Below are 51,350 nucleotides of genomic sequence, written 5' to 3'. Positions count from 1 at the left end.
TTATGAAGACCTCAACTGGGATAAATTCAAACGTTTTTACGAAACAACCTACCAAGAAACGTGTGAATGGGAAGACCGGGACCGAATATTTGAAAATCTCCGCCTGGGCAAAGATGGTAAACCCAATCTGGCAGCAGCATTACTCTTTACCGATAAACCAGACAAAACACTCACCGGATTCTTCATCACCGCTATTTGGTTCTGGGGCAACGAACTCCATGAGCACGAATACCGATCAAGTGACAACTTCAAAGGGAATATTGCTGAACAGTATCAACAAGCCTATTCCTTCATATACGCTGCGCTCAGAAAAGTACAAGCGGGGCAATCCTTCAACAGCCTGGGCATACCCGAAGTACCAAGTGTGGTCTTAGAAGAATTGTTAGTCAACGCCCTTATCCACCGGGATTACTTCATCAAAGACACCATCAAGCTTTTTCTGTTTGAAAACCGGATAGAAATCAAAAGCCCTGGCAAGCTGCCCAATAACCTGACGACCGAGCAGATCAAACGAGGGATCCGAAAAAAACGAAACAACATACTGGATTCCTTTGCCCCCTCTTTGCTCAATTACCGCGGTGCCGGCAGCGGAATTCTGCGTGCCCTGCAAGCTCATCCGCACATTGACTTCATTAATGATGTAGAAGCCGAACAGTTCACCGTGATCATCCACCGCCCGGAAGAGAAAAGGTAAGTCGTTCAGGTATTCCTCTCGCCTTTCACCCGAAAGGATGGGTAGGTTTTACTTTTTCAGCATCGCCCACCCCAACTCCGTCACCCGGTACTTCTGATTCCTACTGCGCGGCTTGTCCGGCACGGTCATCTCTATCCAGCCGTGGTCGAGGGCAGGAAGGATGTATTTTTTATCGTTTTTAGTATGTACGCAGACTACCAGACAAAAGGGTTTTAATGGATGAAAGGGATTGATTTTGCGGGCTTGTGTTCCCGCCTTTAGGGGGCTAGGGGGCGCGCGAAAGCAGGAAAAATCAATCCCGTCTCAGAAATGCCCAGTAGTTTAGTATGTACGCTTAGGCCCAGTTCTTCCAGGAGTTGCGCACTCGATTTTGAGGTTACTGCCAAACGGACAACTTTCAAAACCCGATCACCTATAGCTTCTTTCTCCAAGCTATTAACTTGGTCACCTTCAAATATCGGATGTACCGGCAGCGTGGTCAAAAAGTACGTACACTGCTCATCCGTCTCCAGTTGTGGGAGCGGGGAGCCGTTGCGCTCCATGGCCCGGCGCATGGTCGGGATACCCATTCCTCTGCCTTCGGTCAGGTTACAGCGCTTATTGTCTTTCAACAATCTGACAATTGTCGAAATGGTTTATCTTCACTCCGGGACTTGGTTCTTGTATTAGTTATTGATTGAGTTCTGTAGGAACGGTATGGCCTTCACATGTTCGTAAGAGCATGGGACTTCGCTGTTTGCGGTTTGGAGATTGAGTTCCGTAGGAACGGCATTCCATTCGCACGTTCGTAAGAGCGTGCGATCAATCCTCAAAAAAGTCCGGCAAATACGTTGGATCCGGCTCTATCTCATGCCTTTTAAGGATATCGAGATATTCCTTCCGGAAAGACTTCTTCGCATGGTGCGCCTTTTGGTTTTTGATGTAATGGCGCAGCGCATCCACGTGCGTCCGGCTCACCGAAAAAGTGCCGCCACCGGTTTGCCAGTTGAACCTTTGGGGCAAAAAGCCTTGATCGTTGATCCACTTGGAAGAATTGGCTTTGACCTTTTGCACAAATGTTGCCGGGGCCATGTCCGGGCGCAAGCGGGCGGCGATATGAATGTGGTCGGGCATGCCATTGACTTGGAGCGGTGTCTGCCCCAGATTTTTGATGATGCCTACGATGTATTTGTACAGCTCTTCCTCAAAGGATGGCAATATCAATGCCTGCCGATACTTCACGGCGCTGACGTGGTGGATGTAGATTTTAGAAAAAGTGTTGGGCATAGGGGGTTAGTTTTTAGTGAAAATAGGATGGCTTTTCAAAAATACGACGATTGTCGGAAAAAGCTGCCGTCCCTCCCGGACTAAGTTGCTAATGATTTAGCCGTTAAGTCCCGCAAACAACACCCCAAAAGCAAAGTCCCGTAGGAACGATACCCCGTTAGCATGCTCGTACGAGCATGCAAAAAAAGAAAACCCCTCACCCCCCAAACCGCGTATGCCGAAAAGCCCCCGACAGCGCCCCCGAGATAAATGCCGGGCGACTCCCATTCACAATCCGCATTTCCAACCCGTGGCGCAGGCATAGCTCAGCAGCATAAATCTTAGACGTCATACCGCCGGTGCCCAGCCCGTTGTCGCGCTCCTGAATGAAAGCCTTGACGGACTCGGTATCGGTGACGTGCTCGATGAGCTCAGCTTCGGGATGCAGGTGGGGGTTTTGGGTGTAGATGCCGTCAATATCGGTGACCAGCATCAGCAGGTCAGCTTCGCTAATGATGGCGACGTAGGCAGAAAGCTTGTCGTTATCGCCAAAGATGATCTCGTCTACGGCAACAGTATCATTCTCATTAATAATGGGGATGTAACCGAACTCCAGCAGCTTGTGCAGCGTGTTGCGGACGTTCTCCTTTGCAGTCTCGTTGTCAAAATCGCGGTAGGTGAGCAGGCATTGGGCAACCTGCAGCCCCAAACTGCCGAAGACTTCATCGAATATCCGTATGAGCTTGGGCTGACCAATAGCAGCCAGGGCTTGCTTGGACTCAATCTGTGCGGTACCGGTCTGGTGGATTTCCGCAAACTGCCGGGCCGTGGCTATGGCGCCGGAGGAAACCAGTATAACGTTATACCGGTCACGGATAGACAATATCTGCCGGGCCAGGTTTTCGATGGTGGCATAAGAAATACGGTTGCTCCCGCCTGTCAGCGTAGAGGTGCCGACTTTTATAACAATTTTCTTTTTTTGCTCCATGCTGCGTGCTACCGTATTTGACCCTTTCCGTATACCATCCATTTGTTGGAGACCAGTTGCCCAACGCTGATTGGGCCCCTTGCGTGCAGCTTTTGAGTACTGATGGCAATCTCCGCGCCCATCCCAAGCTGTCCCCCATCTGTGAAGCGGGTGGAGGCGTTGTGGTAAACGGCGGCGCAGTCGACTTCTTCCATAAATACCCGGGCTTGTTCCTGGTCTTCGGTCACAATCGTAGCGCTGTGCCCGCCGCTGTATTGGTTGGTAAGTGTAATCCCCTGTTCCATGCTGTCCACAACTTTGAGAACAATACGGTGTGACAAAAACTCCTCATACCACACCGATTCCGGTACCGGCTGCAAAGCATCGTGGCGGCCTGCCCAACCGTCCTGATCCGCAATGACTTCCAAACCGGCTTCCGAAAGGGCACTGCTGAGGTGCTGAAGCTTATCTTCCAGCTCTGGCCAGCCCCGGTCAATCAGGACCTTGTCCAAGGCATTGCACACACTGATGCGGCTTTTGCCATTTTTGATGATAGACAATGCCATGTCGTAATCTGCCGATGCGCCGACGTAAAGAAAGTTATTGCCCCGGCCGCTCACGATGACCGGAATATTGCTGTGCTCCCGCACGAAAGCGATCAGGCGCTCCCCACCGCGTGGGATGATGAGGTCGAAACGGTAGGGGTTGTCCTTAATAAGCTTCTGAGTGGCGGCGCGATCCAGCTTCAGGTAATTAACAAAGCCAGTATCCACACCTTGCCCTTTCAAAGCTTGGTGCCAAAGCTCCGCCAAGATTGTATTGGTATGCAGGGCTTCCTTCCCTCCTTTCAGCCAGATTTTATTCCCCGCTTTGAAAGCTGTAGCCGCTGCTTCGATGGTCACGTCCGGACGGGACTCGTAGATGATGAGGATTTTGCCAAAAGGCACCGTTTGATTCACCACCTGCATGCCATTGGGGTGACTGAATTCATAGAGCGATTTGCCAACAGGGTCTTCCATGGCTGCTGTTTCCAGACAAGCATCAGCCATGGCTTTCACCTTAACGGGGCTTGCTTTCAGGCGGTCATACATGGATTCATCCGCTCCGTCGTAAGCCTTCAGGTCCTGCTCATTGGCAGAGATAATGGCTGCTTCCTGTTCTAAAATTAAGGTGGCCAGGGCTTTTAAGACCTGGTCTTTTTGCGCTCTTGTTTCCATGATAAGTGTACCGGTTCTGTTGCGGCAAATATAGGCTTTTTCGGGCTCCACAAGCGCTACATCACAGCTTGGCAATCTGCATTTCGCTATTCTTTAAGTGACTCGTTTGTAAAGTTGGCTTGATCAATTGCCTGATCTCATTAGAAAGGGCGCTAATCAGCCGTAACTTAGCATAGGGGCGGAAGTACACCAGGCTAACTTCCCGGACCGGATAGGGCGGATTGAAATCCCGGACCTTTACCTGCCGCTCAGCCGGCAGGTCTTTACAGTATAGTTCGGGAATCAACGTTAAGCCATTGAGGTTATCCACGATATTGAGCAAGCTATCAAAAGAATTCGGGCTGAAACTCAGGTTCGAGTCCATTTGCCTTGAATTGAGGGCGCAGATATTAATCACCTGATCAGTCAGGCAGTTGCCTTCTTCCAATAACCACACCTGCTCATCAGCGATATCCTTAGGTGTAAGGAACCTGGTCTCCGAAGAGGTAGTATTTCCGTATACCATTAGCTTTTCGTAGTACAGTATGTCTTCCTCCAGCTGATCTTCCCTCAGAGGCGTTGAGGCGAGCCCTGCATCCAATTCTCCATTTCGCAATTGGTCGATGATATGCTGAGTCGTAATTTCCCGCACATTCAGCTTAAGCTTAGGGTAAGCGCTCAAAAACTGAGGTAAAATACGGTGCAACAGATTACTCGCAATTGTAGGAATAATACCTATGTTGAGCTCGCCCTCAATAACACCTCTGGCTTCGGAGGCAAGCTCCTTAAGCCTGCTGCTATGCCTAAGTACCTTGTGCGCTTCATCAATGATATCACGCCCACACTCCGTAGTAAGAATAGGGTTCGTCTTGCGGTCAAATAAGACAAGCTCAAGCTCTGATTCCAATTTTTTGACCATCGTGCTCAAAGTGGCCTGTGTAACGTGGCAGGCCGCAGCCGCTTTGCTAAAACTCTTTAATTTATCTACCGTGACGATATACTCCAGTTGCTGCAAATTCATCCCTATTATTGATTTTATCAATACACAATATAAAAAACTTTCCCTTTGTCAATACAAATTCATAGGTCATCTTTACACCATCAACACTAGAAAACATGCAAATACGCTCCTACTCTGAGCTAAGCACATATTATCATCCATTCAACGAAACCACTAAAAAACATTAGAATTTATGAAACAATTACTTTTCATTGGGCTCCTTTTACTCAGTGTTCCTGCTCTCGCCCAGGATATGGCTGGTGAATGCCCTTTCGGGCATGGAAACAGCTCTAAAACAGCCGTTACAGAGCGCAGGGAAGCGATGATGCAAAAAACACCTCCTGCTACAAACAAGGATTGGTGGCCCAATCAGCTTAATCTTAACGTGCTCCGGCAAAACAGTATGAAGTCCAATCCAATGGGGGAAGATTTCAATTATATTGAGGCTTTCAATAGCCTGGACTATGAAGCACTCAAAAAAGATATCGAAGCCGTACTAACCGACTCCAAAGACTGGTGGCCGGCAGACTTCGGCAACTATGGCCCGCTCTTCATCCGTATGGCATGGCACAGTGCGGGCACTTACCGGTCTGGCGATGGCCGGGGTGGTTCCCGTGCCGGGCAGCAGCGGTTTGCGCCTCTCAATAGCTGGCCTGACAATGCCAACCTGGATAAAGCCCGGCGCCTCCTTTGGCCCGTCAAACAGAAGTACGGCAGTAAAATCTCATGGGCAGACCTTATGATCCTGACCGGCAACGTAGCCCTGGAGTCTATGGGCTTCGAAACAATCGGTTTCTCCGGCGGACGCGAGGATGTATGGGAACCTGAAAGTGATGTGTACTGGGGTGCTGAGACGGAGTGGCTCGACGATGTTCGCCATCAGAATGGCGAACTGGAAAACCCGCTGGCTGCTACGCAGATGGGGCTTATTTATGTCAATCCGGAAGGACCGGGCGGCAACCCTGACCCTCTGGAAGCAGCCAAAGCTATCCGGGAAACTTTCGCCAGGATGGGCATGAACGACGAAGAAACCACCGCCTTAAATGCAGGTGGCCATACGTTCGGCAAAACCCACGGAAGGGGACCGGCTTCTCATGTAGGCGCTGACCCTGAAGCTGCGGGCATCGAAGAACAAGGGCTCGGCTGGAAAAGCACCTATGGCACAGGAAAAGGTAAGGATGCCATTACTTCAGGCCTGGAAGTAACCTGGACGGGCACTCCTACACAATGGAACCACGGCTTCTTCAAAATTCTATTTGGCTATGAGTGGGAGCTTACAAAAAGTCCTGCCGGAGCGCATCAGTGGGTGGCTAAAGGTGATAATGCATTCATCCCTGATCCTTTCGACCCCAATGTAAAGCATAAGCCAACAATGCTGACTACGGACCTGGCTTTCCGCTTTGATCCTGAATACGAAAAGATTGCCAGAAGGTTCCTTGAAAATCCGGAAGAACTGGAAGCAGCTTTCGCTAAAGCCTGGTTCAAGCTCACCCACCGGGATATGGGGCCCAAATCCACCTATGTAGGCCCTGAAGTACCAACGGAGGATTTTATCTGGCAAGACCCCATCCCCGAAGTGGACCACGAACTGGCTGATGAAAAAGATATCGCCAAGCTGAAGGAGCAACTGCTCAAGTCCGGTTTGAGTATCTCAGAGATGACAGCTACGGCCTGGGCTTCTGCTTCTACCTATCGCCACTCCGACCGCAGGGGGGGCGCCAACGGGGCACGTATCCAACTGCTCCCTATGAGAGAATGGGAAGTCAACAACCCGCAACAGCTGGAAAAAGTACTGGGCACCCTGAGCAAAATTCAGGAAGACTTCAACAACAAGCACAAGTCTAAGAAAATCTCCATGGCGGACCTGATTGTACTTGCAGGCACCGCGGCTGTGGAAAAAGCAGCTCAGAACGCAGGCTTCGATGTAGAAGTGCCCTTCTCACCTGGCAGAATGGATGCGCTGCAGGAGCAAACCGACATCGAATCCATCAACCTGCTTGAGCCAATGGCTGACGGATTCCGAAACTATCAAAAGACCCAGTATACCTTATCTACCGAACAGCTTCTGGTCGACAAAGCACAGCTGTTGACACTAACTCCACCGGAAATGACCGTCCTGGTAGGTGGTATGCGCGCCCTTGGAGCCAACTACGATGGCTCCGAAACGGGCCGGATGCTCAACACCAATGACCAACTGACCAATGAGTTTTTTGTCAACCTGCTGAGCATGGACTATGAGTGGAAACCACAGGATGACAAAAAGCAACACTTTGACGTCATCAACCGGAACACGGGCGAAAAGGTATGGAAAGCTACCCGCGCCGACCTGATCTTCGGCTCCAACTCTGAGCTGCGTGCTTTGTCTGAAGTCTATGCTTCTGAAGATACTAAAGAGAAGTTTGTACAGGACTTTATCAATGCCTGGACTAAAGTCATGAACCTCGACCGTTTTGACCTGAAAATGTAATCCGGCCAATACAGACGGCTAATAAACGGGCTTTCCTGTGTACAGGAAAGCCCGTTTTCGTAATAGAGACCTCAACTACCCTACCTCCAGCACAAATCCACTCCCATACACATTCCGGATTTCAATGGCTGGGTCAGCCGACAAATACTTGCGCAGGCGGGAAATGAAGACGTCCATGCTGCGGCGTGTGAAGTAGTCGTTCTGCGACCAGACTTCCTTCAACACCTGCTGCCGGGACAACAGCTGCCCTTTTTGCTGGCAAAGCAACAACAGCAGATGAGCTTCGCGCTCGGTGAGGCGGCGGGGTGGCTGCCCGGGGAAAACCAACTCTTGATTCTGTACATCAAAAGTGTATTGCCCGATGGAAATTGTCTCGGCCGTGGGCGACTCCGGTTGCGCCCGCCTGAGAATAGCCCGGATACGTGCCACCAGCTCTTCCTCATCCACCGGCTTGACCAGGTAGTCATCGGCACCCAGGTCAAACCCCTTGAGGCGATCTGCTTTAAGGGCGCGGGCAGTCAGGAAAATCAGGGGTTGTTTAGCCGACTGCCTACGGATTTCCCTGGCCAAACTAAACCCATCGCGCCCGGGCAGTCCCACATCAACGATGCACAAGTCTACAGGGTGTTTTTCAAAGGCCCGCAAACCGCTGTCGCCATCTTTGGACCAAAGGACTTCAAAGCCTTTCATCTCCAGATAAGCCTGCAGGGCAAAACCCAGTGTATCGTGGTCTTCGACAAGCAAAATCTTAGCCATACTGTAGTTGTTTTGGAGAGGTTTCTCCTGGTTCGAAATCGGGCAGGTACAGCCAAAAGACCGCCCCGCCTTCGGAATGGTTGTGCATCCCGGCCTGCCCATCGTGCAATCTGGCTACCTGCTGTACATAGCTCAGCCCAAGCCCAAAACCCTGTATAGCACCGGCATGCAGGCGTACAAATTTCTGAAAAACATCGGCCTGCCTGGCTTCAGGCACTCCATCGCCGTTGTCTTTGACTTTCAGGGTCAACCCCTTTGGCCCACTTATGGCTTCCACCTGAATCACCGGCGGTTGCCCACCGTATTTCAGGGCATTGTCAAGAAGGTTGGCCAAGGCATTAGACAGATGGCCGGCATCAGCAGTCAGAAAACCATCGGGCCCAATAAAAGACCACTGCAGGCTTCCTCCTTCAGCCTTAACTTTCGGCTCAAAGGCTGCACAGGTCTGATGCAGCCATTCAGCAACTGCAAGTGCCCGACGTTCCAGCTGATATACCGGCTGCTCCAGGCTGGCCAGTTCCAGCACCTGCTCTATCTGGGTTTTCAACTGCTGGTTTTCGGCGGACAGCCGTCCGAGGTACATTTTTACCTGCTCCGGCTGACTATCGCTTAAGGCCTGCTCTGCCAGTTTTAGTAATAAGCTACTGGAAAATACCGGTGTTTTCAGCTCGTGCGTCAAGGTATTGATGAAGTCGTTTTTGACCGCTACCAACCGCTGTTCCCGCCGCACTTTGCGCACCAGTAGTACAAATCCAAGGAGCAACATCGCCACTCCTAATACCGTCAGCGCCAGTAGAAGCCAGAGGCGCTCCAACAAATGTGGTAAAAAATCACGCAGCTGTAAATGGAGGTAGAGCTGACAGGCACAAGCTTCTGCAAGCGTACCCTCAATCCGGTAAGCATAAGTGCGGTACGCTGCTGCCTCTGACCAATCGAACCGGTCTCCAACGAGGAGCGGATAATGCCAGATGGATTCCGATAAGGCAATGGAAAAGGGCATTCGCTTTTGTTGTGCTTCCAGGCCTGCCCGCAGCCGTTCTTCAAGCTTCAGCCGGAGCCCGTACCGGAGCGAGTCCGGAACCACCTGCCCTTTTCGCCTCATGCGCTGCAGCTCCAGAATACCTTGCGCTACATCAGGGGTTTGTGCAATGCCTGCCCCCGTTTCCTCCAGCAATTGGCGCAACTCCCGGTCGAACAACTGCTTTTCCACCACAATGCCCGACTTCACCCATTGGAATTGAACCATACCAAGGCTAAGCAGGGCTGCAACGACAAGGGCTGCCGGCAAAAAATTCCTGAAATCGGGCGGATGGATCATACTTCGAAAGATACAGCTTAATTCTGGCAGTGACCAGATTGTTAACGCTTTAGCGGCTTGATTAACCTTCTGTTTACATTTAACGGAAAGGCGGGTTTTCAATTTTCAGTTACGATTATTCTCCCTACTTTTGTTTGCATACAAAACCTTCCTCTCTTAAGCGAAAAAACGAATATGAGAAACCGAGTTGTTATCGAAAATGTGCAGCCGGAAATAGACCACGGCAGCTATTTCATTAAGCGGGTACCGGGCGAACGGGTGGATGTCACCGCCGATATTTTTGGTGACGGGCATGACCATATCCGCGCTTCGCTCCTCTACCGCCACGAGAGCCAGAAACGCTGGACTGAGGTCTTTATGGAGGAAGGCATAAATGATGTGTGGACCGCCAGTTTCAAAGTGGAACAGAAGGGCCTATACCACTACAAAGTTGCCGGGTGGATCGACCACCTTCTGCACTGGTATGATGGCTTCCTGAAAAAACAGGAAGCAGGTCAGGATATGAAGGTAGAGCTCAAAATAGGGGCGGGATTCCTCCGCCGTGCTGCAGCTCAATACCCGAAGCCTAAAGCCAAAGACCTGAAGGAGGTGGCGGATCAGCTGGAGGAGGAAGGAAAGTACGATGAGGCAGTACAGCTCGTGCTTAGCCCGGGCTTCAAGCAAATCGTTGAGTCTACACCCTTTAAGCAGTTCGAAACCATCTACGACCACAATCTCCGGGTACGGGTGGGCTGGGAAAAGGAAATGTTTAGCACCTGGTACGAGCTGTTTCCACGCTCAACTGCACAGGAGCCTGGTCGGCACGGTACCTTTAAGGACGTGGAACGCCTGCTGCCCCGTGTTCAGGAAATGGGCTTCGATGTGCTCTACATGCCGCCGGTACATCCTATTGGAAAGCTTAACCGCAAAGGCAAAAATAACAGTACGAATGCCAAACCCGGCGAGCCTGGCTCTCCCTGGGCCATCGGTAGCGACGAAGGCGGTCACAAGGCCATTCATCCCGAACTGGGCACGCAGGAAGACTACGAAGCACTGATCGAAAAAGCCCGGGGTATGGGCATCGAAGTAGCGCTTGATCTTGCATTTCAGTGCGCCCCCGACCATCCCTATATCAAGGAACATCCGGAGTGGTTCGTCTGGCGCCCGGACGGGACGATCGCTTACGCGGAAAATCCACCCAAAAAGTATCAGGACATCGTCCCGATCAACTTTGAGACCGAAGACTGGAAAAACCTCTGGGAAGAGCTCAAGAGCGTGGTCCTCCACTGGTGCGAAGCCGGCATCCGTATTTTTCGGGTGGACAACCCACATACCAAGCCGTTCCGTTTTTGGGAATGGTGCATAGCGGAGGTACAAAAACAATACCCCGACACCATCTTCCTGGCTGAGGCCTTTACCCGGCCTAAGGTCATGGCGGAGTTGGCAAAAGTAGGCTTTAACCATTCGTACACCTACTTCACCTGGCGCAATACCCGCCGTGAACTGGAAGAGTACATGACCGAACTGACCCGCACCGAGTCCCGGGAGTACTTCCGTCCCAACTTCTGGCCCAACACGCCGGATATCCTGGCTTATGAGCTAATGAACGCCGGACCTTCCACCTTCGCGAAGCGCTTTATGCTGGCAGCCACCCTGTCTTCCAACTATGGCATGTACGGGCCTTCCTACGAATTCATGGAGCACAGCCCCAATACCAATGGCAAGGAAGAATACCTGAATTCCGAAAAGTACGAAACCCGCCACTACGACTGGAACCACCGCAACCGCCTTACGGAGCTGATCACTAAGGTCAACCATATACGCAAGGAACAGCCTGCCCTACAGGATACCTGGAATATTTACTTCACCCGCACCGACAACGAGTCGCTGATGAGCTATGTAAAGCTCACCGAGGACAAAAATAATATCATCTGGTGCGTAGTAAACTTCGATACCGACTACCGCCAATCTGGTTTTGTGGAAGTCCCCAAGCAACTGCTCGGCCTTACCGGTACTGTCAACCTGAGGGTAACAGACTTGCTGACGGGCCAGATTTACCATTGGTTCAATGACTGGAATTATGTGGAGCTCAACCCAGATCAGCTGCCTGGGCATATTTTTAAAGTGGAACTGAATAACCGCCGGTAAACGATGCCTGACATCCTGCAACTTAGTGGTGGAGAAGCATCGGGCTATGTGGAAGACCTGGCACGCCTGCGCATTCAGGTCTTCCGCGAATACCCCTATCTATACGATGGCGATATGGCCTATGAAGTGGCTTATGTCGACACCTTCCTGCAGGCCCAGCAGAACTTTATGGTGGTCGTGAAGGACGGTGATACCGTGGTCGGCGCAAGTACCGGGCTGCCCCTCGTGGAAGAGACCGACAACATCAAAGCCCCTTTTCTGGAAGCCGGATGGGATATCACCAAAATCTTTTATTTCGGAGAGTCGGTGCTGCTACCGGGATACCGGGGCAAAGGCTATGGCAAACAATTCCTTGAACTGCGGGAAGCCTTCGCCCGTTTGCAGGGTTTTTCCATGCTGACCTTCTGCGCGGTGGTCCGCCCCGATGACCATCCGATGCGGCCCGAAGGCTATCAGCCGCTCGACCCACTCTGGCGGGCGCAGGGTTTTCAGCCGGAAGACCTGCACTGCCTCATCAGTTGGCAGGAAGTAGGGGAAGCGGAGGAGTCTGCGAAGACGCTGCAATTCTGGACTAAGCCGATATAGGGTGGTTGTTTCTTACATCTTGAAGTGACTACTCAGGGAAAAGTCTGGATACATAATGACGGTAACGATATAGCAGTCGCGCAAAAACTACTTGACAAAGGTATTCCAAAATCCGATATGGTGATTGGTTTTCACCCTCCTGTAGCCCGTGCAGGTACTGGTTTCGCCGTCGGCTACTAGTAGATTTTCTCCCGCAACGCCCGAATATCCTCAGGCCGGGTACGGCAACAGCCGCCGATCAGTCCTGCCCCAGCCGCCAGCCAGGCTTTCGGCAAAGCGCCAAACCCTTGTGGCACCCGATAGGCAGGTAGCCAGCACTGCCGTTCAGCATCCCACCCCTCTCCACTGTTCGGATAAATGATCAGCAGCTTGGAGGCGTGCGGTTTTAAGTTGGATAACAGCGCCGTGCCCAGATGCGGCGGCATACAATTAAACCCCAGGGCTACGACCTGAGGATGCGTGCCCAAAAGTTGCCCTACTGCCGATATGGGCTGCCCTTCGCTAATGTGAGCGGTATCCTTGGCGGTAAAGCTAAACCAGGCTTGCACATCCGGAAAGGTTTCGAGCAGCCTGAGCAGCACTTCCGCTTCCTGAAGGCTGGGCAGGGTTTCAAAAGCCAGCAGGTCGGGAGCAGCTGCCAATAACCACTCTATGCGGGGAAGGTGGAAATCCCGAAGTGCCTCATCGGTTAAACCGTAATGCCCTCTGTATTCCGATCCATCAGCCAGGTAAGCGCCGTAGGGGCCAACGGAACCCGCGATGAGCGGCGCAGTGCCCTCCGGCAAACCACTCTCCTCAAGATAAGCCGCCCGTGCCTCCTGTGCCAGTTCGACACTGCGTTGCACCAGTTCCTTTGCCTGTTTTTCGGTATAGCCTGCCTTTAGAAAGCCCGCCCGTGCCGCCTGATAACTCGCTGTGATCGCCACATCAGCCCCTGCCCGGAAATAATCCAGATGAACAGACCGGATAAGCTCAGGCTGCTCCTGCAAAATACGGGCAGACCACAAGCCTCCGGACAAGTCTGCGCCCCGGTGCTCCAGCTCCGTAGCCAGGGCGCCATCCAGTAAAAGAGGTAATGATCGGTTGAATAGTCGTTTCATAAAAAAACCGCCGGCAAAAAATCAATGCCGGCGGTATTACAATATTTGAAGGAAAACGTGGTGTTCGAATTTAAAACTATCCGAATATCATGCTTACAGCCCCTCGAGGGCAAGCATGATATCGGACAGGGACGCCGCTTCGGGCGTTATACTAATGGTCAGATTCTCCATAATAGTGACGGTCTTTTCTTCCAGGAAGTACATGCCTTCCTCTCCTTCTGCGATCACGATAATTTTGGCAGGCTCGCCCGCAGGCAGGCCGTCGCGGCAACAATCAGGGCGCAACGCATTCTCCTCTTCAAAAGGGATGGTTGTTAAGCCATTATAATCGCGCAGAGCGATGAAAGCAACCGTATTCTTAGCATCGAAGTTGTAAGGCAGATTGAGACAAACCTCAGCTGTGCCCTGTTCTTCTGACAGGTAAGTGCCACACTTGAGGTAGCCCAGTTCAGGGCTGGAAAACTCAAACCCGGGAACAGGCTGCCCGGAGAACGGGTCTTCCAGTTCGACAGAGCGTACCGGCGCTTCGCCCAGGCTGTATTCCATCCATTCCATCGTGCCATCTTCCGCGGCTTTGCCGGTGAACAGGCGCATTTGCGAATTGTACCGGGCCGTAGCCATCTGAATCCGGATCAGCTTGTCGGATTTCAGGCGAAGCTGCTGCCCGCCCTGTTCCACTTCGATAAAAACTGTTCCTGCAGACTCAACAATACCCTCCGCACTGGCGGTGGTAATTCTATTACGCAGTAAATCTTCTTTGCTGTAAAGGTCAAGCACTTTTGCCTGAACCGTTCCCGACACTTCCGCCCCATCCGGGAACAGAAAAGCGTTGGGAGGAACAATTACCCGGCCGTAGCCGGGCAATGTTATAAGTTTTTCTTGCGATGCGTCCCAACTAATCGGTATAGGATTGGATTGTACCGCCTCAAAGAAGCGGTTGATATTGCCGGAAGTAAGCTCAAGGGGCTGGAATTGGTCAACCTCTTCCACGCACCCCGTCAGTAGCATCGCAATTCCAAAGTATGTAAAAAGCCTTCTCATTCAGTATAGAGATTTGTCTAAACCTCCGGTATTTTCCGGCAATTGGATTGTATGTACACCCTCTAGACCCGGCAAGTTGCCCATCCGTTGCCTGAGGTTTAAATTTTTTTTACTTTCGGTGATACATTCGCAAAATCCTATGCAAGAAAAGCTGTCCTGCCCCGAATGCCGGTCTGCCATCACTCCCGACCAGATCAATATTAACATGCTGCTGGCTAAGTGCAGCCACTGTGGTTTGGTGTTTAGTTTTGAAGACCGCGCGCCTGCCCCTGCTCCAAAACCGGATACGGCCCCGGCTCCTCCGCAGGCGAAGGACCGCGGTGATATTCCAATGCCGCCCGGTATTCAGGCACAAGCCCTGCTGAGCGAGTTGAATATTCAGATCAGCTGGCGCAACCGGGTAGATGGATTTCTCACCCTGTTTACTGTAGTCTGGAATATTTTTGTCATCCCATTTGCTGTTTTTGCCGTCATGAGCGGGGAGCTTCAGGTACTTTTATTTTTAAGCCTGCACCTTTTGGTCGGGGCTGGCTTTCTATATGTGCTGATTTCCAACCTGATCAACAAGACGCTGATACAAGTCACCCGCCGGAAATTATTCATTGAACATACACCTCTGCCCGTCCCCTTTCGGGGCAACCAAGAGATCGACGCTCAGGATATCCGACAGCTTCATGTGGAAGAATACGTGGCCAGTACCACCAACGGCGCCCCCAACATGCGGTACGCCCTGCACGCCCGGCTGCATTCCGGGAAACGGCTCGAACTCATGAAAGGCTTTAAAAACCCCGAGGAAGGCTTGTACGTTGAACAGCAAATTGAGCAATTTCTGGATATCGAAAACCAGGCAGAGGCCAAAGAAATTTAACGACTTGTCTATTACCGCTTTACAAGCTGCCGGAATTTCCTTATTTTCTGATTCCAATTGCAAAACGCATGATGCTATGAGCCTGAAAGATGATTTAAAGAAATTGCTGTTCGGCGCAAAGTCCGTTGCCCGCTCTGCTGGCCGGAAGGCAGAGGAGCAAGGCAAAAAGCTGGGCGAGGAGCTCAGCGAACAATCGAAAGAATACTACCAAAAAGCCAAACAACGCATGGAAGAACTGGATGATGAATACCGCCCTAAGGTGAAAAAGAAAGCAGCAGAAGCCCGTGGCTTTGCTGAAGAGCTGGTCAACGAAGCCTTCAATAGCTCTAAAGAGCCCGAAGACCTTAAAAACGACGATATGAACGACAAGAAAAAAGAGGAAAACCCGGCTGAAGAAGAACCATCCTTCGAAGATATCTTCACCGGTAAAACCACGCCCCCGAAAGAAGAACCCCGATCCACGGCAAAAGGCCCTGATCAGCGGACCAAATTCGATGAATTCAGTGAGGAGTTTTCCAAAGCTGCAGGCGAGGCCGGGCGTAAAGCAGCGGATGTCTCAGAGCGGGTAGGCAAGCGGGTCATTGATGCCAGCGATAAAATCAACGAGCGTCTCTTTGAAGAAGGCGAAAAACTCTGGGACAAGGCCAAAGAGAAAGGCAGCAGCTTCATGGACCGCTTCGAGGACCTCGTGGACAAAGCCAACGAAGAAGCCGAAAAAGAATCCATGGATGACCTGACGGAAAAAGCCAAAGCCATGGATGAAGAACTGGAACGCCGGGTGAAAGAACGCGGCCAACGCTCCAATGCTGAAAATCTGGAGCGGGACCGTAAAAAAGACCCGCTCGGTGGCATGGACAGCTTCTTCGATAAGGCCGAGCGCTATGCCTCAGGCGACTATGCCGATGAAGGTACCCCGGCCGGCAAAGACGTTACCATCCGCAAAGACCCGGACTATAAGCCTAAACCAAACACAGGCAAGGTGAAAGGCTTCGACGATCTCGACGGAGATGGGGACGAAATTATTGACGATGCCATCCTGGATGACGACGATAAATAAGCTACCCTTACATGAAGGCAACAGTCCGCCCCGACTGGGAACGGCTGCGCTCTGAGCCCGGCCCTGCGTTGAAGATTTTCAATGTCCGGTTTGATCATATGCGCAACCCGCGCAACCAAAAGGTAGAGCGCATGGTGGTGCTGGAATCTCCGGATGCGGCGAATGTCGTAGCCCGCCGCGCCTCCGACGGTGCCCTGCTGTTTGTGGAACAATACCGGTTTGGCATTGGCCGGTACACCCTGGAACTCCCAGGAGGCATGGTTGATGCAGGGGAATCACAAGAGGTGGCTGCCCGCAGAGAGCTTTTGGAGGAAGCCGGTGCAAAGGCTTCGTCCTGGCACTTTCTGGGTAAGATCCCCTCTAATCCGGTCTTTCAGGACAGCTACATTTTTCACTGGCTGGCCAACGATGTAACGGTCGTACAGCCCCCGACGCTTGATGAGGGCGAAGATGTATACCTGCACTGGATCCCGGAAGCGGAAGTCCGAAGGCGGCTCTTCAGCGGGCAGTTTGAGCACCCGCACACCGTCAATGCCCTGCTCTTGTATTTTCATCATCTTCAAAAATAATGCCCCTATGCGCTCCCCTGCCTTTACCGAAGCTCATGCCCTGGTCTTTGATGCCTACGGCACCCTCTTCGATGTCAGCAGTATCGATCAGGCGCTGCAGGCTGAATTTGGCCCACAGGCTTCTCAAATTGCTCCGGTATGGCGGCAAAAGCAACTGGAGTACACTTGGCTTCGCTCGCTCATGGACCGGTATAAAGACTTCTATGCCCTCACAGAAGATGCCCTGGTCTATGCCCTGCAATCCACCGGCACCCACGCCAGGCTGGACCAAATCCGGACCATTATGAGCGCCTATTACGAACTAAAAGTTTTCCCGGATGCCCTCGAAGCCCTCCCCCTGCTCGCAGAGCGCTACCGCCTGGCCGTCCTTTCCAATGCCAACCCTTCCCTTCTGGAGCGGGCCTGTGCTTTTAGTGGCATAGATAACTACTTCGAGCAACTACTCAGCGCCGATGCACTGCAGGTATACAAACCCACTCCTGCCGTTTACCATATGGCAGCTGAGGGGCTGGAGCTGGAACCTGCACAAACCGGTTTTATCTCTGCCAATACCTGGGACATCGCCGGTGCTGCCTCTGCCGGCTTGCCTACCGCATGGCTCAACCGGAAGAGTGGTGTGCCTGAGGTTCTGGGGTATGCGCCCGGGCAAATCATCCAATCTCTCCTTCAGTTGGCCGCATAAAAAAAGCCACCGGTTACTGCATAAATGCAGCACCGGCAGCTTCAGAAACCTGATACCTTAATTCTTAGGGTAGCGGTTTACCTTCAGTGTGCGACCTGAAGGGGCAAACGCCACATCTTATCTTTACTGACCACCACCATCCAATACATACCGTGTGGTAAATCGGAGGTGGGCACATTCATTTGCTGGAAGCCCGCAGACAGGACCGCTTCGTGGGACCAAACCCGGGCGCCATCTGCTTTGAACAGGCTAAACTGTACACGGCCCTCATCCGGTTGCGTCCATTCCAGTGTCGCCTGATAGCTGGCTGGATTCGGGAAGACCTTGGGTGCGACTCCCGCTGTAACATCCTGGCTTCCAGCATAGTATCGTTGCTGGTTTGGCTCAGGGTTATCGTTCGAAGTCTGCAGCGGATCAACGCCTGGAGGTGGATCCTGCGTGGAAACGATCAGGGTATAATCCTCCGTTTCGCCCCAGACATAGTCCTCACAGGGGTCGATATTCGGAGCGTAGCTCATGATGACCCGCATACGGGTCTGCCCCGGCGTAGCTGAAGCCGGAATCGTGAATGATCCACTGTTCTGGAAGGGGTAATTGTTGCGTGTGTACACTTCTTCCCCTGGGTCGTCAAAGTCACCATCGATATTGAAATCCACATAGACGCCCCAGTTTTCCGGAATCGGAGAACCATTGAAACCAGGGGTGAGTATAAAATCAATTTCGTCACCAATGATCGCAGCATGCTGCATGGCCAGGAAGTTACCATAGCCACCGTTGTTACCGGAGTTATTGTTAATATCGCCGATCTGCACACTGGCCAGCCACTCCATGACGGAGCTTGCCGCCGCTGCACTACAATAGATCAGCGGCTCGACCACTTCCACCGTGTATTCTTCCACTTCTCCGTAGGCTACATTTGCACAGGGCAGTGGCGGACTGCCGTACTTCATAGAAACCCGCATGGTGTAAGTGCCTTCCGCCACCGTTGCAGGCAGAGCCATCAGGCCTGTCACCTCCGTATTCGATGGCCCGGAAGTGTAAAGTAGTTCATTGGGGTCAGAATAGTCCCCATCCTGGTCAAAGTCAATCCAGATACGCCAGAATTCATTAAAGGCAAAGGCAGCGTAGCCGGGTGTCAGGACAAAAGGATTGGTCGTGCCGGACTCCAGTGTAATGAGCAGCGTGGGATCATCTTTAAAGTTGCCCAGCCCTCCGTTATTGCCACTTTGGTGTTCGAATGCCCCGAATGCAAGTTTCTCAATCCATTCGTACTGCGTGGAATTGCCCCGGGAGTTGCAGTTTGACGGAGCCGTATCTTCAATGATAAAGGACAAGGTTGTGGAACACCCGTTCGTATCCGTAATGGTGACCTGATAGCTGCCTGCCCCCAGGTTGCTGGAAGAAGCCGAAGAAAGCCCATTGCTCCAGCTGTAGGTGTAGGGCGATGTGCCGCCATTAGCGTTGATCGTTGCGCTGCCGTTGATGCTTACACTCGCTGGTGTAGTGGTGACGCTCGCACTGAGTGCCGATGGTTGCTGCACAACAATATTGGCGGAAGCCTGGCACCCCAGCACATCAACAACCGTAAGGCTGTAACCGCCGGCGGAAATATTTTCAAGTGCCGCTGTGTTGGCACCGGTATTCCAAATATACTGGCCGTAGTTGCCAGAACCACCGGAGACGACCGTGGTGACCTGGCCATCGCTTCCACCGTTACAGGAAACATTTTCAGCGATAAGCGCAACTTCAAGCTCATTAATTTTCATCACTTCTGTAGAAGCGACTGCGGTGCAGCCATTCTGGTCCGTCACCGTTACTTGATAGACATTAGGATTGAGCCCGGAGATCGTGCTCATAGTCCCACCATTGCTCCACAGGTAGGTATAATTTCCGGTACCCCCTGATGCAGTTACAGAAGCGACACCGTTGGCTGCACCAGAACAGGTAGCATCGGTTGATGCTGCTTGCAAAGTAATAGCTGTTGGGGCGGTCAGGTTGATCGTGCTGGAAGTTTGGCAGCCGTTTTGGTCGGTTACGGTAACCGAATAGGCACCAGCACTGAGCCCGCTCAGGTTCTGAGCTGTGCTACCATTACTCCATTCGTAACTGTAGGGAGCCTGCCCACCACTTACGATCAGTGTCAGAGCGCCATCGCTGGCACCTGCACAATCCGGATTATTACGAATAAAGCTTAGGGTTATGGATGGTGGCTGTGGCACATTGACGGATGAGATTTCCACACAGCCGTTGGCGTCGGTTACAGAAACGGTTAACCCGCCAGGCATCAGTCCGGTCACAGTGGAGGCCGTCGCTCCATTGCTCCACAAATAGCTGTAAGGCGGTGCTCCTCCGGTAACACTCACCGTAGCGGAAGCACTGCCGCCGGAGCAACTTGCTGCAGCGGCTGAGACGGACAACGACATAGAAGAAGCGGGCTGCACGATGGCCTGTTCGACAGCGCTGCAGCCGTTGGCATCCGTTACCGTAAGCGTGTAAACACCCGGTTGAAGGCCCGTAGCGACGCTGCCCTGTGCCCCGTTGCTCCAATTGTAGCTGTAGGGGGAGGCTCCACCGGTGACCGTAGCGGTAATGCTGCCTGTGCCGCCATTATTGCAAGCGACATTGGTTGCGCTCAACGTTATGTCAATCGGCGTTGCAGCACCAACGATTGCGCTGCGCTGAACTGAACAACCGTTGATATCCGCGACGGTGACGGTGTAGGCACCGGGGCTTAAGTTATTTATTGACAGGTTACCGGAGCCATTGCTCCACTGCACAGTATAATTGCCAGAACCTCCTCCGATGGATTGAATGGAGGCGCTGCCGTCGTTATTGCCGAAACAGGAAACCGGTGTGGCTGTCACTTGTACGTCCACGGGGGCCGGCTCTCCGAGGGTGGTCTGAGCCTGAGTCGTGCACCCGTCTCCATTGGCCACCGTAACGCTATAGGCCCCGGCAGTAAGCCCGGTAACATAAGACCCCGTACTGCCGTTGCTCCATTGGTAGGCATAATCGACCTCCAGGCCTTCGCTTACCGTTACACTAATGATGCCATCTGCTACCCCACTGCAACTGGGCTCCACTTTATTAAAGCTGACCTGCAATGGGTTAGGCTGAGCGACAGATAGCATTTCGGTTATGCTTTGGTTCCCATCCGAAACCGTAACGATATAGGTGCCGGCAGGAAGATTGTTCACACTTGACCCTGTCGCGCCATTGCTCCAGGTATAGGTATAACTGCCACTGCCGCCTGTAGCTACTACGGTTGCACTTCCGTTATTGCCACCGTTGCAGGTTACCGGATTGACATTGGTGACTTGCACGGTAAACTCGCTCCCGCCTGAGTTATTCAGGCAGAAAGGTGTGGCCTCCTGGCTTCCAAACTGGCCGCCACTGGCCAGCAGTACGCCATTTTCATCCCGTACCTCATAGGAGCCATTGCCATTTGAGCCACAGCACATACCATCATTATAGGAATCCTTGATAATAAATTCGAAACAGCCATAGGGCAGGCATTCTGTTACCGTCAGGGAAGACATAGGCCCTTGTTCAGGATAAGGCCCTCCGGCAGCCACCACATTGCCGGAATCATCCCGGATTTCCCAGCTCGTCTCCTGAGGCCTGAAATCGAAGTTGAGGGTAATATCAATTTCGGTCTGGCAAGCGAAGAAGGTATGAGGCCTGGCTTCCGTGCGCCGACCAAAACCACTGCCTGCGATCCCCGCTTCAATAGCATACCAGCCTTCTTCACCAGAAGGTGCCGTCATATCAAAACTGGTGCCACTTGTAGTCCCCTGCAGCTCCATAAACTTAGCGCCCAGGCGGTATATTCTGTAAATGTTGGCTCCGTTGACGGGGCTCCAGGTCAAACGAACCTGATTGCCAGGGATGGTACTGACCTGGAAGTTGGGTTGTCCAACGATCGCCAGGTTTCCATTGGTACTGCTCATCTGGCTGCCACGCCGGACACGGACCCGAATAGTGCCGCTGGTGATATTAGGCACGTTCCAGTTGAAATGCCGGCGGCTACCCACGATGCTGGTGGCGATGGTGTTCCAGGAGTTACCTCCGTTAGCAGAGTATTCCAATGTAAAGGAGCCGTTGGAGCCATAAGCGTCCCAGCGGATGGTGGTGGACTCACCAGGTACGAGCCCGTCCCCTGCCTGTGGGTAGACCAACTTCACTTCGTCGTAGAGGAAGGTGTATACAACCACGTAGTCCTGAGTGAGGCTTGGCACCAGGAAGCCATCTACTTTAACGGTATAAGTGCCGGATGCCGGATCCTTGATGCTGACTTGCTCCACATTATTGATGCGGTCGATGCCATTGTAAGCTGGCTTGGTGATACTATCAATGTGGGGCACCGTACTCAGTTTCCAGGGATGTCGTACCTGCCCGCCCGGAGTCGCTACCGAAAGATCAAGGTCATTCACCAGGGCCTTTGCAGCAACAGTAGAGCCCTCCGCGTCGGTCCAGTAAATCATGATCCGGACCTCCTTGACATTTACCGGAACAAAAACACTATGCAGATTGGAGGAACCATTGCTAACAGATGCCTCGATATACTGCTCATTATCAATGACCTCGAACGCCCGGCCGGCATGCACCCGCCCCCAGCCAAAGTCGTAGTCAGGGCCAGGGTTGCCAAGGTCATCGGCTGTGTTCAGCAGCACCCCTTTGATCAAAGCCGCAGTGGGGTCCTGATTGTTATTCAAACTGCGATAAGCGTGCACCAGAGAGGCTGCCGTACCTGCCAGAAAGGGAGAAGCAGCGGAAGTGCCTCCTCCAGGCCCATAGCTATTATTCGGGCGAGTGGAATAATTCCCCTGCCCGTGTACGCTGATGTCAGGCTTGATACGGCCATCTACCGCAGGGCCACGGCTGCTTGAAGCGACCCGGTTGTCATCGTAAAACAGATTGGCCACGGCAAATACATTCTTCCCGGACTTGCGCCCTCCGGTAATATTGCCATATCTAAAGTTATTTTTGACCAGTGCCCCATAAACAGGGCTGCAGGCAGAGGAGGCGCTGTTGCCAGCAGAGAAAAAATGCAGCAGATAGCCATTATCATAAACCTGCTTATCAATATCGCGGGAAGTGGAAGTGTAAACGCCACCACAGCCCTCGCCAAAAGAAGAAGAGGTAAGGACGAAGCCCTCACTTGCCTGCAGGCTCGATGCTGCACTAATATGAGGGTAGCCGGAGATATCGTAAAGCTTCAGAGAAGCTCCGGGAGCAGCACCAATACCAAGGGGGTCAATATTGCCCGCCCCGCCAGCCAGCCCCAGGGTCATATCCCCATGGGTGCCAAAATTGGTACTGGTTAAATCCTGCAAACGGCCACGGAAGTCCTCATGGCTAACGCTACCGTCGTCTCCAATAAGAATGTAAACCCCTTCGCCATCGTATTGCAGCCCGGGCCCTGGACTGAGCAGGTTTAACCGGTTTGACGTCCGGCCAACAAACCCTTCATGCACAGGTGGCGCTTCAGGGAGATTGATATACTGCACAGCAGGGTGCCGCGCAATGCTCAAAAGGCTGTCTTCCGGTATAGTAAGTGACAACTCCGCAGGCAGGGTGTCAACGGGTGTATAGCCAAGCCCCTCAAGCGCTGCTTTCAGTGAAGACTGAGTAACACTTGGCCAGGGGCTTACCACAATATCCAACAATCCATTGTTGTAAGCATAGGCCGGAAAATTGTTAGTGGCCAGCGGAGTAGACAACTTAAAGCTGCCGTCGTAGGGAGCAAGGGCACGGGCCTGAAGCTCACTAAAATTCATGGATTCCGGCACCTTAGACAGGTAGGCGTAATTGGGGATATAGGCAAAAAGCTCTACGCCATCCTGTTCCAAAACCTGAAGTACATTATCGTCCGGTATCTCGTCAAACTGAACGATGATGTAGTAATTCCCTTCGTACAAGAAGTCAGTGAATAAGGAGTCGCTCTCTGAGCTCGGCAATGCAAAAGCACCAGATGGTACAGCCCCCGAATGGAAACTAACTCCATAGTCCTGTGATGCCAGTGGCGAAACTCCAATTAGAATAAGAAGAATGATGAACAGTAAAGTACATCTCATATCCTGTCTGCATTTTGTCTGGGTGCTGCAGCTCATATCTGAATGATCAGCAATGAGCTGCCTCAAATTAATTTCATTGCATAAAATGGATAGGGCGCTAAGCAATTAAGCTTAATACCTGCTCCAGCCCCGGGGGATAACCTCAGGGTAGTTTTGTGTTTGCAAAAATTGTGTGAAGTTCCGTGTTTGCTGACAGTTTCCTGTAACCTAAAAAGGGGAGTAATTTCAGCTCGGCATTGTGTGACAAGTAATGGGACCGGACCTTTGGTCAGATCATATTATGCCTTACAAAGTTATGTGAATATAACTTATAAGTCAAATCCTGAACATGTTTAAATTGTGACATAGCCGATATATTTATCTAATTCAAATATTTTGCCGTACAACTGACAATTCCTTCCCATCACTGTTTGATGATATTTTGCGTCATTACTTTTCCTCCTGCTCTCACTTGCAGTTGATATAAACCCGGGGGCACCTGATGAAGAGACATCTGGAACTGCTGAATACCGCGGCCATCTTCCGGTAAGTCCCGAAACACGGTCCGCCCTAACCCGTCGAAAAGCAAGGCTTCGACAGCCCCCTCTTCTTCCTGTACAAAAGCGTAATGCAGCGTACCGGCCGCAGGTACCGGCCATACTTTCAAGGCTCCTGACTGATGCGTAACCTCCCCGGCCTTGTTCTGCAGGAAGGAAGGCCCATTACCGGTACTTCTCAAACCGGTACCCGGCTCCAGCATCAACTGATAGTCCTCCACTTCTCCCCAGGTAAAAGTGCCACAGGGATTCAACAAAGCATTCCAGCGCATCTGCACCCTTACCAAAAGCGGGCCGGGCATAGTAGATTCTGGTATTTCCAGCATGCCACTGACCGGGCCTACTGCCGGGCCGGATTGATAGACCAATTCGTTGTCATGATTAAAAATCCCATCACGGTTGAAGTCTGCCCACACACTCCAAAACTCTACCATTGGAGCAGCACTATACCCGGGCGTAAGGGTCATTGGTAATGACATACCGGGGCTTACCGTATGTGACAGATGGGTGTGATTCCCATACCCTCCATCATTGCCGGAAATATGGCCTAATCCTCCTATTTGTACCCCCTCAATCCATTCCTGAGAAGTGCTCTGCCCGGTCGACATACAATATTCAAACGGACTAACGACCCGGAGTAAATAGTCTTCGGTTTCTCCATAGAGGGTCACCCCACAGGGCTCCGGTGGTGCGAGAAAGCTCTGACTAACACGCATAGTCTTCAGACCGGGCGACAGCGCCGCAGGCAATTGAAGCAGAAAGGAAAGCTCTGCTGTGTTTTGCTGACCGGAGTGAAAAACCCGCTCTCCCTGATCTTCAAAGTCCCCATCTTCATTCAGGTCTATCCATACACGCCAGAAAACGGGCAAGGTACCGCCCTGAAAGCCAGCCGAAAGTGATACGTTGCATAGCTGACCAACCCGTACTGACATCATCATGCCTGCTGCATCCACAAAAGATTCATACGTTGTTGCATTCTGACCAGTCTGCCTGACCATCGTATCTACCTGAACCGCCTCTATCCAGTTGTAAGCATTATTGCTTACAGACGGTTGACAATGCTCCGGTGCTTCCGAAGAAACCTCTTCACTGAAGATACGCTGGCAACCATTGGCATCGGTAATCGTCAATTGGTACACTTCGCTTTCACTAATGGTCATCGTAGAAGCGGTAGAACCATCTGACCATTGGAAACTATACGGAGGGACACCCCCGAAAACCGATACCTCCAGGTGATTCAGGGTGTCCGTATAGGTAATATTGGCCCCAATCTGCGGCGGGCTGTCCAGTTCGATTTGCCCGGTTGCCGTACAGCCCAGCACATCTGTGACTGTTAGCTGGTAATTCCCCGGGGCAAGGCTGGTTGCTGTGGATAAGTTGCTGCCATTGCTCCACTCATACTGGTAGGGAGGGTATCCTCCAACCACAGAAGCGAAAGCAGCCCCATTTTCTTCATCTGCACAAGCTGGCGCATCTCCAGCCAGATACAACGCCAAAGGACTGGCATCCAAAACCTGTGCAGTTGCTGCTACGGAGCACCCTTTGCTATCCTGCACTGTGACAGAATAGCTCCCTGCTGGAATTTGTTGCAATTCCTTGCCCGTATCACCGGTACTCCAATAATAATAATAAGGTGCTGTACCTCCGGAAACCATGGCGCTGGCCATGCCGGTGCTTACCGTGCCACAACCGGAATCCTCAGTAGCAATCACAGCACTTAAAGGGCCTGGTTCTGATATGACTAAACCGGATGTTACGCTGGTGATCTGGTCAGAAATGGTAACGGTGTAGGTGCCTGCCGGCAAACCTGTTATTTGCTGGGAAGTGGCACCAGTGCTCCAATGGAAGGTATAATTGCCAGAGCCTCCATGAGGATAAGCAACTGCCCAGCCATCCGTTGCGCCATTACAACTGACCGATTCTACTGCTGTAGTAAAGGCCTGTAAGGCAGGGTAATTGGACTCCATGCAAAAATAAGCCGTGCCATTGCCACCAAAGTGGCTGCCTTCAGCCAGCATGTGCCCCTGCTCATTAAAGAGTTCGTATTTTCCCTCACCGTCTTCACAACAAAGCCCATCGTTGCCGCTATCTCGCACAGAAAGCGTAAAGCAGCCATCCGGCAGACAAATTGGGACTTCTATAAGTTCTCCCGCCAGGTAGTCCGGATAGGGCCCGGCTATCATCAAATCTTGTCCAGCTTCATCTACCAAAGCCCAGGTGGTTTCTCCAGGCTTATCATCCAGGAAAAGTTTGAGCACTGCTTGGTTATTGCAAACCGATTGGCGGTAAAAATGAGCTTTAGCCCTTGGCCCTGCGCTACCTTCAGTGGTCTTAGCACGTACGCTAAACCAGTTCCCGCTACCCTGCGGAATTGAAAACTCAAAAGCCGTCTGGCTCGTTTCGCCTATAGGCTCCATGTATTGTTCTCCAAGCGCAAACACCTCATAAGCCGTAGCGCCTTCCACTGGTGCCCAGTGCATAGTAGCTTTGTGAATACCCGTTTGTTCAATAAAGAACCCCGGTTTGCCCAAAATGGTAAATGGCGCTGATACACTGCTGGACTGAGCGTTACTTAACCGGACCTGATATGCACCAGACAAGCCTGCCGGTACTGTCCAATTGTAAAGCCAGCTGTGCCCCGAAAGATTGGCCGCAATCGTGGTCCAGCCACCCGATCCTGCTTTTCGGTAAGCCAGTGCAAGCGGACCTGTAACATCAGTTCTGTCCCAAACTACTTTGAGCTGATCGCCGGGTGCTACCGTTGTTTGCGAAACAGGGTGGCGGATATCCAGGCCTGCGGATTCAAACCGGTAGACGATGAATGCAGATTGTGGCCCCTCCGGAACGAGGTGCCCTTTAAGTTTAATCGTGTAGTTGCCGGGAGCCGGGTCCTTAATCACCACTTGCTCCACATTATTTAAGCGGTCAACCCCTGGTTTTGCATTAGCCGTCAGGCTGTCAGGATGAGGATAGCTCGATAAGACCAGAGGATGGTACAGTTGCCCTTCCGGTCCCAGAACCCGGAGGTCAAGGTCATTAACCAGAGCCTTTTCTGCGATCGGAGCACCGGCTACATCGTGCCAAACTGCCATCACCTTTACCGCTGATGCACCCTCCGGAACGACCAGAGAAAAGGTACGTTCTCCTCCATGGCTCAGCTTAGTGGAATAAAACTGCTGGTTCTGAACCATTTCCAAAGCAACCCCTGCATCAGCCAGCCCCCAGCCATGCTGAAAATCGGGCCCGGGCCGGCCGATATCTCTCGCTCCATTCAAAAGAGCCGCCTTCAGAAGGGCCGAAGGTGGATCCTGCCCGCCAAAAAGCATACGATAGGCCTGTGTCAGCCGGGCAAGGATGCCTGCAATCACCGGAGCGGAGGCGGAGGTACCGCTGGCTGTAATGTAGCCGTTGGCAGGGCCGTTGGCGATAGCATTTTGACCTACAGCAACGATGTCTGGCTTGAGGCGGCCATCTTCTGCCGGGCCAACGCTGCTGCTCTGGGCCAGGATTCCATCTGTATCCACATTCCCAACTGTGATGCCATTTTTCCCGGCCTTCCGCCCCCCAGTCAGGTTAGCAAAAGGCGCAGTGTGATCGAATTCAACAAGCCCGTAGACCTCGCTGCAAGTGCTCCCCCCTGCGTTGCCTGCTGAAAAACAGTGCATGAGCACTGGAAAGAAATGCATCTGATCGTCAAGTGCAGCTGCTTTGGAACTGTAAAAGCCCCCACACCCGTCACCGTAGGAGGTAGAAGTGATGGTCACCCGGTGCTGATTGTAGTTTTCTACTGCCGCTTCGTGGTGCAGGTAATCCAGTATAAAGCTCAGGTGGATCTTGGCGGCAGGAGCCAGGCCCTGCGCTTCGGGCAGCAGATTGCCGGCTCCGGCAGCAATACTTGTGGTCATTTCCCCGTGGCTGGTCCCAAAGTCATCACTCAGGTCTACAATCAGCCGGTTTTTGAGGTCTTTATGGAATACATTTCCATCGTCAGCAATACCAATAACTACGTTTTCACCAGTGAATGCGCCTTCCGTAATATTGTGCACAATTGGCGCCCCAACTACAGCTCCGTTTTGAAGCCCCTCCGGAACAGGAGACTGCTCAGCCTCCTCTATCAACCAAACGCCAGGATGGGCAGCTATGGCAGGAATGGCCTCCACTTCCACGATGCCTTCCAGAAAGCCCTTTTGGTGCTTTTCAGGTTTGAAAGCTGCAGGGAGCCCTGACAGCAGCGCCCTGGCATCAAGGCCGGGCATAGGATGTACTGAGATGTTTACAGTCCCACTGCTCCGGTTAATGGCAGTAGCACAACTCCCGGCTATTTTGAAAGTGCCCAGCATAGGCAGCAAAATGGGAAAAGGTAAGTCAGATGGGGATAACGGACCGGACAAACCCACCAGATAGGACCGGTCAGGCAGATATTGGATAAAGCGCAAGCCCTGCCCTTCCCAATGCTTACGCTCCTCTATAGAAGGAAGCTCTGCAAATTGAACGATCAAAAACGTCTCGCCCTGAAAAGTGTATTCCTGCCATGATTGAGCTGCCCGGGCCCGATTGCTAAGGGAAGTAACCGCATCTGCGGTAAGCGATACGGACTGAAGTTTTAAAGGCGTTGCCTGCTGTGTATAGCTAAGGGTACTAATCAACAGCAAGAATACTAGTGATAGTATGCTAATTCTCATGTTTCTGTGCAATTACCAGTACTTGCTTTTTGTAGCAATAGTACCGCTTACAGCTTGGGTTAGGCTGCAAGTGTTTAGGTCATCTTTTTAAAGTGGTCGTCGCTGTGTGCTTCTCAGGCACTACCTCTGTTCGGGGGCACTCGCATTCTCATGGATTACTAAGTTTTTTTGCGGAAAGGCAAGCCACTCCCGCTGTTTTTATGTTTGGGGCATAGGTATTTAATCCGACTTAGTGCTGCTGTGTGGGGAAGAATGTGTTTGTAAGGAACTTACATTATGGGGAAGAAAAGGATCTCGGTTTGCCTATTCAAACATCGAGATAATACAAATATATTAAAAGTTTAGATGTAAATCCAGTCTCCTGACAACTTTTTCAAAAAAATTTAAAAGTGGCCTTGACTTATAGGTTTGTCCTAAAGCGGCTTAAAATAAAAGGTTGCTGCTTTGGGCGTGGGGCCTAGCCGTGCTCTCCCTGAACATTCTTAACGAGCCTTCCAACAGTAAGGCCCTGAACAATAATGGAGAAGACAACCACAATATAGGTAATAGTGAGAATCGGTGTCCGGCTCATATACTCGGAAAGTGACAGGGCAAGCGCAATAGATATGCCGCCCCTGAGCCCGCCCCAAGTCATAATCAGGTTGGTCTTAGGGAAAAAATTCAGCCGGCTACGGAAAAGGGCAATAGGTGTGGCCAGAGCCATAGCCCGGCACAACAAGACCATAGGTATAGCGATCAAACCAGCAACTACATATTGTTGATCGAATTGCAAAATGACAATCTCCAGCCCGATCAGAACGAATAATACGGCATTAAAAAGTACGTCCATAAGCTCCCAGAACTTATCCACATAGCGTTCTGTCTGTTCTGACATGGAAGACGTCCGGAACCGTTCGTGCCCAACCATCAGCCCGGCAACCACCATGGCCAGTGGCCCGGAAAAATGCAACGCGCTAGCCAGTAAATAGCCCCCCATGACCATAGCGAGTGTGACCAAAACCTCGACCTCGTAGTCGTCAATTGTCCGCATCATATAATAGGCAAGATAGCCCAGCCCTAAGCCAAGCGCAATACCTCCCCCGACTTCTTCCAGGAACAGGAAAGCTACTTCTCCGGCATCAAACTGCCCGGCACCTGATTGGGCAAGCTGGTATATCGTAATAAACACCACCACACCAATGCCATCATTGAAGAGGCTCTCGCCAACAATTTTAGTCTCCAGACTTTTGGGCACGCCTGCCTGTTTGAGGATACCCAATACGGCGATTGGATCCGTAGGGGAAATCAGCGCTCCAAAGAGCAGGCAGTGGAGAAAAGAAATGGAGATACCGAGCGCATTGAAAAGGAAAAACGAAAGCGCTCCCACTAAAAAAGTCGAGGTGATGACCCCAAGCGTAGCAAACAGGAGTATCGGCCAGCGCATGCTACTCAGAGACCTGAAATCAACATGCAGGGCACCGGCAAAAAGCAAAAAGCTCAACATACCTTCCATAAGCACTTTGTGGAAATCAATCTGCTCCACAAGGCTTTTCTCCATCTCAAATAATGCCGGATAAAACTGACTGACACCCATCGTAAGCAGGGAGAACCCCAGAGAAATGATCATCAGCCCGATAGTGACAGGCAGCTTTAGAAAACGCACGTTGATGTAACCGAAGATAGCAGCTACAACGATCAGGATGGTGAGGATAGTAAACAGGTCCATGATTGCTTCGTTTTGTTGGCGTACCAGCCACTCGCAAATATAGGGCGCTATCCTCACTTTCTGCCTCTGCTTCTAAAAAGAATACCCGGTATGACTAGTCACACCGGGCATTGTTTTTTGGGATTATCGCGCTTTCTCATAGTAACTAGCGCTCTGTTGTTCATTCTGATCGTTAGGACGCAACAAGCTCCGGTTGGTCACACAAAAGTCCAATTTATGATCATTTTTTGGTGGGGGTGGCAAAACCTCTTACTTTGTAATTCTTTCCAAACCAACCTGAAACAAGATGAAAAAAGCACTTTCCCTGCTCTTTGCCCTAACCTTGCTGCTGGCAGCCCCACTGCATGCCCAGAAAAAAGGAAAAGACGAAAAAGAACAAGAAAAGCACTACCTGGAATCAGCGGCTCTCGGCGGGCTGAAGTTCCGCTCCATCGGCCCGGCCCTGACTTCCGGCCGGATTTCCGACTTTGCCGTACATCCGGACAACCGGGCCGCTTATTACGTAGCCTCCTCCTCCGGCGGCGTTTGGAAAACGGAGAATGCAGGCACCACCTACGAGCCCATATTTGACGGTCAGGGCTCCTACTCTATTGGCTGCATCACGCTAGACCCCAATAACCCGAACGTCGTATGGGTGGGCACAGGCGAAAACAACAACCAACGCTCCGTAGCCTACGGCGATGGCGTTTACAAGTCTGAGGATGGCGGCCGCAGCTGGCAGCACATGGGGCTCAAGGAATCTGAGCATATCGGCAAAATTATCGTAGACCCACGCGATTCCCGTACCGTCTACGTAGCGGCAATCGGCCCGCTCTGGAGCAGCGGGGGCGAACGCGGCGTCTACAAAACCACCGATGGCGGACAAAACTGGGCGCTCGTTCTGGAACTGGACGAGCACACCGGCGCAACCGATTTAATTATGGACCCACGTGACCCGGATGTACTGTATGCGGCAGCCCTGCAGCGGCGGCGGCACGTGTTCACCTATGTTGGCGGCGGCCCGGGCAGCGGCATTTACAAAACCACAGACGGCGGACAAAACTGGAGCAAAGCCAACAAGGGCTTGCCCTCTGGCGATATCGGCCGCATTGGCCTGGCCATTTCTCCCGCCAACCCGGAGTATCTCTATGCTATGGTGGAAGCAGCGGGGAGCGGCAGCGGCTTCTACCGCTCTGACAACCGCGGAGCCAGCTGGAGCAAAAAAGACAGCTACTTCACACGGGGCAATTATTACTCCGAAATCGTCGCCCACCCCACCGACCCGGAGACGGTCTTCGCCATGGATACCTACATGCACTATACCGATGATGGCGGCAACAGCTTTCAGCGAGTGGGCGAGCCCAACAAACACGTCGACAATCACTGCATGTGGATCGACCCTGAACAGCCCAACTACTACCTGGTGGGCTGCGACGGCGGTATTTACGAAAGCTTTGACGCCGGCAAAACCTGGAATTACAAACCCAACCTGCCCGTCACGCAATTTTACAAGGTGGAAGTCGATAACGACCTGCCCTTCTACAACGTCTACGGCGGCACACAGGACAACTTCAGCCTGGGCGGCCCAAGCCGCACCCGCAACAGCAACGGCATCACCAACAGCGACTGGTTTGTCACCCACGGCGGCGATGGCTTTGAATCAGCTATCGACCCGGAAAACCCCGACATCGTCTACGCACAGTCGCAGTACGGCGTGCTCGTGCGCTACGACCGGGCGAGCGGAGAAGAGACCGGTATTCAACCGAAGCCAGCCAAGGGCGAAGATGCTTTCCGCTGGAACTGGGATGCCCCACTGATGATTTCCCACCACAAGCCCACCCGCCTGTACTTTGCTGCCAATAAGCTGTTCCGAAGTGACGACCGCGGTAATTCCTGGACCACCCTGGGCGATGACCTCACCCGTCAGCTCGACCGCAATACCCTGCCGGTCATGGGCCGCATACAAAGCATTGACGCGGTAGCGAAAAACGCCAGCACCTCTCCCTATGGCACCATCGTCGCTTTCTCAGAAAGCCCGCTCAATGAAGACTTGCTATACGTGGGCACCGATGACGGGCTGATACAGATTTCTGAAGATGGCGGGCAAAACTGGGCTCAAATTGATGTCAACAATATCAAAGGGGCGCCTGAGCGCACTTACGTCAATGCCCTGCTGGCTTCCCAGCACGATGAGAACGTCGTCTACGCTGCCTTCAACCACCACAAATACGGCGACTTCAAGCCCTACGTCTTCAAGAGTACCGATAAAGGCCGCACCTGGACCTCCATCAGCAATAACCTGCCCGAGCGTGGCTCTGCTTACAGCCTGGCCGAAGACCATGTGGATGCCCGTTTGCTGTTCGTCGGCACTGAGTTCAGCTGTTTCTTCAGCCCGGACGGTGGGGAGCACTGGAAAAAACTGAGTGCTGGCTTACCAACTATTGCGGTTCGGGATATGACCATCCAAAAACGGGAAAACGACCTCGTGTTGGCCACCTTCGGCCGAGGCTTCTACGTGCTGGATGACTACTCGCCTTTGCGCCAAATCAGTGAGGAGCAACTGGAGGCAGATGCCCACATTTTCCCCATTAAAGACGGGCTCGTCTACATTGAGCGCGACCCGCTGGGCTACTCCGGCCGAGGCTTTCAGGGAGCAAGCTATTATATGGCTGAGAACCCGCCCATCGGCGCGACCTTCACTTACTACATCAAGGAAAGCGCAGAGACCCTAAAGGCTAAGCGCCAAAAGGACGAAAAGGAAAAGATTAAAGAGGGCGAGCCCATCCGCTACCCCACCTACGAGGAGCTAAAAGCCGAGCGGGAAGAGGAAGATGCCTATCTCCTGTTTGCCATCATGGACGCCAAAACAAAGGAAGTGAAGCGGCAACTCAAGGCCTCCGTCAGCAAAGGGGTACACCGCATAACCTGGGACGGCCGCATGCCGGATGTATCGCCCATTCGTCGCCCCGGCTCTCCTAATGATGACTCCGGCGTACTGGCTGCGCCCGGTGACTATCTCGTTGCCCTTTATCAGGTGAAAGGCAGTGACCAAACTGAGCTGGCCGGCCCACAGCCCTTCAAGCTGAAGAGCCTGGGCGGTGTAACCCTACCCGCTGAGCCACAGGAGAAGCTCCTCAACTTCCAGGCTGAAGTGCAGGAGACCAACCGCCGCCTCGACGGGGCAGCGACCCGCCTGCGGGAAACCGAAGAGCGTTTGGAGGCCATCCGCCACGCCCTCTTTCTTACACCAAACGCCGGGGAGGAACTACGTGCCCGCGTCCTGAAGGCCGGTCAGGAACTCCAAGCCCTGAAAACCGACCTGAACGGCGACCGCATCGCCTCCGAGCTCGATCAGGGCACGCCTATGGGCATTATGGACCGTCTGGGCTGGCTGACTTACGAAATGTGGGGCTCCACCTCTGCGCCCACGCAAACACAGCGCGATGCCCTCGCAATTGTAAAGGAAGAGGCACAGCCCATCCTCAAGCGTATGCGACAGCTGACTGAGGTGGAGGTTAAAGCTATTGAGAAAGCACTGGATGAAGCGGGTGCACCGTACACACCTCAGCGGCCGATTGGGACCGGGGAGTAATTGGCTACCTTTATCGGACCGAATGAGCAGCCCCGGATGTTGGCAAGTGTCAATGTCCGGGGCTGTATTTTTATCACTGTACGGGCCCCAAGCGGTCGGCGAAGCAATATTTCCCTAATGAAACCTTAAGTCTCAGGTCTGGTCCAAAGGAAAAGCAGTGGGTACAGTGGAAGAACTCGCAGCCCGCACCTAAAACGTTAGCGCCTTTATCTTATCCATATACCCGCGGCTTACCCGAACGACATCCCCGTTCTGCATTTTCACATCATAGCTGCTGGCGTACTTGTCGACGCTCTCAACGTAGTGGATATTGATAATGGAGGAACGGTGGACGCGAATAAAAACTTTCGGATCAAGCCGGTCCTCAATTTTTCCGATACCGTAATTGCTGAGGTAAGTCTGCTCTCCGGTAATCAGGCGGGAGTAATCGCCATCGGCTTCAACACGGATGATGCGCTGCACGGCCAGGTTGATCAACCGGCGCCCGGATTGCACAAGGATGCGCTCAGGATAGGTTTGTTTTTCTTCGAGCAGGCTTTCGGTGAGGCGCCCCGCCTCCGTTTGGCTTTCGGATTGCAGTACCCGCTGAACGGCTTCATGAAAACGCTCTTTGGTGTAGGGCTTGAGCAGGTAGTCCACCGCGTGCACTTCAAAAGCTTTGAGGGCGTACTGATCATAAGCAGTGGAAAAAATGATCTGCGGAATTTCTTCCAAATGGGTAAGCACCTCAAAGCCATTCATGCCCGGCATCTGAACATCCAGGAAGAGCAGGTCCGGCTGAAATTCATTAATCACTTTGATGGCGTCCACGCCGTTATTGGCTTTTCCAACCAAAACGAGTTCCGGATATGCTTTCAGATATTGCTGAATAAGCTTCCGGCCGGCAGGTTCATCGTCTACTAAAACGACCTTCTTCATATTACAAATTCGATTTTTAGGCCGCGGGGCTGATTATCGCTAATCTTCAGGTGACTGTTGTATTGCTTTTCCAGCCGCAGGCGGGTATTCTTGAGCCCTACACCTCCATTGCGGAACAGGTGGGCTTTTTCCTGAACCCCTGTACCGGTATCAGAGACTTCAAAGGCTAACCGCTCGCCCTGTAGCCGGATGCGGATGAGGACCTGCCCACCCTCAATAAGGTTGGAGATACCATGCCTGATGGAATTTTCCACCAGAGGTTGCAGGATCATCGGAGGGACTTTCCGTTCCCGCAATGCCTCCGGTACATCTACCACAACCTGCAGGCGGTCTTCAAAGCGGGCTTTCTCCAGTGCCAGGTACTTTTCTACAAAGCCCAGTTCTTCTCCCAGGGCGACCTGCTCTGTTTTGGAGGCTTTAAGCTGATACCGGAACAGGTCAGCCAGTTGCGCGATCATCTCCCGCGTCTGCTCCTGCTCTGGTGGTACGGAAGCGCTGATGGCGTTGAACGTATTGTACAAAAAATGGGGATTAAGCTGCGCCTTGAGTGCCGCCAGCTCGCTCTTCAGTGCTGCTTCACTGAGCGCCGCTTTGAGCTGAAGGTTACGCTGATTGTTGCGGTAGTATTCGTACCCGTGGAAGATACCAAACTGAATAAAGTAGAACAGCGCCGGGATGTAAATGTCCCACACCTGCCCCCAGCCCCCCAGGTGCCCGAACCCCAACTGCTCTGCCAGCCAGTAGTAGCCCTTCCAGCCTGCCAGTACGAAAAGGGGCAGCCCAGGCAGATGCAACAACAGCCGGTATTTCAGTTCCCAGTGCTTCAGCCCCCGGAAGACCACCCACCAAATGGGCAGGGTAAGCAGGGCCATGCACAGATACTGCAACCCGGCATTGTCCATAAACTCCTTTAAGCTGAACAGGCTTTCTCCTTCCTTCCTGAAGTCCATACCGTTGAGCCACAGCGTCAGGTGGTAACTGAAGGCGAAAAAGAGGTACAGCCCCAGGACGACAAAGTATTCGTACACCGAAACGCCCAGCATTTGACGCCTCCAAAAAGTGTATCTAGGGTTCATCCGGATGGATTTTTGTTTGAGTTCTTGTGGCTGTCCAGGGTGCGATAAACTTCCGTTGGGGGCAGTAGGTTTGCCCGCGCAGCATCTTGCCATCGAAGCGGGCGACGTGGTAGTACGTATTGTTCCGGTCGCGGGTCTCAAAAGCTAAGTGCAAGTCTGCCCACTGCGTATTCAAGAGCCCTTTTTTAAATTTTGACCCGTAAAAACTGCCGGAAAAGGTGTTGTCCCCAGGCTCTTTAATAACAAGCGTTTGCCAGTAGGGTTGTGCATCCGGTGCGGGCCTGAGGTCGACCTGCCAGGCCCCTTCCAACAGTGCCGGGTCGACAGGCGTATCCTGGGCATTTAAATTCATAAAAATTTGCGAGCCTGCCCAAAAAAGCCCAATCATGATAATATTTATCAATATCTGTAGGTGCGGAAAAGGGGGTATTAACATCCTCATAGCGTGGTGTTGATTTGGAGCTTGTTTGGACTTTACACTTCTGGCTGCGTTCACTCCAAAAGCAACATCCCAACAAGCTCGTAAATATTCAATCGGGTGATCCTTACACCCACAAATATGAGCGCCTTAAGGGCGCCACACCAGCGCGAACCGGCCAATTGCAATATAGCCCGGTGAATGAGCAATTTTATTGATCTGTTTCCTCATTAGCCTGCTCCCGAAAGGTCATAATAAAGGTACTCCCCTTCCCTTCCTCGCTTTCGAGCCGAATATCTCCGCCGAGCTTACCGACCGCCAGCTTGACGATAGCCAGACCTAGCCCGGAACCACCGTATTCGGCCCTCGAATGCAGACGTTTAAAGGCTTCAAATATTTTTTCCTGAAAAAGTACCGGAATGCCGATGCCGTTATCTGTCACCCGCAACTCTATCCCTTCACCCTGCCGGGTAGAGGAGATCAATACTTCCGGTCGTTGGCTTTTGTTGTACTTCAGCCCGTTCTCGATCAGGTTTTTCAAGACTAATAACAGCATGGAACGATTGATCCTTACATATTTCAGCCCATGATAATCGACTTTTCCGGGCACCACCCGCTGCTGAGTATCCAATATATTAGCCAGGTTTTGTACAAAGCTGTTCATATCAATCTGCTCCACCTCACCAGCATTTTGTCTGGACAGGTCAGAATAATGCATAAAGTCCTCAATCAATGTATATAATTGCCGGCTACTGCTTTTTATGATCTCAAAGTAATCTTTCAGCCCGCTGCTCAGGTCCTCCGGTAACCGCCTGCGTATGAGCCCTACGTAATTGCTCATCACGCGTATAGGCTCCTTAATATCATGGGATGCAATATAACTCAGGGTACTAAGCTCATAATTAGCCTGCTCCAGGTCTTTATTGACCCTTTGCAGGGCTTCAGTACGCTGAGCCACTGTGGTTTCCAGTTGCTGGCTATAGCTCTGTTTACGCTGCAGATCGCGGTAAATGAGTACAACCACAAGAATCAACAGCAGCAGTGCAGCAGCACCTACCATCATTACCGTATTGCGTTGCCCGATGATCACCCGGTCCTTGGCTCTTTGTTCCTTCAGGTATTCGTTTTCCTGCTCCGTTTTTTCCACTTCGTAGGCCATTCTGAGCTGATCCATATTCTGCTGCCGTTTTTGGACTTGAGCGGAGTCACTGGCAGTTGCATACAAAGAGCGATATTTGTAAGCTATTTCATAACTGCCCTGTTCGGCATGTGCCTTAGCGAGTAGATCGTATAAATCCATAACCGCTTCCTTGTTGCCATCCCCCTGGGCCAGAGCCAGCGCCTTCTGCCCCCAGTCCAATGCCCCGGAATAGTCTTTCTGCTCCAGTGCAAAATTTGCCAGCACAGACAATACCGAGATCCGCCCAGAAGTATACCCGAGGGTTTCACTTAGTAAAAAGGATTCCTGAAGATAAGTTTCTGCCGCTTCAAACCGCCCCGTCTTCACGTACAATCGGCCAATGTTGGTCAATAAAGATATCTTTCCGACCTCATCTTTAATTTCATCTTTGATCACCAGGGAGCGCTGAAAGCTCTCAAGGGCACCTTCATAATCCTCTTTAGCTTCCAGGCAGCTACCGATACCGGATAGCAGTACACAGACCGTTAGTTTGTTGTCTTTAGCTTCCGCCAATGCGAGGGCCTTTTTCAGATACCGGAGGCTTTCGTCGTAATCTCCCTGTTGCCGCAGAGAGATGGCCACATTATTGAGAAAAGCAGGCAAGGCATACCTGTCAGAAGAGTCTTTAGCGTTCTCTTCTATATTCCTCACTGATTTGAGGTACCATTCAAACGCCTTATCATTGCGGCCCAGCCGCCGCTCCAGGTGCCCCCGGGTACTGTAAAGGTTAGACTGTTCCAGAACATTAGGGTGCTTTCGGAAATGCGCCTCCGCCTGCTCCGCAATAATATTTACGGAGTCGATCATCCCTTTGTCCAGGTATGCTACACTTTTGTTGGTCAGAGCTTTGCCTATATGGTAGTATTGGCCTGTACGCTCTGCCAGTTCGCCGGCACGATTAGCAAAATGAATCGCTTTGTCCAGATCGCGCCTTATGTAATAGCTGCTGAGCTTCGTGAGATATTCCACTTGCAGCGTATCTGGCTGACCTCGTTCAACCATTGACAGGACACTATCTACGGTTAACTGTTGGCTGAACAGAGGAGTATGGGCAAGTAGGCAGCAGCACACCCAGAGCATTAACTTAAGGCGGTTTGCCATAGCCTGTTCTGGTTGGTTATGTGGGCAAAATAGCAAAAACCTTTCATTAATGCTGCAAAACCAACTATTGCTGCTCAAAAATTTCATCTCCGGACTACTCCCTACCCGGAAAATCTCCAAAATCTACTCCTCCAGCTTAAAGACCATAGAATTGATTTGGCGGGGCTCTTCGTCACCAGGGCATAGACACCGGACCTCATCGAAGTAGGTCATAGTACCTGGTATAGCTTTGGACATCAATCGCTTAGCTGGCTCTGAAAAAGCGGCGCCCTTCACTATAACTTCCACCGGGTCTTGCTTCGGGATAATTTGAACCATAGAAAAACCGGATACTTCACAGGGTTGATTAAAGGTTGTGGAAGCCGACAGGCGGACCCGCTCCAGCCTTTTGTAAACTTCTACCTCCATCTTTCCGCCTTTGAGCCCGGCAAGGTTAGCAGTTGGGTCAGGATAACGCTCCACACTAAAGTCAACGGACACTTGCCCCAGGCCCGGCGCTTCGATTTCAAGGGTAGCACCGCCTGGCTGTACCGGGTGGGCGACATAAAGCCCGGCTCCATCTTTCTTCAGGTTCAGGTGATCTGGCGCAGTGACCACTACATCCTTATCTGCCACACCGGATATAGCTATGGTCAGAGGGTTGTCCGTGTTTAGATACAAGGTCTTCGATACACCCTGATCGATACTCACTACCGGCTGAGACTGCAGGGCTGGCACAAAGCCAATGGTGGACAATGCCAGGATCAGCAACATTCCACTTAGGCCTAGTGGCATAGCGGCCTGCGTACCGGAGGAGGAGGTTGGAAGTTGCAGCAACTGCTGGATACGATTGGACAAATGAGCATTAGCATTCATAACTAAAGTAACTTTTGAAGATGAAGAAAATCGGGCGGATTGTATAAGGGCTTCTGCATAAAGCAAGGGGTCCGTGCCAGTCCGGCAGACCATCTCGTCGCAGCTTTCTTCCCGTAATTCCCTCACCTGCCGACTGAGCCACCAGATGCCCGGATGAAAAAAGAAAAGGGTTTCAAAAAGTCGAACGATCAGATTGTGCAGGTAGTCGTTGCGCTTGATGTGGGCCAACTCATGTAATATCAAGGCCTCCACCTGCGCTTCTGTCAGCTGGCTAAGCATACCTGCCGGGATCAGTATCATGGGTTTCAGGTATCCGAAGGTGCCTATGCCCTTCAGCAAAGTTGACTCCAGGAAAGTGACTGCACCGCTTACCCCCATTTTTTGCTGTAAAGCTTCGAAGCGCACTATCCAGTCTTTGGATGGTGCCTGTACCCCATAGTGACGAAGGTGCCTGAGGAAGATATATTCTGCAATTTGCTTAAGGCTCAGAAGAAGCACCCCTAGTATCCAGAGTTTTACCATAAACGGTAAATAGCCCGACCACTGATCAAACAGGCCTTCCAAAGCTGTCGGCGCTTCCGATAATGCCCCACTCTCCGGGAGGGGTTGCAACGTTGCTTCAACAGGGATATCCACTATTGCACCCATATGAGGAGCCATGCTGTAATAGTGGTCAAATGTAACCCCAAAGGACAGTCCGCAGACCAGTAACAAGATAAAGCTGACCCAGTATTTTGAAGACTTGGAAAGGCCAACTCCAAAACGTTTGACACTTGCTCCCAGAAAAGCCAGCAGGGTAAACTGCCAAAGGCTGTGCACGAGCGCATGGCCCAGCGCCGTCAGCATATGCCCGCTAATAAGTACATCAACCATCTTTTTGTTGTTTTTTCTTTTCCGCAATGAGCTGCTCCAGTTGATCCAGTTCATCTGCTGTGGGGTCGCCATGACCAAGGGCCTGTATGACCAAATCCATAGCCGAGCCACCAAACGCTTTCTCCGTTAGACGGCTTAGCAGGGAACGCTGCACTTTAGGCGCTTTCAGAGATGTACTGTACAGATGTGCCCGCCCGTCCTCCTGCCGGTGTAAGGCGCCTTTGTCCAGCATCCGCTGCATTTGTTTGAGGGTGGTGGTGTAGCCTACGTCTTTTGTAGCAGATAGGACTTCGTGCACTTCCCGTACCGTCCGGGGCTGCTTGTCCCAAAGCACCCTGAGAATGTCCAGTTCTGTATCTGATGGGTAATAATCCATAATTACGACTTTTGTCGTACAAATATATACGACACTTGTCGTAAAGTCAATGCCAAGCTGTAAAAAAAATAGTAAAAACTCAAACCCAGCCGATACAAGAAGTACCGTCCGGGGTATTTTGTACCGGTCGGCAAGGTAGGCGCCTGAGCATAAAAGTTTGATAGTCAGCGGCATGGAATCCTGGCACGCCAATTGAATACCCATCAACAAGTCCTAACCAAATCCAATTGTGATGATGACAGAAGGCAAACGACTGATGGACAGTAGAGAGGTAATGGTGCTCGAAGGAGTGGCGATGTTGGGGTTGAGTGCGGTGGCACTGTGCTATCCGATGGAACAGCGTTTGTCACTGCTGATCCCTTTTGGGCTGTTGCTGGGGTTCAGCGGCATCACCCGGCTGATCATCAGCGCCTGGTTTTTCCGGCGGGGCAGTGCCTGGAGGCAGCTGGTTCAGCAAAGTGCAGTGGCTGACCTGCTGTCTGGTGGTGCAGCCCTTGTACTGCTGTTTCAGGGCAGCAATCAATTGGTACTGCTCCTGGGGCTGTGGCTCGTCTTGTCCGGCTATTTCCAAATCAGGAGGTATGCCTACCTGCGGCAGCAATGGCCAGCTTGCACCCCCGCCGGGCTGACCGGTATTTTATCCGTGAGCATGGGGGCATTTCTCCTGGCCAACATTCAGGGTCAGTGGCTGAGCGCCCCTCTTGACTTGTCGCTTCCGCTTGCCCTGCTTGGGCTGTTCAAAATTTACGCTTTTATCAAACTCGGACAGATGCGCCAACGTTTTTCTAACGGAGAACCGGTTGCAGACCAGGAACCCTTTCCGCCCTATTCTCCACTAAATTTAAACTGAGTATATGCCCGAAGCCAGCCCTGACGTTGTACACGCCTTGCAGGAACGCATCAAAGAGCTGAGCTGCCTGTATGAGATTTCGAATATCGCTGCCACTTCTACAGCTTCTCTTCCGGAGAAGCTACAGGAGGTGGTACAGGCACTGCCCAAAGCCTGGCAACACCCTGACTTCGCCGTTGCTGCCCTCCTTCTCGACGATCAGCAGTACCGGTCCGGCAGCCTGGCATCCAAATACGAGACGCAGCAGCACCCCATCGTTGTACGTGGGCTTGAGCGCGGGCACCTGGCGATGCATTACAATTACCTGAATGGTGCCCCGCCTCCGTTCCTGCACGAAGAAGCTTTGCTGCTCAAAACCCTGGCTCAGGAAATCAGCGGCATCATTGAACGGGACGAGCAGAAGGCCCGGGAAGCCCTACTACGCCGGAAATTCGAGCAGGCAGACCGCTTGTCTATTCTCGGAGAAATCACGGCCGGCATTGCCCACGAGCTCAACACGCCTCTGGGCAACATCCTCGGCTTCGCTCAGCTGATTCAGGACCGTACAGATGATCAGCAGGTGGGACAGGATATTGAAAAGATCATCAACTCCTCTATGCACGCCCGGGAGATCGTCAAAAAGCTCATGTTTTTCTCCTGCGAGATGCCCCAGCAAAAGCAAAATACGGATGTCGGGCTACTCATTGAGGAAGCACTCCAACTGCTGAGGGTTACTTTCGAACAAGCCGGCATTACCCCCCGGCTCTCCTTACCCGGCCGCCCGGTGATTGCAGAAGTTGATCCGATTCAATTTACGCAAGTGGTTTTCAATCTTTTAATCAATGCCCTGCATGCCTCTGCCCCGGGACAGGAGGTATGGCTTACCCTGATACAGCATGAGACCAACATGGTGCTTCGCATACAGGACTTTGGGCACGGTATCGAAAAGGACCTGCGCGAACGGATATTCGAGCCCTTCTTCTCCACCAAAGCGCCCGGTGAAGGTTCCGGGCTTGGGCTGAGCGTCGTGCATGGTATTGTGAAAACCCATGGCGGGCAGATCGAGCTCGAAAGTCAGCCCGGAGAAGGCGCTTGCTTTACCCTCCGCTTTCCCTTAACTTCCGTTGCATGAAGAAGCGGAGTATTTTACTGGTGGATGATTCACAGGATATGCTGGAAGTCCTGCGGCGGCAGTTGAATGCCCTTCAGTACAACACCTTTCAGTCTACCTCCGTCACCGATGCGATTGACCTGCTACAGCATGCCCGGATTGACCTGCTCATCACCGATATGCGCATGCCGGGCCTCGATGGGATGCACCTGGTCAAATATGCAAAATCGAACTTTCCTGACTTGCCGGTGCTGGTCATCACCGGCTTTCCTTCCGTTTCCGGCGCAGTGGAAGCAGTAAAATCAGGCGCACTCGACTACCTTTCCAAACCGTTCACGGCGAAAGAGTTGCAACAGGCCGTGCAGCAGGTTTTCCGGCAGCAAGATGGCAAAACCGACACTACCGTCTCCACCGCTACGGAAGAAGAACAAACAATCGATTACCACGGTATCATAGGGCAGTCTCAGCCGGTTATGGAACTGATCGACCTCATTGAGCGTATTAAAGACACCCGGGCAACCACCTTGATTCAGGGAGAAAGCGGCACGGGCAAGGAGCTGGTTGCCCGTGCTATTCACTACAGTGGCCCCTACCGGCAAGCCCCTTTCGTAACGGTTAACTGCGGAGCGATTCCGGAGCATTTGCTGGAAAGCGAGCTTTTTGGTTTTGTAAAGGGGGCATTCACTGGCGCGAATGAGACCCGCCCCGGTTTTTTCCACGCGGCTGACGGGGGCACCATTTTTCTGGATGAGATTGGGAATGCTTCGGCTGCGGTGCAAACGCGATTGCTTCGCGTCATTCAGGAAAAAGAGGTTAAAATGGTGGGTACCAATACCGTGCAGAAGGTAGACCTGCGCGTCATTGCCGCGACCAACAGCGATTTATATACCCTAAGCCAGCAGGGGCAATTCCGGGAAGACCTGTACTATCGCCTGCACGTGATCGACCTGCACACGCCTCCCCTCCGTCAGCGCAAGAGCGACCTCCCGCTGCTGATACGACACTTTCTGGACAAATACGCTAAATCCTATGGCCGTCCCAAGCCCGGGGTCACTCCAGAGGCTATGCACCGACTGAAAGCGCACGACTGGCCGGGCAATATCCGGGAATTGGAAAACGCGGTGCAACGGGCGCTGATTCTTTGCGACGGCCAGATTGAAGTGGCAGACCTTCCTGCGTATCTACACGCAGCAGACCATACCTTAAGAACGGCTCAACCGCAAGCCCTGCTTTCCCTCAGGGAAATGGAACAGCAGCACATCAGGCGTGTCCTCGACGCTGTAGACGGCAATAAGACTGCTGCCGCGAAAATCCTGGGTATCAACCGGAAAACGCTTCGGATCAAGCTTAAGGAATAGGATGGCTCTGCAAAAGCCCAAATCCCCCTGCATGTCCTGGAAACGCCGGGCTTGTCAAACTTCTTAGTGTTTTTGAGCATACGTTCTGAAGATCTACGCCTATCTTTACGTCCATTCATCCTAAATTAAGAATGTCCTTGACTTTCATTTAACCCCTTAAACCTAATGGAGCCCCGCATTATCGTCACCATAGCCTTATTGAGTGTGCTGGTTATTCTTTTTTTCGTCTGGTTCGTTCGAAAGAAAAAGCGCCCCACTGGCCCTTTTCCAGAGGCATGGCGGAATATTTTGCTGGAAAACGTCCACTTTTACCGCCAATTAACGCCCGAAGAACGAGCCCGTTTCGAATCAGAAATCCAATTCTTTTTTCAGGAGATCACGATCACGGGGGTAGATGTAGCACTGACGGATACCGATCGGCTGCTGGTAGCTGCGAGCGGGGTGATCCCACTCTTTGGTTTCCCCGGCTGGCACTACCGCAACCTTAACGAGGTACTCCTCTATAACGACCGCTTCAACCTCGACTTCCAGACAGAAGGTGAAGGGCGCAATATCAATGGCATGGTAGGCACCGGCAGTATGCAGCGTATGATGATCCTTTCCCGGCGGGCACTGCATAAAGGCTTCAGGCATGCCGACAGCCGCAATGTGGGCATTCATGAATTTGTGCACCTGCTGGATAAGTTCGACGGAGACACAGATGGCCTGCCCGCTCAGTTAATGGAGCGACAGTACACCATTCCCTGGCTGAAATTTGTACACAAAGAGATGGAGGCCATCCGCAAGCACAAATCTGACATCCGTCCCTATGGGGCGACCAACGAAGCCGAATTTTTTAGCGTAGTCAGCGAATACTTTTTCGAACGGCCTGCCCAGCTCCGCCGCAAGCATCCCGAATTATACGAATTGCTGGAGGAAATTTTCAGGCAGGATCTGTTGGATTAATCTTCTGGTCAATTCAGAAAATCACTGATCAGCCCGTTGACCACCTGAGCCTGCTCATAATGGACGAAGTGCCCGGCTTTGTCAATCATATGCAAGGTAGCATTTGGCAGCTGCTCAACTCCTTTCTGACCGATACTCTCCGTGGTGCCCCCATTCAGGAAGCGGTTGGGGATGAGGTTGTCCTGATGGCCGAAGATGGCCAGTACCGGCTGCTCAATCTGCGGCAGGTAGTCGAAGACCGGCTCGTCGACCATGCCTTTTACGCATTCCGGTATGATGTAGCAATACGCATCAAAGTCTTCTGCATGGCGCATCGCGATGCGGTCGGTAATCATAAATTCGGCATCTTCCGGCATATCGTAGAAATTCCAGGCGATGTTGGTCTTGATCTGGTCTACGGTGGTCAGTTTCACTCCGGTAGGCGTGAGTACCTCACGGAACCACTGCCGCTCGCCTTTGTGGAAGGTCTCGAAACCGGCCGGTGCCACCAATACCAGTTTTTCCACCTTTTCGGGATAGGACAGCGCGGTGGTCATCGCAATCTGCCCACCCATGGAGTGGCCAGCCAGCGTGGCTTTTTCCAAACCAAGGGCTGCCATAAAATCTTTCACGATAGTGGCATAGTAGGTCATGCTCGCCTCGTATTTGCCTTTGCTTGATTTGCCGTAGCCGGGCAGGTCGATGGCAATGCAACGGTAGCGGTCTTTCAGGCCTGCTATGTTGTTTTTCCATGCCGGAGCGTAACTGCCCAGGCCATGGATGAAAATAATGGGCTCGCCCTTCCCTTCGTCAAAGTAAGCCACGGTCTCCCCGGTTTCCAGCTCCACTTTTTGGGTTGGGAAAGGATAAGGAATATCATCAAAAGTCTGCACCTTGGGCACCTTTTGAGACCAGCTGCAACTGCTCAGTAAAAGGAGGCTGAGGAGGAAAAGTGTATTTCTCATCTGGACTTCTGCTTTTTTGAGATTCAGGTTAAAACATCAACCACTTAAAAACGACGAGTGCGGTGTAGGGGTCAACCGGCCGGATATCTTCCCCTCCGTTCACTGCCGGGCTATCGTAGAAATCGCCCAGCCACAGATAGGCGCCGTGGAGTTCTATTTCCATTAACGTCCCCAGGGTATAGCCGACTTTGAAGTTGCCTTCCACCCCCATAAACTGCCCGCCTCTTGCCGGTGCGACGTTGCTGATGGCCGTAGCCATGCCTACCTTGCCGTTCAGCTTGTAGGGGATAAAGTCGCGACTCAGGTTTACCGTACCTCCGGTCAGGCCAAAGCCCATATTGGAAATATCTGTCACCGCAGCCACGTAGCGGTTCACCACATTGGCATGCGGGAAAAGGAGATAGCCACCGTGCGCCACATTTAACCCACCGGGCGTTGCCCAGGTATTGCCGGTCATGACGCCACTGTAGCGGTCATCGCTGATGCCATTATCATCGCCACTCGTGAACATCAGGTCAGTAGAAATCGCATCATTGGGCGTTTTGCCGTAGCGGTAGCCCAGGCGGAGGTTGGCGCCCAGCCCGCCGATTGAGGGGCCGTCTCCCCAGGTACCTTCTTCCTGTAGTTGGGTGCGCCCGAGGTTGTAGTTGACGTAGCCCGACAGGAACCATGTGTCCGCCATCTGACTCAGATTGTAGTCGAAGTAAGTACCCAGCCAGGCCACATCAGCCCGGTACCGTCTGCTGCCAAAAGGAAAACGGTAGGTGCCGTTGTAAAGCGAAAGGGTGCTGTTGAGCCCCTGCCCCAGAATGGAAGGCCCGCCCTGCCCGTTGGAGCGGTCGCGGACGTAGTATAGAGAGCCGCCCCAATGCCATTTGGTACCCAGTGACCGCTGATAGGTGAACTCTGCCATGTGCACATCGTCCACCCGCTGAATGCTGTTCTCATAAAGCTGGAAAAAGCCGGCTTTCCACTGATGGTAATCGGCATTTTGCCGCACGGTAATGCCCACACCGTCCGTACCCCAGTAGTTGAGGCGATAGGCCGAGTTGAGCATGTCATCGAAGAAGGTACGATAGGGATTGTAAGGCGTGTCAAACATCCGCTGCAGGCCAAGGTTGATCGCCCAGCCCGGTGCGGGGATGTACTCCAGCTCCAGGTTTTGGGTTTGCAGGTTGACCTGATCACCGGAAGGGGCTGAGCCTGAGTTACCACCGGTGCCATAAGCCACATCGCCCCAGGTGTAATCAATTTCAAAGGATGCCCGAAGGGTGACTCGGTTATCAAACAGTTTAGGCTTGTAAATGAAGAAGGGCAGGATGCGCTGCTCAAAGAAGGAAGCCGTCAGCGAATCAGAAGTCGTTGTGGTATTTTGCCCAAACAACCGCCCAATAACCTGTCCCTGCAGGAAGTCATTGGTCGGGAAAATGTTGCTGTTGTTGTAGTGGTTATAGAAAAAAGCAATGTACTGGAATTCCTTATCGGACTCTTCCGGAATCGCCTCTTCCAGTTGCTTAAAGTAGGGAGGAATCTGTGCCGAAGCGGCAAAGGGCAGGCACAGCAAAAGCAGTAGCCAAAGTTGCCGGTTTTTCATGGTAGGGTAAGGATTGGTTTTGCTGGTTGGGAAAGGAAAAGGCGCAGCACAATTGACTGTACTGCGCCTTTTTGAAAACTATGGATTGCTACTCAATTTTCTCGTACGTCTGAATATTCAGGTTGCCCAGGGCACCGCCGTTGGTACTGCCAAAGCCGCCTGCAGAGGTAGGTGGCACAGCACCGATATCAGGTGCGGTTTGTACGATTTCGTACCGCATTGTCGTGCCATTGATCTCAAAGATACCAACGGAAGTCAGCGCAGCCGGTGTGGACTGATTCACCGTAATGTCCCAGATATCAGCTGTTCCACTTTCCATTTGCTGGTAAGTGCCTTCCAGGGTAAGTACTGCGCCGGAAGTGTCATATTGCTCGACGGTGTAAGTCAGGTCGGTGCGGAACTCCGCGTAGATGCTATCTGTGCCAAAGAGGTTGACCAGCAGCGGTGCTACATTAGCGCCTGAGCTCTGCCACTGTCCCTGAATACCCACTTCACAAGGGTCACAAGTACCACCGCAGTCGATACCTGTTTCGTCACCGTTTTGGATACCATCGGTGCAGGTAGGTTCCGGTTCGTTATCGCCATCGTCATCACAGCCCGTCCAGGTTACCATAGCGCCGGTAAGGGCGAAGAGCATCAGCAAAAATTTAAAATTCTTCATAGCGGTAAATTTGATTTTAGTCTGGTTTGCAAAATTAATTTTGGAAAGCGCCGGTCTTTTCAAAAGACCTTTACGGTAAAGCGAATGTAAGAAAGCCCAATATCGGGAGTAATCAAATGACAAAAATCAAAGGGTTGACTTAAAATTTAATCTATTCAAAAATTGACCATAAAGCCCTGTCAAACAATATTTTAAACTCAAAATTAAAATCCCTGACCAAAATACTAAAACCAGCCCGCCCAAAACATAAATGCCCTGCTGAAGTTGATGACCCAAAAACCTATGGCAAAACCCTCACATAAAATTATCGTCACCCAACTCGATGGCCAACAGGTGCGCTTTCAGGCAGCACCTGGCACCAACCTCCGGCAAGCCTTGCTGCAGCAGGGCATCAGCCCCTACACTTCCTACACCCGCCGGCTCAACTGCGGCGGCCGGGGCCTGTGTGCCACCTGCGGCGTATGGATCAATGGCGATGTGCCTGCCCCACAGCATTGGCACGACAAAGCCGCCCGGCGCTTCGGCTACCCCCGCCTTAGCTGTCAGGTGACGATAGACCGGGACCTGGAAGTGGAAATGGTGGAGAAGTGGATTTGGGGCGGGCGGCGCAGTCTGTAAATTTTGGATGGCTAAGGGTGGAGCCGCAAATGCCTGTCCATTCAAAGTAAAACTTTAGCGAGGGCTTCAGGAGAGCAAAGCGAACAGACAACCCGGTCTGCCCCGCACTATCCCTCTGCCAAAAAGCCCTTCGTCCGGCTTGATGAACAATGATATGCTGTAGCCAACACTGCCGATTAAAATCATAATCGCCAAAAAGCACTTATTAAATCTGAATGCGCTTACGAACAACTCAAATTCAAAATAATAATTTGCGCAAATCCAACAGCCTAAAATTTGCTCAAATCGGTCTATTCTATTACATTGTAACCACAACGCGTTCAAGCCGCCCGCTCGAATGCGCCTTCTGTAACTAAACACCGTAATTGTATGAAAAATTCATTTCCCTTTATCCCTATGCTAGTGCACTATGCAAATGAATAGTCAGAATATCGAGATAAAGGTGGCAGATAATCCGACAGATCCACACAGTTCCCGACCGAAAAGCCTACCCGCTCTTCAAAGTATTGCAGATGCCAGCGAAGGTAAAGCCGCCGCCTTCGCCCGTGGCCTGCTCAACACCTTCTACGGCTACGACTACCGCATCGTACCGCAGTCGCCAAACGTGCAGGGGCTCTATACCCTGCCCGGCAGCGGCCCTGCCACGCAGCCGAAGGAACGGGCGCAGCCCTTATCGGCACTGCCCAACCCCGCCCGGGCGCAGGTGGCTTTCCGGTACCAACTGCCGGACCCGCAGCAGCCTGCACAGTTGCTGATCTACGATATGCAGGGCAAGCTAACGGCTACGCTCAATTGCGGACCGGGCACCCGACAGCAGGTATGGCAAACGGCCGGGCAGCAGCGCGGGTTGTACTATTGCATCCTGCAGCAAGGTGCATACCGCTCCCCCGTACTGAAAGTGCTTTTGATTGACTAACCTTAACGTATACAGCCGCTGCCTGCCTGGTGCAAGGCAGCGGCTGTATGCTTTTCCAATATTCTATTCCCGATATGAGACTTTTATACATCGTGCTAATGTTCTTAGTTTTCGATGCCGCCAATGCACAGATCACCTTTAACAAACGCTTCAACGCAGGCTTCCCTTTTCAAAACGTGACGGAAATACTGCCTACAGACAGTTGTTATTATGTGATAGGGGTATACACCGATACCACGGGGGGGCTGCCGACCGTCGGAAACTTCTTCACCAAGCTGAACCTTGAAGGTGAAACAGAGTGGCAAAAAACAATCGGAGGGCCCTCAAAACACTATGAAACCTGGAGAGCAGGGCTTATCTCTGAAAGCGATTCCACCTTTTTAACAATGGGGATCACTTCAGACTCTGTCCATAAAGCTGTAGTTATCCGGTATGATATCAATGGGGACACCCTGGCTACCAAAGAATTTATCAACCCTTTTTATCCTGATGAAACCTTTATTTCTGCCTCACAAGTCATTACCGTACTAAGCAATGGAGACATTATTGCGGCTACTGGCATAAATGTAGGCCCTGAGTCAAACACGGATATATATTTTCTCCGATTAGATGAAGACCTCAACCTTATCGACACTTATATCTATGCTGACCCCCTCCAAAATGCGCCAAAAGACATCATTGTAACAGAGGAAGACGACATCATTGTAGGGTCCGTGAAAAGCAATATCGCACAAACCTCCAATAATTTCACCTACCGTTCTCATCTGCTCAAGCTGGATGAAACCTTTGATATGGAATGGCAATACATCACGCCTGCTTTTGAATTGTATGACTTTGCCAACGCCCTCCTCCCCACCCCCGACGGCGGCCTCATCGTCGGCACCGGTAAAGGCGTGGAGACCGCCATCAACAGCAGCAGCGGACGCGTAGACTGGAACCCCTGCTTCTTCAAGCTCAATGCCGACCGGCAGATGGAGTGGGTTCGGGAGTTTAGGGGCCGGACTATGGGGCCCATTTACGCTATTGTGAAAATCGCTCAGGCCACGGACAGCAGCGGCTACCTTGGTGTCAGTCGGATTGCCGACTTCGAGTCCGCAGAAGAACCTCTTAATGGCATGTGGGTCATGAAGGTATCCAATGCAGGCGATAGCCTCTGGGCACGGCACTTTACCCTTATCAACGAAGAGCCTGGCATGCCCGAGCCCATGGACCTCAAAGCCACCCCTGACGGCGGCTACATCGTCTGCGGCGCAATCGACCCGCCCGGTGACGGGGGCGTCCACCCCCTGCGCTATGGCTGGCTCCTCAAGCTCGATGAGCACGGCTGCCTCGTG

General features: G+C 52.2%; 38 protein-coding genes and 1 pseudogene. 17 read left to right on the top strand and 22 right to left on the bottom strand.

Translation table 11 applies throughout. The features are described from left to right. Positions 1 to 694, top strand: a 694-nt coding sequence (locus IX84_RS10690) for an ATP-binding protein (RefSeq protein ID WP_044219953.1), incomplete at its 5' end; no start/stop codon positions are given. A gap of 48 nt (positions 695 to 742) precedes the next feature. Here the strand turns inward: IX84_RS10690 and IX84_RS34540 are convergent. From IX84_RS34540 to IX84_RS10665, 6 genes are all read right to left on the bottom strand, one after another. After that, positions 743 to 856 carry a Fic family protein gene (locus IX84_RS34540; protein ID WP_394333428.1) on the bottom strand — a complete coding sequence of 38 codons (114 nt, stop codon included), beginning with the start codon at positions 854 to 856 and terminating at the stop codon, positions 743 to 745. 95 nt (positions 857 to 951) lie between these two features. Next, a complete protein-coding gene (locus IX84_RS10685) occupies positions 952 to 1,305 on the bottom strand; it encodes a hypothetical protein (protein ID WP_052515938.1) in 354 nt (117 codons plus the stop codon). A gap of 190 nt (positions 1,306 to 1,495) precedes the next feature. After that, the gene (gene tnpA, locus IX84_RS10680) at positions 1,496 to 1,960 is read right to left on the bottom strand and encodes an IS200/IS605 family transposase (RefSeq protein ID WP_044219948.1); all 465 of its coding nucleotides are present in this window, start codon (positions 1,958 to 1,960) and stop codon (positions 1,496 to 1,498) included. Between the two features lie 196 nt (positions 1,961 to 2,156). Beyond that, entirely contained in the window at positions 2,157 to 2,927 is a 771-nt protein-coding gene (gene proB / locus IX84_RS10675; protein ID WP_052515937.1) for a glutamate 5-kinase, read from the bottom strand. 8 nt (positions 2,928 to 2,935) lie between these two features. Then, a complete protein-coding gene (locus tag IX84_RS10670; RefSeq protein ID WP_262501627.1) occupies positions 2,936 to 4,174 on the bottom strand; it encodes a glutamate-5-semialdehyde dehydrogenase in 1,239 nt (412 codons plus the stop codon). Between the two features lie 10 nt (positions 4,175 to 4,184). Beyond that, on the bottom strand, positions 4,185 to 5,123 hold the full coding sequence (locus IX84_RS10665) for a hydrogen peroxide-inducible genes activator (protein ID WP_044219940.1): 939 nt from the start codon (positions 5,121 to 5,123) through the stop codon (positions 4,185 to 4,187). A 172-nt stretch (positions 5,124 to 5,295) separates the two neighbouring features. Here IX84_RS10665 and katG point away from each other — a divergent pair, with 172 nt between their 5' ends. Next, positions 5,296 to 7,569, top strand: a complete 2,274-nt coding sequence (gene katG, locus IX84_RS10660; protein WP_044219938.1) for a catalase/peroxidase HPI — start codon at positions 5,296 to 5,298, stop codon at positions 7,567 to 7,569. Between the two features lie 75 nt (positions 7,570 to 7,644). Here the strand turns inward: katG and IX84_RS10655 are convergent, their stop codons facing one another. Together IX84_RS10655 and IX84_RS10650 are read right to left on the bottom strand one after the other, a co-directional pair. Continuing rightward, a complete protein-coding gene (locus tag IX84_RS10655; RefSeq protein WP_044219935.1) occupies positions 7,645 to 8,325 on the bottom strand; it encodes a response regulator transcription factor in 681 nt (226 codons plus the stop codon). After that, positions 8,318 to 9,643 carry a sensor histidine kinase gene (locus IX84_RS10650; protein WP_044219933.1) on the bottom strand — a complete coding sequence of 442 codons (1,326 nt, stop codon included), beginning with the start codon at positions 9,641 to 9,643 and terminating at the stop codon, positions 8,318 to 8,320. The genes IX84_RS10655 and IX84_RS10650 overlap by 8 nt, the downstream gene beginning before the upstream one ends. Before the next feature lie 174 nt (positions 9,644 to 9,817). On the opposite strand from IX84_RS10650, the gene IX84_RS10645 reads away from it, so the two are divergent. From IX84_RS10645 to IX84_RS34535, 3 genes and pseudogenes are all read left to right on the top strand, one after another. Beyond that, on the top strand, positions 9,818 to 11,770 hold the full coding sequence (locus IX84_RS10645; RefSeq protein WP_044219930.1) for an alpha-1,4-glucan--maltose-1-phosphate maltosyltransferase: 1,953 nt from the start codon (positions 9,818 to 9,820) through the stop codon (positions 11,768 to 11,770). Between the two features lie 3 nt (positions 11,771 to 11,773). Continuing rightward, entirely contained in the window at positions 11,774 to 12,355 is a 582-nt protein-coding gene (locus IX84_RS10640; RefSeq protein WP_044219928.1) for a GNAT family N-acetyltransferase, read from the top strand. A 15-nt stretch (positions 12,356 to 12,370) separates the two neighbouring features. Beyond that, a pseudogene (locus IX84_RS34535) lies at positions 12,371 to 12,535 on the top strand (element excision factor XisI family protein); the annotation flags it as partial. Here the strand turns inward: IX84_RS34535 and mmuM are convergent. After that, positions 12,532 to 13,455, bottom strand: coding sequence for a homocysteine S-methyltransferase (gene mmuM, locus IX84_RS10635; protein ID WP_044219925.1), 924 nt, complete (start codon positions 13,453 to 13,455; stop codon positions 12,532 to 12,534). The pseudogene IX84_RS34535 and the gene mmuM overlap by 4 nt on opposite strands. 93 nt (positions 13,456 to 13,548) lie before the next feature. After that, a complete protein-coding gene (locus IX84_RS10630) occupies positions 13,549 to 14,496 on the bottom strand; it encodes a hypothetical protein (RefSeq protein WP_044219922.1) in 948 nt (315 codons plus the stop codon). Between the two features lie 139 nt (positions 14,497 to 14,635). Between IX84_RS10630 and IX84_RS10625 the strand changes: the two genes are divergently transcribed. The 4 genes from IX84_RS10625 to IX84_RS10610 all read left to right on the top strand — a co-directional run bounded on the left by IX84_RS10625 (position 14,636) and on the right by IX84_RS10610 (position 17,672). After that, positions 14,636 to 15,364 (top strand): zinc ribbon domain-containing protein, encoded by a 729-nt coding sequence (locus IX84_RS10625; RefSeq protein WP_044219920.1) that lies wholly within the window; start codon positions 14,636 to 14,638, stop codon positions 15,362 to 15,364. A 76-nt stretch (positions 15,365 to 15,440) separates the two neighbouring features. Continuing rightward, positions 15,441 to 16,421, top strand: a complete 981-nt coding sequence (locus IX84_RS10620) for a hypothetical protein (protein ID WP_044219917.1) — start codon at positions 15,441 to 15,443, stop codon at positions 16,419 to 16,421. Between the two features lie 11 nt (positions 16,422 to 16,432). Beyond that, positions 16,433 to 16,990 carry an NUDIX hydrolase gene (locus IX84_RS10615; protein ID WP_052515936.1) on the top strand — a complete coding sequence of 186 codons (558 nt, stop codon included), beginning with the start codon at positions 16,433 to 16,435 and terminating at the stop codon, positions 16,988 to 16,990. A 7-nt stretch (positions 16,991 to 16,997) separates the two neighbouring features. Next, positions 16,998 to 17,672, top strand: coding sequence for a haloacid dehalogenase type II (locus IX84_RS10610; RefSeq protein ID WP_044219914.1), 675 nt, complete (start codon positions 16,998 to 17,000; stop codon positions 17,670 to 17,672). Between the two features lie 83 nt (positions 17,673 to 17,755). On the opposite strand, the gene IX84_RS30925 is transcribed toward IX84_RS10610, so the two are convergent. From IX84_RS30925 to IX84_RS10595, 3 genes are all read right to left on the bottom strand, one after another. Continuing rightward, positions 17,756 to 23,749: a GEVED domain-containing protein gene (locus tag IX84_RS30925; protein ID WP_052515935.1), complete on the bottom strand. Its 5,994-nt coding sequence runs from the start codon at positions 23,747 to 23,749 to the stop codon at positions 17,756 to 17,758. A gap of 403 nt (positions 23,750 to 24,152) precedes the next feature. Continuing rightward, on the bottom strand, positions 24,153 to 28,967 hold the full coding sequence (locus tag IX84_RS30920) for a GEVED domain-containing protein (RefSeq protein ID WP_081968701.1): 4,815 nt from the start codon (positions 28,965 to 28,967) through the stop codon (positions 24,153 to 24,155). A 457-nt stretch (positions 28,968 to 29,424) separates the two neighbouring features. After that, positions 29,425 to 30,672, bottom strand: coding sequence for a cation:proton antiporter (locus tag IX84_RS10595; protein WP_044219912.1), 1,248 nt, complete (start codon positions 30,670 to 30,672; stop codon positions 29,425 to 29,427). A 286-nt stretch (positions 30,673 to 30,958) separates the two neighbouring features. Between IX84_RS10595 and IX84_RS10590 the strand changes: the two genes are divergently transcribed. Continuing rightward, positions 30,959 to 34,243: a VPS10 domain-containing protein gene (locus tag IX84_RS10590; protein ID WP_044219910.1), complete on the top strand. Its 3,285-nt coding sequence runs from the start codon at positions 30,959 to 30,961 to the stop codon at positions 34,241 to 34,243. A 189-nt stretch (positions 34,244 to 34,432) separates the two neighbouring features. On the opposite strand, the gene IX84_RS10585 is transcribed toward IX84_RS10590, so the two are convergent. The 6 genes from IX84_RS10585 to IX84_RS10560 all read right to left on the bottom strand — a co-directional run bounded on the left by IX84_RS10585 (position 34,433) and on the right by IX84_RS10560 (position 41,040). Next, complete coding sequence (locus tag IX84_RS10585) at positions 34,433 to 35,161, bottom strand: LytR/AlgR family response regulator transcription factor (RefSeq protein WP_044219907.1); 729 nt, start codon at positions 35,159 to 35,161, stop codon at positions 34,433 to 34,435. After that, entirely contained in the window at positions 35,158 to 36,237 is a 1,080-nt protein-coding gene (locus tag IX84_RS10580; protein WP_044219905.1) for a sensor histidine kinase, read from the bottom strand. Before IX84_RS10580 ends, IX84_RS10585 begins: the two co-directional genes overlap by 4 nt. Further along, entirely contained in the window at positions 36,227 to 36,589 is a 363-nt protein-coding gene (locus IX84_RS10575) for a hypothetical protein (RefSeq protein ID WP_152604989.1), read from the bottom strand. The genes IX84_RS10580 and IX84_RS10575 overlap by 11 nt, the downstream gene beginning before the upstream one ends. A gap of 277 nt (positions 36,590 to 36,866) precedes the next feature. Then, positions 36,867 to 38,936, bottom strand: a complete 2,070-nt coding sequence (locus IX84_RS10570; protein WP_160213721.1) for a tetratricopeptide repeat protein — start codon at positions 38,934 to 38,936, stop codon at positions 36,867 to 36,869. 123 nt (positions 38,937 to 39,059) lie between these two features. Beyond that, the gene (locus tag IX84_RS10565) at positions 39,060 to 40,664 is read right to left on the bottom strand and encodes a M56 family metallopeptidase (protein WP_044219897.1); all 1,605 of its coding nucleotides are present in this window, start codon (positions 40,662 to 40,664) and stop codon (positions 39,060 to 39,062) included. Further along, a complete protein-coding gene (locus IX84_RS10560; RefSeq protein ID WP_044219959.1) occupies positions 40,657 to 41,040 on the bottom strand; it encodes a BlaI/MecI/CopY family transcriptional regulator in 384 nt (127 codons plus the stop codon). Before IX84_RS10560 ends, IX84_RS10565 begins: the two co-directional genes overlap by 8 nt. A gap of 232 nt (positions 41,041 to 41,272) precedes the next feature. Here IX84_RS10560 and IX84_RS10555 point away from each other — a divergent pair, with 232 nt between their 5' ends. The 4 genes from IX84_RS10555 to IX84_RS10540 all read left to right on the top strand — a co-directional run bounded on the left by IX84_RS10555 (position 41,273) and on the right by IX84_RS10540 (position 45,283). Next, positions 41,273 to 41,890, top strand: coding sequence for a DUF308 domain-containing protein (locus IX84_RS10555; RefSeq protein WP_044219894.1), 618 nt, complete (start codon positions 41,273 to 41,275; stop codon positions 41,888 to 41,890). 4 nt (positions 41,891 to 41,894) lie between these two features. Continuing rightward, positions 41,895 to 43,001 carry a sensor histidine kinase gene (locus IX84_RS10550; protein ID WP_044219892.1) on the top strand — a complete coding sequence of 369 codons (1,107 nt, stop codon included), beginning with the start codon at positions 41,895 to 41,897 and terminating at the stop codon, positions 42,999 to 43,001. Continuing rightward, on the top strand, positions 42,998 to 44,338 hold the full coding sequence (locus tag IX84_RS10545; RefSeq protein WP_044219890.1) for a sigma-54-dependent transcriptional regulator: 1,341 nt from the start codon (positions 42,998 to 43,000) through the stop codon (positions 44,336 to 44,338). The genes IX84_RS10550 and IX84_RS10545 overlap by 4 nt, the downstream gene beginning before the upstream one ends. Positions 44,339 to 44,503: 165 nt before the next feature. Continuing rightward, entirely contained in the window at positions 44,504 to 45,283 is a 780-nt protein-coding gene (locus IX84_RS10540; protein ID WP_044219887.1) for a M90 family metallopeptidase, read from the top strand. A gap of 8 nt (positions 45,284 to 45,291) precedes the next feature. Here IX84_RS10540 and IX84_RS10535 read toward each other — a convergent pair whose 3' ends face one another. The 3 genes from IX84_RS10535 to IX84_RS10525 all read right to left on the bottom strand — a co-directional run bounded on the left by IX84_RS10535 (position 45,292) and on the right by IX84_RS10525 (position 48,482). Next, positions 45,292 to 46,227: an alpha/beta fold hydrolase gene (locus IX84_RS10535; protein ID WP_052515933.1), complete on the bottom strand. Its 936-nt coding sequence runs from the start codon at positions 46,225 to 46,227 to the stop codon at positions 45,292 to 45,294. Positions 46,228 to 46,255: 28 nt separating this feature from the next. Continuing rightward, the gene (locus IX84_RS10530) at positions 46,256 to 47,821 is read right to left on the bottom strand and encodes a hypothetical protein (RefSeq protein ID WP_044219884.1); all 1,566 of its coding nucleotides are present in this window, start codon (positions 47,819 to 47,821) and stop codon (positions 46,256 to 46,258) included. 88 nt (positions 47,822 to 47,909) lie between these two features. After that, positions 47,910 to 48,482: a hypothetical protein gene (locus IX84_RS10525; RefSeq protein WP_044219881.1), complete on the bottom strand. Its 573-nt coding sequence runs from the start codon at positions 48,480 to 48,482 to the stop codon at positions 47,910 to 47,912. Between the two features lie 282 nt (positions 48,483 to 48,764). On the opposite strand from IX84_RS10525, the gene IX84_RS10520 reads away from it, so the two are divergent. The 3 genes from IX84_RS10520 to IX84_RS10510 all read left to right on the top strand — a co-directional run. Then, positions 48,765 to 49,100 (top strand): 2Fe-2S iron-sulfur cluster-binding protein, encoded by a 336-nt coding sequence (locus tag IX84_RS10520; protein WP_202965234.1) that lies wholly within the window; start codon positions 48,765 to 48,767, stop codon positions 49,098 to 49,100. Between the two features lie 409 nt (positions 49,101 to 49,509). Further along, on the top strand, positions 49,510 to 50,016 hold the full coding sequence (locus tag IX84_RS10515) for a hypothetical protein (RefSeq protein WP_044219876.1): 507 nt from the start codon (positions 49,510 to 49,512) through the stop codon (positions 50,014 to 50,016). Between the two features lie 74 nt (positions 50,017 to 50,090). Next, positions 50,091 to 51,350: hypothetical protein (locus IX84_RS10510; protein ID WP_044219873.1), on the top strand; the 1,260-nt coding region annotated here is incomplete at its 3' end.

This window comes from Phaeodactylibacter xiamenensis (assembly GCF_000759025.1).
In the GTDB taxonomy this organism is placed as follows: domain Bacteria; phylum Bacteroidota; class Bacteroidia; order Chitinophagales; family Saprospiraceae; genus Phaeodactylibacter; species Phaeodactylibacter xiamenensis.
The sequence above is the reverse complement of the archived record's forward strand: the minus strand, read 5'-3'. Positions and strand labels throughout refer to the sequence as shown.

Coding starts and splice junctions, on each gene's coding strand:
- tnpA (WP_044219948.1), bottom strand. CDS start 1,960: ATGCCCAACACTTTTTCTAAAATCTACATCCACCACGTCAGCGCCGTG.
- proB (WP_052515937.1), bottom strand. CDS start 2,927: ATGGAGCAAAAAAAGAAAATTGTTATAAAAGTCGGCACCTCTACGCTG.
- IX84_RS10665 (WP_044219940.1), bottom strand. CDS start 5,123: ATGAATTTGCAGCAACTGGAGTATATCGTCACGGTAGATAAATTAAAG.
- katG (WP_044219938.1), top strand. CDS start 5,296: ATGAAACAATTACTTTTCATTGGGCTCCTTTTACTCAGTGTTCCTGCT.
- IX84_RS10655 (WP_044219935.1), bottom strand. CDS start 8,325: ATGGCTAAGATTTTGCTTGTCGAAGACCACGATACACTGGGTTTTGCC.
- IX84_RS10650 (WP_044219933.1), bottom strand. CDS start 9,643: ATGATCCATCCGCCCGATTTCAGGAATTTTTTGCCGGCAGCCCTTGTC.
- IX84_RS10645 (WP_044219930.1), top strand. CDS start 9,818: ATGAGAAACCGAGTTGTTATCGAAAATGTGCAGCCGGAAATAGACCAC.
- IX84_RS10640 (WP_044219928.1), top strand. CDS start 11,774: ATGCCTGACATCCTGCAACTTAGTGGTGGAGAAGCATCGGGCTATGTG.
- mmuM (WP_044219925.1), bottom strand. CDS start 13,455: ATGAAACGACTATTCAACCGATCATTACCTCTTTTACTGGATGGCGCC.
- IX84_RS10630 (WP_044219922.1), bottom strand. CDS start 14,496: ATGAGAAGGCTTTTTACATACTTTGGAATTGCGATGCTACTGACGGGG.
- IX84_RS10625 (WP_044219920.1), top strand. CDS start 14,636: ATGCAAGAAAAGCTGTCCTGCCCCGAATGCCGGTCTGCCATCACTCCC.
- IX84_RS10620 (WP_044219917.1), top strand. CDS start 15,441: ATGAGCCTGAAAGATGATTTAAAGAAATTGCTGTTCGGCGCAAAGTCC.
- IX84_RS10615 (WP_052515936.1), top strand. CDS start 16,433: ATGAAGGCAACAGTCCGCCCCGACTGGGAACGGCTGCGCTCTGAGCCC.
- IX84_RS10610 (WP_044219914.1), top strand. CDS start 16,998: ATGCGCTCCCCTGCCTTTACCGAAGCTCATGCCCTGGTCTTTGATGCC.
- IX84_RS30925 (WP_052515935.1), bottom strand. CDS start 23,749: ATGAGATGTACTTTACTGTTCATCATTCTTCTTATTCTAATTGGAGTT.
- IX84_RS30920 (WP_081968701.1), bottom strand. CDS start 28,967: ATGAGAATTAGCATACTATCACTAGTATTCTTGCTGTTGATTAGTACC.
- IX84_RS10595 (WP_044219912.1), bottom strand. CDS start 30,672: ATGGACCTGTTTACTATCCTCACCATCCTGATCGTTGTAGCTGCTATC.
- IX84_RS10590 (WP_044219910.1), top strand. CDS start 30,959: ATGAAAAAAGCACTTTCCCTGCTCTTTGCCCTAACCTTGCTGCTGGCA.
- IX84_RS10585 (WP_044219907.1), bottom strand. CDS start 35,161: ATGAAGAAGGTCGTTTTAGTAGACGATGAACCTGCCGGCCGGAAGCTT.
- IX84_RS10580 (WP_044219905.1), bottom strand. CDS start 36,237: ATGAACCCTAGATACACTTTTTGGAGGCGTCAAATGCTGGGCGTTTCG.
- IX84_RS10575 (WP_152604989.1), bottom strand. CDS start 36,589: ATGAATTTAAATGCCCAGGATACGCCTGTCGACCCGGCACTGTTGGAA.
- IX84_RS10570 (WP_160213721.1), bottom strand. CDS start 38,936: ATGGCAAACCGCCTTAAGTTAATGCTCTGGGTGTGCTGCTGCCTACTT.
- IX84_RS10565 (WP_044219897.1), bottom strand. CDS start 40,664: ATGGTTGATGTACTTATTAGCGGGCATATGCTGACGGCGCTGGGCCAT.
- IX84_RS10560 (WP_044219959.1), bottom strand. CDS start 41,040: ATGGATTATTACCCATCAGATACAGAACTGGACATTCTCAGGGTGCTT.
- IX84_RS10555 (WP_044219894.1), top strand. CDS start 41,273: ATGATGACAGAAGGCAAACGACTGATGGACAGTAGAGAGGTAATGGTG.
- IX84_RS10550 (WP_044219892.1), top strand. CDS start 41,895: ATGCCCGAAGCCAGCCCTGACGTTGTACACGCCTTGCAGGAACGCATC.
- IX84_RS10545 (WP_044219890.1), top strand. CDS start 42,998: ATGAAGAAGCGGAGTATTTTACTGGTGGATGATTCACAGGATATGCTG.
- IX84_RS10540 (WP_044219887.1), top strand. CDS start 44,504: ATGGAGCCCCGCATTATCGTCACCATAGCCTTATTGAGTGTGCTGGTT.
- IX84_RS10535 (WP_052515933.1), bottom strand. CDS start 46,227: ATGAGAAATACACTTTTCCTCCTCAGCCTCCTTTTACTGAGCAGTTGC.
- IX84_RS10530 (WP_044219884.1), bottom strand. CDS start 47,821: ATGAAAAACCGGCAACTTTGGCTACTGCTTTTGCTGTGCCTGCCCTTT.
- IX84_RS10525 (WP_044219881.1), bottom strand. CDS start 48,482: ATGAAGAATTTTAAATTTTTGCTGATGCTCTTCGCCCTTACCGGCGCT.
- IX84_RS10520 (WP_202965234.1), top strand. CDS start 48,765: ATGGCAAAACCCTCACATAAAATTATCGTCACCCAACTCGATGGCCAA.
- IX84_RS10515 (WP_044219876.1), top strand. CDS start 49,510: ATGCAAATGAATAGTCAGAATATCGAGATAAAGGTGGCAGATAATCCG.